The organism is Bradyrhizobium sp. T-1, from assembly GCF_053592855.1.
This window is the reverse complement of sequence record NZ_CM132115.1, coordinates 6,772,279-6,829,316: the sequence shown is the minus strand read 5'-3', so window position 1 is coordinate 6,829,316 and position 57,038 is coordinate 6,772,279. Positions and strand designations below refer to the sequence as shown.

The 57,038-nt window shown below is 63.6% G+C and carries 51 protein-coding genes (2 of these 51 only partly in view); 25 read left to right on the top strand and 26 right to left on the bottom strand.

What is annotated here, in order from left to right:
• Nucleotides 1-993 carry the 5' end (the start) of a beta strand repeat-containing protein gene (locus tag ACWAT4_RS32670; protein WP_449729032.1) on the bottom strand. 3,618 nt of this gene lie to the left of the window's left edge, so only the first 993 of its 4,611 coding nucleotides appear in the window; its start codon is at nucleotides 991-993; its stop codon lies beyond the left edge, outside the window.
• Between the two features lie 260 nt (nucleotides 994-1,253).
• Nucleotides 1,254-2,363: a glycosyltransferase gene (locus tag ACWAT4_RS32665; RefSeq protein ID WP_449729031.1), complete on the bottom strand. Its 1,110-nt coding sequence runs from the start codon at nucleotides 2,361-2,363 to the stop codon at nucleotides 1,254-1,256.
• A 246-nt stretch (nucleotides 2,364-2,609) separates the two neighbouring features.
• Here ACWAT4_RS32665 and ACWAT4_RS32660 point away from each other — a divergent pair, with 246 nt between their 5' ends.
• On the top strand, nucleotides 2,610-3,710 hold the full coding sequence (locus ACWAT4_RS32660) for a glycoside hydrolase family protein (RefSeq protein ID WP_449729030.1): 1,101 nt from the start codon (nucleotides 2,610-2,612) through the stop codon (nucleotides 3,708-3,710).
• A 35-nt stretch (nucleotides 3,711-3,745) separates the two neighbouring features.
• Here ACWAT4_RS32660 and ACWAT4_RS32655 read toward each other — a convergent pair whose 3' ends face one another.
• From ACWAT4_RS32655 to ACWAT4_RS32620, 8 genes are all read right to left on the bottom strand, one after another.
• On the bottom strand, nucleotides 3,746-4,492 hold the full coding sequence (locus ACWAT4_RS32655; RefSeq protein ID WP_449729029.1) for a hypothetical protein: 747 nt from the start codon (nucleotides 4,490-4,492) through the stop codon (nucleotides 3,746-3,748).
• Nucleotides 4,493-4,536: 44 nt separating this feature from the next.
• A complete protein-coding gene (locus ACWAT4_RS32650) occupies nucleotides 4,537-5,979 on the bottom strand; it encodes an oligosaccharide flippase family protein (protein ID WP_212445930.1) in 1,443 nt (480 codons plus the stop codon).
• A 182-nt stretch (nucleotides 5,980-6,161) separates the two neighbouring features.
• Nucleotides 6,162-7,574 carry a polysaccharide biosynthesis protein gene (locus ACWAT4_RS32645; RefSeq protein ID WP_449729028.1) on the bottom strand — a complete coding sequence of 471 codons (1,413 nt, stop codon included), beginning with the start codon at nucleotides 7,572-7,574 and terminating at the stop codon, nucleotides 6,162-6,164.
• Nucleotides 7,575-7,601: 27 nt separating this feature from the next.
• Entirely contained in the window at nucleotides 7,602-8,801 is a 1,200-nt protein-coding gene (locus tag ACWAT4_RS32640) for a glycosyltransferase family 4 protein (protein ID WP_449729027.1), read from the bottom strand.
• A gap of 51 nt (nucleotides 8,802-8,852) precedes the next feature.
• Entirely contained in the window at nucleotides 8,853-10,055 is a 1,203-nt protein-coding gene (locus ACWAT4_RS32635; protein ID WP_212299838.1) for a glycosyltransferase family 4 protein, read from the bottom strand.
• 222 nt (nucleotides 10,056-10,277) lie between these two features.
• Nucleotides 10,278-11,477, bottom strand: a complete 1,200-nt coding sequence (locus ACWAT4_RS32630) for a polysaccharide biosynthesis/export family protein (protein ID WP_249149210.1) — start codon at nucleotides 11,475-11,477, stop codon at nucleotides 10,278-10,280.
• A gap of 455 nt (nucleotides 11,478-11,932) precedes the next feature.
• Nucleotides 11,933-13,087, bottom strand: a complete 1,155-nt coding sequence (locus ACWAT4_RS32625) for a glycosyltransferase (RefSeq protein WP_212299836.1) — start codon at nucleotides 13,085-13,087, stop codon at nucleotides 11,933-11,935.
• A 70-nt stretch (nucleotides 13,088-13,157) separates the two neighbouring features.
• Complete coding sequence (locus ACWAT4_RS32620; RefSeq protein ID WP_449729026.1) at nucleotides 13,158-14,273, bottom strand: glycosyltransferase family 4 protein; 1,116 nt, start codon at nucleotides 14,271-14,273, stop codon at nucleotides 13,158-13,160.
• A 298-nt stretch (nucleotides 14,274-14,571) separates the two neighbouring features.
• Between ACWAT4_RS32620 and ACWAT4_RS32615 the strand changes: the two genes are divergently transcribed.
• The 3 genes from ACWAT4_RS32615 (at nucleotide 14,572) to ACWAT4_RS32605 (ending at nucleotide 18,079) form a co-directional block, all read left to right on the top strand.
• Entirely contained in the window at nucleotides 14,572-15,591 is a 1,020-nt protein-coding gene (locus tag ACWAT4_RS32615; protein WP_449729025.1) for an NAD-dependent epimerase, read from the top strand.
• Nucleotides 15,592-15,778: 187 nt separating this feature from the next.
• Nucleotides 15,779-17,092: a UDP-glucose dehydrogenase family protein gene (locus ACWAT4_RS32610; RefSeq protein ID WP_449729024.1), complete on the top strand. Its 1,314-nt coding sequence runs from the start codon at nucleotides 15,779-15,781 to the stop codon at nucleotides 17,090-17,092.
• Nucleotides 17,093-17,194: 102 nt separating this feature from the next.
• Nucleotides 17,195-18,079 (top strand): aldose 1-epimerase family protein, encoded by an 885-nt coding sequence (locus tag ACWAT4_RS32605; protein ID WP_449729023.1) that lies wholly within the window; start codon nucleotides 17,195-17,197, stop codon nucleotides 18,077-18,079.
• 4 nt (nucleotides 18,080-18,083) lie between these two features.
• On the opposite strand, the gene ACWAT4_RS32600 is transcribed toward ACWAT4_RS32605, so the two are convergent.
• Nucleotides 18,084-18,932 (bottom strand): MBL fold metallo-hydrolase, encoded by an 849-nt coding sequence (locus ACWAT4_RS32600; protein ID WP_212297444.1) that lies wholly within the window; start codon nucleotides 18,930-18,932, stop codon nucleotides 18,084-18,086.
• Nucleotides 18,933-19,216: 284 nt separating this feature from the next.
• Between ACWAT4_RS32600 and ACWAT4_RS32595 the strand changes: the two genes are divergently transcribed.
• On the top strand, nucleotides 19,217-20,032 hold the full coding sequence (locus ACWAT4_RS32595; protein WP_212297445.1) for a winged helix-turn-helix domain-containing protein: 816 nt from the start codon (nucleotides 19,217-19,219) through the stop codon (nucleotides 20,030-20,032).
• Between the two features lie 20 nt (nucleotides 20,033-20,052).
• On the opposite strand, the gene ACWAT4_RS32590 is transcribed toward ACWAT4_RS32595, so the two are convergent.
• Nucleotides 20,053-21,192, bottom strand: a complete 1,140-nt coding sequence (locus tag ACWAT4_RS32590; protein ID WP_449729022.1) for an alpha/beta hydrolase family protein — start codon at nucleotides 21,190-21,192, stop codon at nucleotides 20,053-20,055.
• Nucleotides 21,193-21,346: 154 nt separating this feature from the next.
• Nucleotides 21,347-21,733, bottom strand: coding sequence for a c-type cytochrome (locus ACWAT4_RS32585; protein WP_212297447.1), 387 nt, complete (start codon nucleotides 21,731-21,733; stop codon nucleotides 21,347-21,349).
• A 314-nt stretch (nucleotides 21,734-22,047) separates the two neighbouring features.
• On the opposite strand from ACWAT4_RS32585, the gene pgm reads away from it, so the two are divergent.
• The 5 genes from pgm (at nucleotide 22,048) to ACWAT4_RS32560 (ending at nucleotide 27,423) form a co-directional block, all read left to right on the top strand.
• Nucleotides 22,048-23,694 carry a phosphoglucomutase (alpha-D-glucose-1,6-bisphosphate-dependent) gene (gene pgm, locus ACWAT4_RS32580; protein ID WP_449729021.1) on the top strand — a complete coding sequence of 549 codons (1,647 nt, stop codon included), beginning with the start codon at nucleotides 22,048-22,050 and terminating at the stop codon, nucleotides 23,692-23,694.
• 311 nt (nucleotides 23,695-24,005) lie between these two features.
• Nucleotides 24,006-25,055 (top strand): aromatic ring-hydroxylating dioxygenase subunit alpha, encoded by a 1,050-nt coding sequence (locus ACWAT4_RS32575; protein ID WP_212428084.1) that lies wholly within the window; start codon nucleotides 24,006-24,008, stop codon nucleotides 25,053-25,055.
• A gap of 5 nt (nucleotides 25,056-25,060) precedes the next feature.
• Complete coding sequence (locus ACWAT4_RS32570) at nucleotides 25,061-25,822, top strand: GntR family transcriptional regulator (RefSeq protein ID WP_212297450.1); 762 nt, start codon at nucleotides 25,061-25,063, stop codon at nucleotides 25,820-25,822.
• Between the two features lie 10 nt (nucleotides 25,823-25,832).
• Nucleotides 25,833-26,813 (top strand): PDR/VanB family oxidoreductase, encoded by a 981-nt coding sequence (locus ACWAT4_RS32565; protein ID WP_212297451.1) that lies wholly within the window; start codon nucleotides 25,833-25,835, stop codon nucleotides 26,811-26,813.
• A gap of 235 nt (nucleotides 26,814-27,048) precedes the next feature.
• Nucleotides 27,049-27,423 (top strand): hypothetical protein, encoded by a 375-nt coding sequence (locus ACWAT4_RS32560; RefSeq protein ID WP_212297452.1) that lies wholly within the window; start codon nucleotides 27,049-27,051, stop codon nucleotides 27,421-27,423.
• A 360-nt stretch (nucleotides 27,424-27,783) separates the two neighbouring features.
• Here ACWAT4_RS32560 and ACWAT4_RS32555 read toward each other — a convergent pair whose 3' ends face one another.
• Both ACWAT4_RS32555 and ACWAT4_RS32550 read right to left on the bottom strand, forming a co-directional pair.
• A complete protein-coding gene (locus ACWAT4_RS32555; protein WP_212428079.1) occupies nucleotides 27,784-29,745 on the bottom strand; it encodes a putative bifunctional diguanylate cyclase/phosphodiesterase in 1,962 nt (653 codons plus the stop codon).
• Nucleotides 29,746-30,072: 327 nt separating this feature from the next.
• On the bottom strand, nucleotides 30,073-30,438 hold the full coding sequence (locus ACWAT4_RS32550; protein WP_212428078.1) for a nuclear transport factor 2 family protein: 366 nt from the start codon (nucleotides 30,436-30,438) through the stop codon (nucleotides 30,073-30,075).
• Between the two features lie 351 nt (nucleotides 30,439-30,789).
• Between ACWAT4_RS32550 and ACWAT4_RS32545 the strand changes: the two genes are divergently transcribed.
• Nucleotides 30,790-31,380 (top strand): TetR/AcrR family transcriptional regulator, encoded by a 591-nt coding sequence (locus ACWAT4_RS32545; RefSeq protein WP_212428077.1) that lies wholly within the window; start codon nucleotides 30,790-30,792, stop codon nucleotides 31,378-31,380.
• A gap of 109 nt (nucleotides 31,381-31,489) precedes the next feature.
• On the top strand, nucleotides 31,490-32,470 hold the full coding sequence (gene hemC, locus ACWAT4_RS32540) for a hydroxymethylbilane synthase (protein ID WP_449729020.1): 981 nt from the start codon (nucleotides 31,490-31,492) through the stop codon (nucleotides 32,468-32,470).
• A gap of 180 nt (nucleotides 32,471-32,650) precedes the next feature.
• Here the strand turns inward: hemC and hemE are convergent, their stop codons facing one another.
• Complete coding sequence (gene hemE, locus ACWAT4_RS32535; RefSeq protein WP_449729019.1) at nucleotides 32,651-33,685, bottom strand: uroporphyrinogen decarboxylase; 1,035 nt, start codon at nucleotides 33,683-33,685, stop codon at nucleotides 32,651-32,653.
• Nucleotides 33,686-33,796: 111 nt separating this feature from the next.
• Between hemE and ACWAT4_RS32530 the strand changes: the two genes are divergently transcribed.
• Together ACWAT4_RS32530 and ACWAT4_RS32525 are read left to right on the top strand one after the other, a co-directional pair.
• A complete protein-coding gene (locus ACWAT4_RS32530; RefSeq protein WP_449729018.1) occupies nucleotides 33,797-34,012 on the top strand; it encodes a hypothetical protein in 216 nt (71 codons plus the stop codon).
• A 171-nt stretch (nucleotides 34,013-34,183) separates the two neighbouring features.
• On the top strand, nucleotides 34,184-36,088 hold the full coding sequence (locus ACWAT4_RS32525; RefSeq protein ID WP_212297459.1) for a diguanylate cyclase domain-containing protein: 1,905 nt from the start codon (nucleotides 34,184-34,186) through the stop codon (nucleotides 36,086-36,088).
• A 6-nt stretch (nucleotides 36,089-36,094) separates the two neighbouring features.
• Here ACWAT4_RS32525 and ACWAT4_RS32520 read toward each other — a convergent pair whose 3' ends face one another.
• Entirely contained in the window at nucleotides 36,095-36,313 is a 219-nt protein-coding gene (locus ACWAT4_RS32520; protein ID WP_212428072.1) for a SlyX family protein, read from the bottom strand.
• Nucleotides 36,303-37,055 (bottom strand): oxygen-dependent tRNA uridine(34) hydroxylase TrhO, encoded by a 753-nt coding sequence (trhO, locus tag ACWAT4_RS32515; RefSeq protein ID WP_449729017.1) that lies wholly within the window; start codon nucleotides 37,053-37,055, stop codon nucleotides 36,303-36,305. Before trhO ends, ACWAT4_RS32520 begins: the two co-directional genes overlap by 11 nt.
• Nucleotides 37,056-37,239: 184 nt before the next feature.
• Here trhO and ggt point away from each other — a divergent pair, with 184 nt between their 5' ends.
• From ggt to ACWAT4_RS32490, 5 genes are all read left to right on the top strand, one after another.
• Nucleotides 37,240-38,826, top strand: a complete 1,587-nt coding sequence (ggt, locus tag ACWAT4_RS32510) for a gamma-glutamyltransferase (protein WP_212297462.1) — start codon at nucleotides 37,240-37,242, stop codon at nucleotides 38,824-38,826.
• Nucleotides 38,827-38,996: 170 nt separating this feature from the next.
• Nucleotides 38,997-39,611: a (2Fe-2S)-binding protein gene (locus ACWAT4_RS32505; RefSeq protein WP_212428070.1), complete on the top strand. Its 615-nt coding sequence runs from the start codon at nucleotides 38,997-38,999 to the stop codon at nucleotides 39,609-39,611.
• A 4-nt stretch (nucleotides 39,612-39,615) separates the two neighbouring features.
• Nucleotides 39,616-40,632, top strand: a complete 1,017-nt coding sequence (locus tag ACWAT4_RS32500; RefSeq protein ID WP_212428069.1) for an FAD binding domain-containing protein — start codon at nucleotides 39,616-39,618, stop codon at nucleotides 40,630-40,632.
• 2 nt (nucleotides 40,633-40,634) lie between these two features.
• A complete protein-coding gene (locus tag ACWAT4_RS32495) occupies nucleotides 40,635-42,926 on the top strand; it encodes a xanthine dehydrogenase family protein molybdopterin-binding subunit (RefSeq protein ID WP_449729016.1) in 2,292 nt (763 codons plus the stop codon).
• 60 nt (nucleotides 42,927-42,986) lie between these two features.
• Nucleotides 42,987-43,451, top strand: coding sequence for an FKBP-type peptidyl-prolyl cis-trans isomerase (locus ACWAT4_RS32490; RefSeq protein ID WP_212297466.1), 465 nt, complete (start codon nucleotides 42,987-42,989; stop codon nucleotides 43,449-43,451).
• A 157-nt stretch (nucleotides 43,452-43,608) separates the two neighbouring features.
• On the opposite strand, the gene ACWAT4_RS32485 is transcribed toward ACWAT4_RS32490, so the two are convergent.
• The gene (locus ACWAT4_RS32485; protein ID WP_212297467.1) at nucleotides 43,609-43,827 is read right to left on the bottom strand and encodes a CsbD family protein; all 219 of its coding nucleotides are present in this window, start codon (nucleotides 43,825-43,827) and stop codon (nucleotides 43,609-43,611) included.
• Between the two features lie 128 nt (nucleotides 43,828-43,955).
• Between ACWAT4_RS32485 and ACWAT4_RS32480 the strand changes: the two genes are divergently transcribed.
• From ACWAT4_RS32480 to ACWAT4_RS32470, 3 genes are all read left to right on the top strand, one after another.
• The gene (locus ACWAT4_RS32480) at nucleotides 43,956-44,468 is read left to right on the top strand and encodes a cupin domain-containing protein (protein WP_080137629.1); all 513 of its coding nucleotides are present in this window, start codon (nucleotides 43,956-43,958) and stop codon (nucleotides 44,466-44,468) included.
• 129 nt (nucleotides 44,469-44,597) lie between these two features.
• On the top strand, nucleotides 44,598-45,026 hold the full coding sequence (locus ACWAT4_RS32475; protein WP_449729015.1) for a VOC family protein: 429 nt from the start codon (nucleotides 44,598-44,600) through the stop codon (nucleotides 45,024-45,026).
• Between the two features lie 26 nt (nucleotides 45,027-45,052).
• The gene (locus tag ACWAT4_RS32470; RefSeq protein ID WP_212298038.1) at nucleotides 45,053-45,541 is read left to right on the top strand and encodes a VOC family protein; all 489 of its coding nucleotides are present in this window, start codon (nucleotides 45,053-45,055) and stop codon (nucleotides 45,539-45,541) included.
• Between the two features lie 128 nt (nucleotides 45,542-45,669).
• Here ACWAT4_RS32470 and ACWAT4_RS32465 read toward each other — a convergent pair whose 3' ends face one another.
• Both ACWAT4_RS32465 and ACWAT4_RS32460 read right to left on the bottom strand, forming a co-directional pair.
• Nucleotides 45,670-46,797: a hypothetical protein gene (locus ACWAT4_RS32465; RefSeq protein ID WP_449729014.1), complete on the bottom strand. Its 1,128-nt coding sequence runs from the start codon at nucleotides 46,795-46,797 to the stop codon at nucleotides 45,670-45,672.
• Nucleotides 46,798-46,799: 2 nt separating this feature from the next.
• Nucleotides 46,800-47,501 carry a FecR family protein gene (locus tag ACWAT4_RS32460; RefSeq protein WP_212297470.1) on the bottom strand — a complete coding sequence of 234 codons (702 nt, stop codon included), beginning with the start codon at nucleotides 47,499-47,501 and terminating at the stop codon, nucleotides 46,800-46,802.
• A 205-nt stretch (nucleotides 47,502-47,706) separates the two neighbouring features.
• On the opposite strand from ACWAT4_RS32460, the gene ACWAT4_RS32455 reads away from it, so the two are divergent.
• On the top strand, nucleotides 47,707-48,969 hold the full coding sequence (locus ACWAT4_RS32455) for a phospholipid carrier-dependent glycosyltransferase (protein ID WP_449729013.1): 1,263 nt from the start codon (nucleotides 47,707-47,709) through the stop codon (nucleotides 48,967-48,969).
• A gap of 54 nt (nucleotides 48,970-49,023) precedes the next feature.
• Here ACWAT4_RS32455 and ACWAT4_RS32450 read toward each other — a convergent pair whose 3' ends face one another.
• Nucleotides 49,024-49,665: an OmpA family protein gene (locus ACWAT4_RS32450; protein WP_212428064.1), complete on the bottom strand. Its 642-nt coding sequence runs from the start codon at nucleotides 49,663-49,665 to the stop codon at nucleotides 49,024-49,026.
• Between the two features lie 503 nt (nucleotides 49,666-50,168).
• Between ACWAT4_RS32450 and ACWAT4_RS32445 the strand changes: the two genes are divergently transcribed.
• The gene (locus ACWAT4_RS32445) at nucleotides 50,169-51,581 is read left to right on the top strand and encodes a caspase family protein (protein WP_449729012.1); all 1,413 of its coding nucleotides are present in this window, start codon (nucleotides 50,169-50,171) and stop codon (nucleotides 51,579-51,581) included.
• A gap of 249 nt (nucleotides 51,582-51,830) precedes the next feature.
• The gene (locus ACWAT4_RS32440) at nucleotides 51,831-52,076 is read left to right on the top strand and encodes a hypothetical protein (RefSeq protein WP_212428091.1); all 246 of its coding nucleotides are present in this window, start codon (nucleotides 51,831-51,833) and stop codon (nucleotides 52,074-52,076) included.
• A 42-nt stretch (nucleotides 52,077-52,118) separates the two neighbouring features.
• Here ACWAT4_RS32440 and mdlC read toward each other — a convergent pair whose 3' ends face one another.
• From mdlC to ACWAT4_RS32420, 4 genes are all read right to left on the bottom strand, one after another.
• Nucleotides 52,119-53,741, bottom strand: coding sequence for a benzoylformate decarboxylase (gene mdlC / locus ACWAT4_RS32435; RefSeq protein WP_449729011.1), 1,623 nt, complete (start codon nucleotides 53,739-53,741; stop codon nucleotides 52,119-52,121).
• A 34-nt stretch (nucleotides 53,742-53,775) separates the two neighbouring features.
• The gene (locus ACWAT4_RS32430; RefSeq protein WP_449729010.1) at nucleotides 53,776-55,224 is read right to left on the bottom strand and encodes an aldehyde dehydrogenase; all 1,449 of its coding nucleotides are present in this window, start codon (nucleotides 55,222-55,224) and stop codon (nucleotides 53,776-53,778) included.
• A 27-nt stretch (nucleotides 55,225-55,251) separates the two neighbouring features.
• Nucleotides 55,252-56,574, bottom strand: coding sequence for an MFS transporter (locus ACWAT4_RS32425; protein WP_449729009.1), 1,323 nt, complete (start codon nucleotides 56,572-56,574; stop codon nucleotides 55,252-55,254).
• 72 nt (nucleotides 56,575-56,646) lie between these two features.
• A protein-coding gene (locus ACWAT4_RS32420; protein ID WP_449729008.1) for an FAD-dependent oxidoreductase crosses the window boundary here: on the bottom strand, nucleotides 56,647-57,038 show its final stretch. Its footprint extends 1,318 nt past the window's final position; only the last 392 of its 1,710 coding nucleotides appear in the window; its start codon lies beyond the right edge, outside the window — the gene reads right to left on this strand; the stop codon is at nucleotides 56,647-56,649.

The following is a 57,038-nucleotide window of genomic DNA, read 5'->3' as shown; positions in this document are numbered from 1 at the left end:
GAGCACCAGGCTGTTGCCGGAGTCCGGCATGTTGCTCAGCGTATAGCTCAACGGGCTCGTCGGCTGGCCGCTGCCGGTTCCGTCGTCGTTGAGGATTGTCGTCAGGTTATGAACGGCGGTGGCAGCGAGCTTGGGCGTGCCGTCGTCATAGAACAGTCCGAAATGGCTCTGCGGATCGGTGTCGCTGCTCGACGAATTGCGATCGAGCAGCTCGTAGAGATAGGTCGTGCCGACGCCGTCCTTGAAGGCATCCATCAAGGTGTTGAGGATCGATTTCGCCTGGACCGATTCGTTGACGCCGAGATACGGCGTGGTGCCCAGCGTGGTGTAGCCGGTCTCGGTGATGACGGTGGGATCGCCTGATGACACCGAGCTCGCGAGGCTCAGCGCTGAGGCGAGCGCGGCCGCCGGCGTGGTGCCGGTGCTGACATAGGCGTGGGAGTTCGCGTAGTCCGAGGACCCGCCGAGATCGCCGAGCTTGGCGAAATCCGCGGGGTCGTCGTAGCCGAGGGTCAGATTGTAGACCGGAAGCTTCGCGAGGGATGCATCGGCCTTGATCGCACTGTAAAGCGCCTGCTGAAATTGCGCGGCCGCCTCGATCGACGAGCTGCCGTTGTAGCTGAACGCCTGGAGATTGACTTCGTTCAAGCCTTCGAGCGCAATGACGCTGCCCGGGTGTGCCGCCTGGAACGCGTCGAGCGCGGCAATGTATTGCTGCAGACCGGCTGTACCCGTCGCCGGGATCGACGATGAAACGCCGAGATCGAACTTGTATCCGTCGTTCGCCAGGCCATCAAGCACAGGTTGTGCTGCCGGGATGTTGGTCAAACCGTCGCGAAGCGTGGTGACGCCGAGATATTTGAGGTCGGCTTCGACGAGCGCGAGATTGTTGTAGCTGCCCCATGCATACGACACGTGTGTGTTGACGCCGATGGAACTCGTGAACGAACTTGCGGAGAGAACGGTTTGATCGCTGCTGGTGATGGTCGCCATGACTTACTCTGGTGATGCCCGCTGTGTTGCTCCATTGCGTAGCGGTAGAGTTTGTCAGTGACGTTAGAAAGAAGGCTAAAGATGTAGGTAACCGCGGCTTTTCGCGGAACGAACTGCAAGTATTTTCAGCACATTGCGCGACACTGCTTGTTCCGCGCAGGAACTCGCCGCGATTGCCCAAATACGATTCACGAATGCCCCGTTGTTATACGGAATGTTCCATGTGAATCGTTCGCGCAACGACAGCGTCTCGTTGCGCGCTAGTGCGCCGACGCAGTGTTCGATGCAGACGCACCGGGCAATTGATATTCGGTTCGCCATCCGAGCCGCTGCGCATCGCCATCTGCGATGGCTTCCACCAGCGGCCGAAGTGCCGTTCTGGCGCCATTGAGACTGCGATAGGCCAGGAGTGCCTCGATCGCGAGGAGGCCGACGTAGCTCGTCCGGTTGATTCGATATATAATCGGGGAGGTTGTGTACCGTTTCTCGATCAGGATCCGGTTCCGGCAGGCATAATAGAGCCGCCAGGCCGGCGCATCCGGGCTGACGAGCGCGCTGCGTGCGCTGGTGTTGGGCTTGTCCCACGATTCTTCCGCGTCGTTGATGCAGCCCACATCGGTCAGATAGACGGCGACGCCGGCGTCCATCAGGCGCAGCGAGTAGTCATGATCGTCGCTGTAGAGGACGAAATCTTTGTTCGGGGGTGAAACCTTGCGGACGGCGGCCATCGGCAGCAGCAACCCGCCATAGGGGGCGGTCTCGATCCGGCGCAGGTGGAACTCCCCGTAATTCTCCGGATCTTGCCGGGCCGATCCCGCAAACCGTCGCCACAGCTTCGACGGAAGCGAGGCGAGATGAAAGTTCAGGAACGAGTTTGGGCGGATCGCCACGGCGCTCTGATCTGCGAGCAGAGTCGGATAGATGCCCCGATGCCTGCGTAACGCGCACAGCCCGATGTCATCCGTCGCGCCGAGCGCTGTATGCAGCGCGAGCAGGCGCTCCAGGAAGCCGTCTTCGCCGACATTGTCGTCGTCCAGAATCAGGACGAACCCTATGTCTTTATCTTCAAGCCGCTGGACGGCGGTGATGCCGGCGTGAAAGCCGCCGGCCGATCCCAGATTCGAAGCGAGCCTGATGACGTCGACGGGGGGCTCGGTTGCGAAATCCTCAACCATAACCGGACGGTTGCATCCATTGTCGACCACGATCACGCGTTTGACCGCGGGGTTGGTCTGAACCGCCGCAACGGTCCGCCGCACCAACTGCTCGCGCCGCCCGTAAGTCACGATGACACATGCGACCGAGCGACCCGCGTCGATCGCGCGATTGAGAGCGGTCGGTGGCTTCGATTCGAGGGGAGCGTTCGACACGTTATTCTCGCTAGGCGTTAAGTCGTTTCGTTCAGGCGACATTATAGATACTCAGTCGAATTGGAACGGCAATTCCGCCGGCAATTTTCGCCACAAAAGCGTGCAAACGTGTCGTTCGCTCCAGCAGCGGCTGCGCTTTGCCGGTGAGGGGACATTGTGATCATTTTGTGAAGGTCGGTCGTACAGATGCAGGTGATGGTGGATCGGAATCGGACGCATGCCATTTCTCGGGCGCACGGAGGCGCAATGTTCCAGTCAGTCAAGAGAGTGTTTCTGGCGATGTTGTTGCTGGCACTCGGTCTGGTGACATCCGTCGAGAATGCCAACGCAGGTCCGCTCACATGGGGGGTCGATGGCCCCGACGGACGGCGCGCAGACCTGAAGGCGATTTTCGAGGTGATGCGGGCGCGCGGGCTCACGCAGTACAGGGTCGGTGCGAACCTCGCGCGGGATACCGATCCCTACGAAGTGCAGATGTTCCGCGACATGCTCGCGCTCGCCAAGACCTATGGCATCACGCTCAAGCCGATCTTGTCGACCCCGTTTGCCTGGGGCGATCGCACCGATGGCGGCAAGTATCCGGCCGGCGACTGGAATGCGCTGTATCAGCAGGCCTATTCGAGAACCTACACCTTCGTGATCAATTTCAAGGATCAGATCAACGATTGGGAGATGGGCAACGAGATCAACCTTCTGGCACTGGATTCCAGCGGCAAGAAGCTCTTTGGCCACGGCTGGACCGCCGAGGAATTCGACATGCCGGTCATGAACGACTGGGTCGCGGTCCTCAAGGGCATGTCGGATGCGATCGACAAGATCAATCGCGAGCATGGGACGCATTTGCGCCGCGTGCTCAACACCACCTCGACCATGTTCGGATTCCTCGACTTCATGGCGTCGAAGGGCGTCGGCTTCGACGTGATTTCCTACCACTATTATGAAGTCCTGAACCAGAATCCAAACCGCGCCTGGGGCGGCAGCAGGCAGCCCTACAACCTGTTCAAGAAGCTCGCGACCTATGGCAAGCCGGTCGTCTTCAACGAGGTCAATTGCGCCGAGATCTACAAGCCGGCCTACGAGAACGAAGCCGGCAAGCCCCTCACTGAGGCTTGCTACAAGAGCCTGCACGCCACTTTGAGCTTCATCGCCAACCAGGTCGACGCCGACGTCGAGAGCGTGCTGATCTACGAGATGCTCGACGAGCCGAAGAAGGCCCCGCCGGAAAACCGCTTCGGCCTGATGTACGACATCAACACGCCGAAGATCCCGCTCTACATGTTGTCACGGTTTGCAGGAAAGAACCTGGCGCCGCACGAGGCGGAGGAGCTGAGCAAGAGGGGAATGTAGGCGCGGCTCGTGCCGCGCCCACGGTAGCACCGGACCTAGATCCAGAGCCACGGACAAACGGTGTCCAGTGCGACCCGGATGTAGAACTTCCAGATGTTGTCGGTCGCATATCCCTTGTTGTCGAGGCCGCGGATGCCGCTTACGAGCGGCACCGTCCGGAATCGTCGCGCGAATTTTGACGTCCTCGCCGCGGCGTCGAAATCGTCGCGCAGCGCCTTCTCTGGAAATGCGGCGGCGGATGTCTCTTGATAGAGCTTGCACTTGCCCTGCAGATATTGGCGATAGCCTGCTTTGGTCCACGCCATCATGTACATGTCGACGACCCTCTTGGGGTAGTTGCGCATGTTGACGTAGAAGTCGAAGGCCTTCGGGCGCTTCTGGATCAGCTTGGCGAGATTCAGGACGATGTAGCGGCCGGTGACCTTCCAGATCGGGGTATCGGCATCGCATTCCCTGATGAACCGCGAGTTCTCCATGGCGTAGTCGAGCAGGAACAGCTCGCCGTAGCCGCGGCCATACATCTGCGGGTAGTCGAGCCCCGGAAAGGAGACGAACTCGATCTTGTCGGCGATCTTCAATTGTTCGGCGATGGCCTCGAGGCTGGACAGGTCGGATTCCGAATTCTCGACAAAGACGATCCGGTCGATGCATTGGCCGACCAGGCGGCCGTAGAACCAGAGCGCGTCCTCATAGTCCTTGCGGCGGAGCGCGGGATCCTTGCGGCCGAGGCTTCGCACGTCGGCTTTCGGCGTGATGGTCGCCGTCATGATCAGAATGTTCATGGGTCCTTTCGATGTCATCTCGTCAATCCCTTGCGGCGGCGCGGCTAGGTGGCGGCGACGCGCTCCTTGTTCAGCTCGAGATCGCGCAAGCCCAGCAGGCTCCGTGCCAACTGGCGATGAAACAGCAGATAGCTGATCGCGATCGTCAGGACGTAGGCGGTGGTGCCGAGCAGCCAGGCCGATTTCGGCGTGGCGGCCATCTCCATGATGCGATTTGCGGCAACGAGGCCGAGCATCGTGGCGACCGTTGCGGGCGCAAGCGCCTTGACCAGATCGAGAACCGGCAGCCTGGTCTCCCAGGATGTGATCAGCATCGTGGCGACGGACACGATCAGCGTCACCGCAAGATAGATCTTGATGATCCCGATCAGCCCGAATCTCAGTCCGATGACGAACGCCACGATCGTCGAGATGCTGTTCGCCGTCGAAACCCAGAACTGCAGCTGGGCCTTGCCGCGCGACAGCAGCATGGCCCCGCTATAGGCCGTGATCGACTGCGCAGCGCCGGCGATCGACATCAGCCCGACCAGCGGGATGATGCCGGTCCATTTGGCGGGAAAGAACGTCGTGAAGAGATAGTCGGCGCCGAACGTGAGATACAGCATGCCGGGAAAGACCACGGCTGCCGTCAGCGACAGCACACCGCAGATGATCTGGTTACGCTCCTTCAGCGATCCCTTTGCGGCCTGACGGCTGAGCGTCGCCATGAGCACGCCGCTGCCGGGCCAGGTGATCACCATCAGCGGAAGGATCATGATCTGGTAGGCCAGGCCGTACAGGCCGACGGCGGCCGCGCCGACGGCGCCGCCGATCAGGAGGTTGCCGACCGCGCGGCCGGCAAAGTTGAGCAGATTGCTTGCCAGGACCCAGCCGCCGAAGGTCAGGATCGAGCGCACGCGGTGCCATTGAAAGTTGAGCTGCACGTCCTTCCGCGCGATGAATGCGAAGGCTGCGGCGCGAACGACCTGGACGACCACGTAGTAGGCGACCAGCGCCCAGACGCCCCAGCCCAGAACGGCGCCGAGAACGCATGTGAGCACCGAAATGATGACGGCGATGATCTCGACGCTCGCGACGACCTGGTAACGCAAATGCCGTTCGAGAACGGCACGCGGACCGAGCGCGGCGATGGAGAGCACCACCGAGATCGACAGCGTAGCAAGCACGCTTCCCAGTCCCTCCATCTCGAGACCGGCGGCGAGAGGCGCGGAGATGACGGCCAGGATCACGGCGCAGAGCAAGCCGATGGCGCAGATCAGCGTGATCGCGGCGCCGGCATCGTCCCGGTCGAGCGTCGCCCGCTGCACCATGGCGCTCGACATGCCGAGATCCGTCAGGAGCGCGATGAATCCGACGAAGGGCAGCGAAAAGGTGACGAGACCAAATTCGGCCGGGGCCGCGAAATACGTCATCATGACGGTCATCGCGAACTGCAGGCCGGATTTGAGGACATTCATGCCGGACATCGACAACAGATTTTTCAGCATTACGTCGATCTCCGGGCGCCACGCGATGACGCCCACTCAGGTTCCATACGGCTCAGCCCTGCACCCGCGCGTTTATCTCGCACATGCACAACTGGCAAGACAAGCAATCGGGCAGCAGGAATTGCCAAGTTGTTGGGCAAACCCTTTTCCATTCTGGAGAGCATCACGGCGTCACGCTGTCGTTACACATCCGATCGGGACGCGCCGGCCGCTTCGAGGAAGCGCCCTTTCCAGCCGAGCAGTGCGACAATCGCGGTTGCGGCCACAATCTTCGCGCCCAGCCAGACCGGTGATATCGAGGGAACAGCTGAAAATGCGCCGATGAAGACGGCGCTCGCCACAGATGCGGCGACGAGACCCCATCGTGGCGTGGCGCCGAACCGGAGCATCGGCCCTGCTGCGAGCACGATGACGATCGCGGTCGCGACGGTCGCTCCGATCAGGACAGAGGTCGGCATTCCCGTGACGGCTTGTGTCGGCGCGGCCACGGCGAGGACGAGCAGCAATTGGCAGAGGGCGACGACGACGAGCCGCGTGGCGGATTTCGTCAAATGTGGCGCGATTGCGAGCGTGGATTGCAGATGGCAGTGCATGAAATAGAAGCACGCCGCCGCTGTCGACGTCTGCAGAAAGCTCGTCAGAATGGACGTCGGAACGAACAATTGCCCCGCATCGGGCAGAAAGCCGATCAAACCTCCGAGCATCACGAGCGTCGCGCACATGATGAAGTCGAGCAGATGCGCGACGGCCGCACGGGCGTCGTCCGCGCTGCCGCGCTCGTATTGATGGACGACTTCTGGGTAGTTGACGGTATGAATCGCCGCAACGAGCACCGCGAACGGCCGCTGCAGCAGGTCGATCGCCATCGAGAAGCCCGCAGTGACGGCGGGGGCGCTCGCACCCAGGGCCGACACGACGACGAAGCGGATCGAGACCGGAACCGAAAGATGCAGCACCGAAGCGCCGGCTGCGAGCATGCCGTAACGCGCGAAGCCACTCCAATCCTCGAGCAGGGCCGGACGCGCCACTTTCTGAAGCTTGTGAGGGTGCAGCACTTGCCCGGCGATCAGGCTGGCGATTTGGGCGCCGAGCATGCCGAGCAGCGCTGCCTGCGCGGTGCCTTGAAACCAGGCGCCGGCCGTCGCTCCGCCCACCATCAGGGTGGCTCGGAGAATGAGGAGAAACGCGGCCGCGCCGAGCCGGTGCGAGACCCGGACAACCATGAAGTGCAGATCCGTCGCGCCTTGAGCCACGGCCAGGGCAAGGCCGACGAAGCCCACGCTCGCGGCAATCGGGCTCGCGATCGAAACGGCGAGGCCGCCGACCGCCAGCAGCGTGAGTGCGCTGGCAAGCGCGGCGCCGAACAGGGACGTTCTCAGGCGCGCGGCGTCGTCCTGCACGGCCGCGGCCAGAAAGCGCACTCCGGCCAATTGCAGCCACTCGAACATCAGCACGCTGAGCAGCTGACTGGAGGCGAGCGTGAGCGAGAACGTGGCGTAGGCAAGCGGCGAGAGAACACGGCCGAGCAGAAAGATGAGGATGATCGCCGCCGCACTCTGGTAGACGACCCCGACAAGTGCGAACAGGCGGGTCATGGGAGGTTCAGGCTGCTCATCTGAGGGCTAATGCTTGCGCCGGCTCAGAAGTTCGAAGGCGTCGCGATACTCGGCGATGACGTCCGTGAAGGTCCGATGATCGTCCTGCGCAGCGAGCCTGTCGACCATCGCGGCCAACTCCTCCGGATGCGACATGATGCGCAGAATGCTGTCCGCGAGCGACTTCGGATCGGGCGCGGTCAGCCAGCCGACGGCACCGCGCTCCACGGCTTCGGGGATCCCGCCGAATTGCGTCCCCAGGAACGGCTTGCGCGCCGCCTGGGCGTCGGCGACGACGAGCGGCCCCGGCTCCTCCCAGATCGGGGGAATCACGACCACGTCGATCTGACGGTAGAATGTCTCCGGCTCGACGAAGCCGAGAAATTCGATGCTGGCCTTCGGCGCCATGGTCCTGAGCTCGTGCTGAATCTCTGGCTCTGCGACGCCGGCGATGACCAGGCGTACCCGGTCATGGGGCAGATAGGCGAGCGCCTTGACGAGATTATAGATGCCCTTCTCTTCCGTCAGGCGGCCGATGAAGCCGAGGGTCAGGACCGGGCCTGCGGCATGCTTCGACGGCGCGGAGACCGGCATGGTCGATGCATGGGAAATGACCCTGCGCAGCTCTGTATCGGCGAACAGGCCCATCTCCAGATGGATGTCGAGGATGCGCTGGCTCACGCCGACGATGCCGCGCAGATATCTGGTTGCGCTTCGGCGATGGACGGTCAGCAGCCTGCAGCTCATGCAGGTGTGCTCACAGGCCTTCCCCTTCGAGAAGCGCGAGCAGCGCGGGCAGGTCAGGTAGTAGTCGTGCAACGTATGGAGGACCGGCACATTGAGCTCGGCTGCGACCTTCCATACGGCCGTGGTGAGGCCCGAGAGGTTGTTCGAGTGCAGCACGTCGGGCTTGAAGGCCTTGATTCTGTCGGCAACGAGATCGGCGCTTCCGCTCCAGTCCTCCATCGCATGCCACAAGCCTCGCGCCGGCGCGCTCCGTTGTCCGGTGAAAGGACGATAGATGTTCTTGACCGGCGCCGAATACACGTCGATGCCGTTGCTTGTCTCCATCACCTGGTCGGGCAGCGAGGCGGCGCGAACGATTTCGACGGCATCGCCACTCTTTAAAAGGCCTTCGGCAATGCGGCGCACGAATATCTCGGCCCCGCCGACCACCTTCGGTGCGCCCGGTGTCGGGTACAGTGACGATGTGATCAATATCCTCATAGCAAGGATCTCATCCAATAAAATTCGGTGAACGAACCCCGAGAGTTGTTCTCATCTATCTCCATGGGGATTCGAGGTGCCTTCCAAATAGACGTCGAGATATTGTCGGGTGACAGCTTCCGGTGTGAAGCTGGCTGCAAAGTCAGGCCGGGGTGGAAAAGTCTGCTTCCATTTTGGCGCTTCACTGATTGCCTGCTTCATCAGTTGGGCGAGTTTGTGGAAGTCACTTGGCTCGTAAGAGCCGAGTGTCGTCGAGAAATGAGAGATTTCTGGTATTCCGCCGGCCGTAGAGCAAATGGTCGCGCGTCCGGCATTGATGCTTTCAATCAGTGTCCGCGGCAACGGCTCCGGCCAGACGGAGCTAATGAGGCAAACATCCACGGCGGAGTAAAATTCCGCGGACTTTACGAAGCCAAGCCATTTGATCCTCGGATGACCATACTGTCCCTTCAGTTCTCGTTCGTAAGCTTCGAGGCCCTTTCCGGCGATTTTGAGTTGCCAGCCGGAATCGGGCAGCTGTGAGACCGCTTTAAGAACGACGTCGATGCCTTTTTCGGGCTCAATTCGGCCGATGAAGCCGAAAGTCAGGTCGGCATCGGGAGACGGCGGCGCAGGCCCGACGCTGGCGTCAGCGATGTTGTAGACCACCTTGTGTGGTACGCCCGGGAAGAAACCCAGTTTCAGGTGCCGGTCCAGCACATATTGGCTGTTCGAGACCACCGCGTCGACCATGCGGGAGGCGTACAGATAAGGCATGGTCATCGTCTTGCATGCCAGGCAGCGCTGCTCGCAGGTGGTGCCGTTGCTGAAGAGCGTCGATCGCTTGCAGATGAGCGAGTAGTCGCGCAGCGTGTGGACGACGCGAATGTTGCGGCGCTTGGCCTCCGCCCACAGCGACACGGAGAATCCGGTCAGATTGTTGGTGTGAACGACATCAGGCTTTTCGGTGTCGAGAATCGCGCCAAAGCGTTTGCCGGCACGCCTGTTCCAGGTATCACGCAAGTGCCAGCGCAGGCGGTCGAGCCTCGGTGGTTTCTGCGTCTGTCCGAACGGCCAGTATGTATTGTCGATCTGCACCCGGTAGGTACGGATGCCGTTGCGATCTCCGATCGCGACATCGCCCGCCTTCTGCAGGCAGACGACGGCAACTTGATGGCCGTTGCGCATGAAAGCTTCTGCAAGCAGCGATACGGATACCTCGGCTCCGCCCATGATGTCGGGTGGATAGAGGGTGTTCACGATGAGTATCTTCAACGATCGCCTCGTACGTTGATCGAAGACGGGGGCGCACCTCGCTTGCCACGCAACAGCGGGATCTGCAATCGCATTCGAACCCAAAACGGCGTGAACGATCACGCCGGGAACGAGGCCGAAATTGTCATGCGATATTCAAGAAGCAGGCCATGACATCCTGCCCGGACCTTCGCCAACAGCGAGATTCGTCCGGGCAGGCGAGAAGAGAGAGCGCGACTGCTCTTACTTGGAGTTGACCACGACAGTGGAGATGTTCGACGCATTCGTCGAGGCTGCGTCGAGCGGGTTCATGAGCTTGACGAATTCGGTCGACGGCGACTCCGCGACCGAAATCACGTCGTGATCGCGCATCCGGAACGTGTCAGCCTGGAACCAGCCGTCCGGCTTGCTCATGTCGAACTTGTAGACGGCGGGGACGGTCTTGGTCGGGAATTGCGACACGTCGACCCCGACCTGCTGGAGCAGCGGCTTCGGTTCGAAACGATACACATAGATGGATTTGGAATCCGCCCGCGTTCCGTCGAGGCCGCCGGCCTTGGCCAGTGCTTCGGCCAACGACATGTTGTCGTTCTCGAAGGTGAAGCGGCGGTTGTTGGTGCCGCCAATCGATCCCGGCGACGGCGTCGAGCCGAACGCCATATACACTCTCGGAATACGGGTAAGGAAGACGACATCGCCTGGCGCGAGCAGCACGTCCTCGCTGGGATGATGCACCACCGACGACATCGATTCGTTAAAGGTGCGTCCTTCGCGCTTGATCGTGATCGTGCTCTCGTAAGACGGGTATTTGGGGCCGCCTGCACGCGCGATCGCGCTCATCAGGCGGATGCCGCCCGGATCGATCGGGAAGCGCTGCGGCGAATTGACTTCGCCGAGCACGCTGACCTGGTTGCCGCGCTGTTCTGCAACGCTCACGACCACCTGCGGATCGATGGCGCGATCCTTGAGGCGTTCGCGCACGATGTTCGACACGGCGCGCGGTGTCAGTCCGGAGACCTTGATCGATCCGGCGTAGGGGATGTTGATGTTGCCGGACTGGTCGACCTGCTGGCGCGGAATGTCGACGAAGTTGCCCGGCCTTACGCCGGCTTCGCGCGGAATGAACAGGCCGCCCGCCTGGGCTTCGTAGACGGTGACGATGACGATGTCGCCCACGCCGATCGTGACGTCGCGATAATTGCCGCCGGGGAGGTGAGAGAAGATCAGTCCGGCACCGTCCGTCAACGCGTTGGTCGCCTGCAGCACCGCCGGATTGACCGGCATCAGCGCATAGGCCAGTGGCGCGCTCGGTTCGGTGACCAGCGCAGCATGTGTTTGCGTGGCGACGGCATCAGGCGCGTCCAGCGGAATGAAGCCCGCGCAGCCCGCCAGAGAAACGCTGATCGCAGCCGCGGTCAGAATCCGGCTAATCCCGAATTTCAAATGCGCTCGTTCGGTCTTAGCCAATGTTGTTCCCTCACACACACCTAAACTCTGAATGACCGTAGCAACTGTCCAGCTACTGAGTCACTGCCGCGTCTTCGTGTTTATAGTAAAGCACGTATGGCTGTGACCTTCTTGCAACTTGGGAATTCGAGACACGTCTGGATGACTGTCTAAATGTTGCGCGGAGCATCCTCTTTTCTATGCAGCTCGCAAAGTTGACACGCGAACGACGGATCAGTGTCGCGATTAAGGCCAAAGCGCGATCTCGCGAGTCGAACTGCTCTAAGCATGAAGCGCTGATTTTGATCTGAAGTGCGTTTGTCTTTGCAAGCGCGCCCTGCGAAAGGCTGCATCGCTGTCGGCGAGCGAGTTCCATTTCCGTCGACGCTTCGATTTGGAACCCTGACTCCTTGTCGGCGGCGTCGGATTGCCCGATCGGCCAGTGTCGTTGATCACAGATTGTTCGAGAAATCGGACTGTAGCTTGGTCTGCTGCCCGGCTTCGTGCGCGGGCGTGTGCAGAGCGTCGGCATACACCTGAGTCAGGGTGCGGTGGGTCTGCTCGATGTTGTAGAGGCGGCTGAAGCGCTCGAATCCGGCCCGGCCGACAGCAGGCAGATCGAGCTGGCTTGCGCGCTGAAATCCCTCGATCAGCTTTTCGGGCGAGACTTCGTTGCAGAGGACCCCAGTCACGCCATCTTCGACGATTTCCGGCAGCGCGCCGATGCGGAATGCGATGATCGGCTTGGCCGCGCGCATCGCCTCGATTGCCACCAAGCCAAACGCCTCCCAACGCGAAGGAATCGCGACCATGTCAGCCTGGTCCAGTTCGGCCTCGATCTGGCTGCGGTTCATCCAGCCGAGCATCGAGACGTTGGCGGGCAAGTCGCTTTCGTGGAACTTGCTGACGACCGAGGCGCCGATCAGGCGCACATCAAGCGTGTCTCCGAGCGCGCGGGCAGCCTTGATGAGGAGATCATATCCCTTCTGACGATCCAGCCGTCCGATGAAAAGGACTCTGATCTTCTCCGACCGCCAAGGCGCTGCACCTGTATCGAGCGCGGGCCGTTGCTTGGAAATCCCGTTGTGCACAAGGACTAGGCGTTCAGCCGCAATTCCGACCCGCAGGGCATCCGCTCGCTCGCTTTCAGAGATGCAGACGATGCGGTGGGTGAGCTTCGACAGCGCGAGCTCGGTAAACTCAGTGACGTCGCGGCTGAGACGACCCGTCTCGCGGCCGAACGCCCAACCGTGCGGGCAGTAGACGATGCGCGAACGTCGGTTGGCGAGCCACAGCACCGGGCGCACGACCAGCCCGGCGAATGACGAGTGAAGGTGAATGATGTCCGGCTGAAGCTGCCGGACTGCGCGCATGGTTGCAGACAGCATGTGAAACAGGCCGACCGCGCTACGACCGTCGCGCGGAAACGTGGTCACGGCGTCGTCCGCGATATTCACCAGGTCGCTGCGATGGTCGGACGGAATGACGTAGTGAACGTTTCCCTGCCCAAAGCTCGCGCATTGGTGGGGATGGAGCTCGTTGAGATAGGTCGCAATGCCGCCTCTGACCGTTTCGGCGACGTGCAGAACTTTCAGGCCGCTAGGCAACAACGGTCGATCCTTCCTTGTCTTGCAGAAACCATTTGTCGCGCTTCCACGCAGCAAAATTTGGGCCGCATCATCGTATCGAGCGACCGCCTTCGGTTTCAGGATTCAGCTTGGCAAGGAATTCGAGCATGATTGCGGCCGATTTGGCCCACGAATAAGTTGCCAGCCGTTGCCGCTGCCGCTCTTGTTCCACTGTCGATATTCTGCCGAGATCAATTCTTTCGCGCATTCGGGTCGACAATTCGCCCGCATCGAGCGGATCGAAATAGACGGCGGCGTCAGCGCAGGTCTCGCGAATCGCAGGGGCGGAACTCGCAATGACCGGACAGGCGAAATACATCGCTTCCAGGGGAGGGATACCGAAGCCCTCGTAAAGACTTGGAAAAACGAACGCCGCAGCGCGGGCGAACAGCGCTGCGATCTCCTCGTCCTTGAGGCGGCCAGCAATGATGATCCCGTTCCTCGACTCGCTCGTGCCGCCCCCAAAGACCTTGCTATTGTCGCCTCCGACCACGACGAGCGGGAAATCCGCTCGGCCGAGCCGCTCGGCCGCACGGATGGCGGTCTCGACATTCTTGTTCTTCGTCATCGAGCCGACGAAGAGAAAGAACTGGTGGGGCGCAAGGCGCAGCGTCTCGATGATCGAGAAATCCGGATCGACAGTGGCGAAATGCTCTGCGCTGTTCGGAATGACGGGGATCGAGGCGGGGTCCAGTGACAGCACCTCGGCAAGTTCGTTACGAGAAAACGCGGAAACCGTTGCGATCGTTGCTCTGCGCGCCAGCAAATGGCCGAGCGTCCGATGCAGGGCGAGATAGCGCCAGCTGAAGAAGTCCGGCCGCCTGAAAACTTGTGCGTCATGAAGGACAACCAAGTGGTTGCGATGGAACACCGGGCCGGAATTGGCGAGGCTGACGAGGCGCGTGCCGGCGGCCGCTCGCGCCAAATCAATCTGGTCCCACGCGTGCCCTTGCAGCGTTCCGACCTGCTTGACTTGAATGCGGCGGAGACCGGGGAGTTTTCGCGCATCCGGCGGCGTCAGCACTTGCCAGTCTGCATCCAGCAGTTGCGAAGGTGCCGATTTGCTCGCGAGCAAGTGGTCCATCGCCTTGACTATTTCGGCTGCATAGCGCTGCACGCCCGTGAGCGACTGTGACAGGAACCTGCCGTTGATGGAGAATCTCAAGGTCGATCTTTTCTTTGCGCGTCTCTTGCGCGAACGATGCCTCAAGACTGAGCATTCGCGCCGAGCGTACGATTCATAGTGCACGGTCTATGGCGTGTAGCACGTGTCGCGCTGTCATCCGAGCATCCTTGCAAGGCGGTTAGCATGCGAGGATGCATGACGCCATCATGTTTCCTACACATTTCGATGTGCTTACATGCCGATGTGTGTGGACCCGATTGGATTGATGATGATTGTCATCATCGTCCAATCTTGCCTCTGATGTCCCGGTCTGGCATTGCTTCGCGGAATGAACGAGATGACAAGTTTGCGACCAGTGATCGTGACCGGCGCTGCCGGCTTTATCGGAATGCACGTTTGTAAACGGCTGTTGGCGCGTGGCGAGCAGGTCGTCGGCATCGATTCGTTCACTCCGTATTACGATCCGGCTCTGAAGCGGGCGCGCCTTGCAACGCTCGAGCACGCCGGTGGTTTCAAATTCCACGAGATCGATCTCGCAGACTTCGCGGCGGTGACGCACGTGTTCAACGAGGTTTCGCCCGATCGGGTCGTTCACCTCGCGGCGCAGCCGGGCGTCCGCGCCTCGATCGACGATCCCATCACCAGTATTCGCGCCAATTGTGACGGCTTCGTCACCGTGCTCGAGGCCGGCCGGCGCCACGGCCTGGCGCATCTCGTCTATGCCTCGTCGAGCTCGGTCTATGGTGCCAATCGCACCTTGCCGTACTCCACCGAGCAATCGGTGAACCATCCGGTCAGCCTTTATGCCGCGAGCAAGAAGGCCAACGAGTTGATGGCGCACACCTTTGCGCATGTTCACAAGCTGCCGGTGACCGGCCTTCGCTTCTTCACCGTCTATGGTCCGTGGGGACGGCCCGACATGGCCGCCTGGCTGTTCACGCGTGCGATCTTTGCGAATGAGCCGATCAAGATTTTCAATAATGGCGATATGTGGCGCGACTTCACCTATGTCGACGACATCGTCGAAGGCGTGATCCGCACCCTCGACCGGCCCGCAGCGCCAAATCCCGCGTGGAACGCGGAGCACCCGGAAAATTCGTCGAGCTACGCGCCGTATCGCGTCTACAACATCGGCAACAACAAGTCGGTGAAGCTCCTCGAGTTCGTCGAGACTCTGGAGACGATCATCGGCAAGCCCGCGATCCGCGAACTCCTGCCGATGCAGGCCGGTGACGTCCTCGAAACACGGGCTGACATTTCCGCCCTCCAGCGCGACGTCGGTTTCGCTCCGTCGACGCCCATCGCGGAAGGCCTCGCCCGCTTCGTCGAATGGTATCGAGAGTATCACCGCGTGTGATCGCCCAGTCGGATGCAAGGCGCGAAAGCCGCTCGGCCGGAAGCCGGAGTGGTCTGCCTGTCATTCGCGGCGGCTAAGGTTTATTCGGTTCGCGATGCAACCTGCCCTAATGTTGGGCGTGCGACCGGATAGAGAATTGGTCTAGGGTGTTCAGTGGAACATCCGCCTTCAACGGAAAGAGTTTTTCATGCGAATCGCGATGATCGGCACGGGCTATGTGGGACTGGTGTCCGGAGCCTGCTTTGCGGATTTCGGCCACGACGTCACCTGTGTCGACAAGGATGAGAAGAAGATCGCGGCGCTTCATCGCGGCGAGATTCCGATCTACGAGCCGGGTCTGGACGAGCTGGTCGCGACCAACGTCAAGGCCAAGCGGCTCGACTTCACCACCGATCTGGCCAAGCCGGTTGCGGATGCCGATGCGGTATTCATCGCGGTCGGAACCCCCTCGCGCCGCGGCGACGGCCATGCCGATCTCTCTTATGTCTACGCTGCCGCGAAGGAGATCGCGCAGTCGCTCACCGGCTTCACCGTCGTGGTGACGAAGTCGACCGTGCCGGTCGGCACCGGCGATGAGGTCGAGCGCATCATCCGCGAGGCCAATCCAAAGGCCGACGTCGTCGTGGCCTCCAACCCCGAATTCCTGCGCGAAGGCGCAGCGATCCGCGACTTCAAGTTCCCCGATCGCGTCGTCGTCGGCATCTCCGACGAGCGCGGCCGCAAGGTGATGGGCGACATCTATCGCCCGCTGTCCTTGAACCAGGCGCCGCTGATGTTCACCGCGCGCCGTACCGCCGAGATGATCAAATACGCCGCGAACGCCTTCCTTGCGACCAAGATCACCTTCATCAACGAGATCGCGGACCTCTCCGAAAAGGTCGGCGCCAACGTGCAGGAGGTCGCGCGCGGCATTGGTCTGGACAACCGCATCGGCACCAAATTCCTGCACGCCGGTCCCGGTTTCGGCGGCTCCTGCTTCCCGAAGGACACCAAGGCGCTGATCAAGATCGCGCAGGACTATGATGTCTCCTTGCGCATCGTCGAATCCGTGCTGGCGGTCAACGAGAACCGCAAGCGCGCGATGGCGCGCAAGGTCAGCCAGGCGCTCGGCGGTAGCTTGCGCGGCAAGACCATCGCGGTGCTCGGCCTGACCTTCAAGCCCGACACCGACGACATGCGCGATGCGCCGTCGATTCCGCTGGTCACCGGCCTGCTCGACATGGGCGCGAAGGTAAAGGCCTTCGATCCCGTTGGCATGGAGCAGGCCAGGAGCGAGCTGCCGAACATCACCTATTGCGAAGATGCTTACGCGTGCGCGCAGGGCGCCGATGCGCTCGTCATTGTCACCGAATGGGTGCAGTTCCGCGCGCTCGATCTCGACCGGCTGAAGGCGACCATGGCGCAGCCCGTCGTCGTCGACCTCCGCAACGTCTATCGTCCCGAAGAGATGGCTGCGGCCGGTTTCACTTACGAGAGCGTCGGGCGCTCGCCCCAGGCCTGACAAGTCATGCGGAACTGATGATCGCCCGCCTCGCGGGCGAGGCGGGCGAAATCGTTTCCGATGCGATATGATCCGGTCGCGGCTGCCGCCATGGAGACTGTCATGACCGACGATACACACACGATTCGCTGCGGCGGACTCACCGCGACCATCAAGGCGCATGGCGCCGAGATGTGCTCGCTCAGGCACAAGGACGGCACCGAATTCGTCTGGCAGGCAGGTCCGGCCTGGACGCGCCATGCGCCGCTGCTGTTTCCGATCGTCGGGCGTCTTGCCGATGACGAAATGCGGCATCGGGGCGAGACCTACCGGATGACCCAGCACGGCTTTGCGCGCGACAGCCGGTTTGCGTGGACGGAGCGCGGCGAGAGCAGGTGCTCGCTCGTGCTCGAAGACAGCGAGGCCACGCGCGCGCTCTATCCGTTCGCGTTTCGGCTGACGGCGGCCTATGCGCTCGATGAATCCGGTCTCGATCTCTCGCTCACAATCGTCAACACTGGCGGCGAGACATTGCCGGTGTCGCTCGGAGGCCATCCTGCTTTCAACTGGCCGCTTCAGGCCGGCGTGCCGAAGGAGAGCTACGCGCTGACATTCACGCACGAGGAGCCGTCTCCGGTTCGCCGTGTCGAGGGCGGGCTCCTGCTTGCGGCAACGGATCCGAGCCCGGTGCGAGGCACTGTGCTTCCTCTGTCGGAATCCTTGTTCACCAACGACGCCGTCATCCTCGATCCCGTCAACAGCCGCGCCGTTCGCTATGCCGCCACCAATGGCGCCGGTCCCTGGCTCAAGATGTCCTGGCGCGGCTTTCGCGAGCTCGGTGTCTGGTCGAAACCATCGGGCGCGCCGTTCCTTTGCATCGAACCCTGGCGCGGCTATGCCAGCCCCAAAGACTTCGACGGCGAATTCAGCGACAAGCCGGGCCTGATGCAGATCGCTCCCGCGGCGGAGGAGCAGTTGTCGTTCCGCATCGAGGTGGGAACGTCCTAAGCTCTCACACCTCGATCCGCGTGAGATCCTCGCCGATGATGACAGGACCCGAATAGTCCTTCTGAACGTCGGCGAGCAGCGCGTTCAGCATGGCGTCGTCGGTGCGCGGCCTGTGGTGGGTCAGCGCCAGCTTCTTGACGCCGGCCTTGGCCGCGATCTTGCCGACGGTGTCGCCGCAGGCGATCGTGTATTTCGCAAGCCGGCGGAAATGCTCGTTGTTGATCTCAGGCGTTGCCAGAAAGCAGACCTGGACCAGCAGGTCGGCGCCCTCGGCCAGCCGCTCGAGACCGGGGCAGGGGACTGTGTCGCCGGAAATCGCGATGACCTTGCCTTCCGCCTCGAAGCGGTAGCCGAGGCACATCCAGCGCGCGAGGAACGCCGGCGACATGTCGAGACCGTCGCCATGCGAGACGAGCTCGGCGCTGATCTTCCAGCGCCCGGTGTCGAGAATGGGACCCGGAATGATGTCCGTCGCGACCACCGGCTTCCAGCCGCCGAAGGTCGGCTCGCCCTGATCGCGCCAGGCGATGTCCTTGTCGTAGACTTGCGTCACCAGCGTATTGACCAGCCGTTCGGTGTCGGGCGGCCCGAAGATGCGCAGCTCATCCTTGCGCCCATGCATCCATGAATTCAGCATCACATCGTAGAGGTCGCCGATATGATCGAAATGGTGATGGGTGAGGAACACCGTGTTGATGGTGCCGAGCGGCACGCCCGCCTTGCTGAGCTGCACCATGACGCCGCGGCCGGCATCGAACAGGATGTTCTCCTCGCCGAGCCTGATCAGCGTGGTCGTCGCCATGCGGCGCGGGTCCGGCCGCGGGCCGCCGGTGCCGAGCAGAATGACTTCCATGGCGCCTCCTCCCGTGCGAAGCCGGCCGATCCGATCAGACTAGGGTCGAAGGCGGCCGCCAGGCAAGCCGCGCCGACTTGCGCGGCGGAACGCTCGGTTCAATTCGGATTCGGATCAGCGGAATCATGGGTGCCCGCCACGCCGGAAGATTCTTGAAGTATCGATGCGCTCAGTGAGAAGTGTGGGGCAATTCATAGTAAATGGTTCAGGACCGTGACCTATATTGTTTGGGCGACGCAACACGCCTAGTATTCCGGCATGCAATTCGGGGGCTCGAATAGGCCGTGAATGTCCGTTCACAAGACAGCGCATCACGCGGCGATCTGAATTTGTCCACCGGGTCGCAGGGACACAGGATATCCAACATCGTGGCTGATTCCGCGCTTCGGGAACTGCGGCCCATCGGACGCGAGCGGCTGATCGTCGTGGAAGACGATCCCGTGACGCGAACGATGCTGGTCGGTTACTTCAGCGAGAACAATTTCGACGTGGTCGGCGCCGGCACCTGCGCGGAATGCCGCCAGGCGCTGCGCGCGCGCACCGACCTCGTCTTCCTCGACGTGCAGTTGCCCGACGGCGACGGCTTCGAGCTCGCCAAGGAGATCCAGGCGACCAGCAACGCCGGCATCATCTTCGTGACCCGCAGAGACACCGACGTCGATCGCATCCTCGGCCTCGAGATCGCCGGCGATCATTACGTCACCAAGCCGATCAATCTGCGCGATTTGCTGGCGCGAGCGCGCAGCGTGCTGCGGCGGCGCTCGATCGACCGCAAGGCGGCACGCAACCACAATTCGATCGCTTTCGGCGACTGGATCATCGACCTGACGCGGCGCGAGCTGCTCGGCAGCGACGGCAAGCCGGTGGCATTGACGCGCGCCGAGTTCGACCTGCTTGCCGCGCTGGTCGGCGCGGACGGACGGCCGCTGAGCCGCGACTATCTGATCGAGGTCGTCAGCAACCGCCAGGCCGAGGTCGACATCCGCACCGTCGATGCGCTGGTGGCGCGGCTGCGCCGCAAGCTCGTCGGCAGCGGCACGCCCGTCATCGCCACCGTCACCGGTGTCGGCTACAAGCTCGCGCTCAGCGAACGGCTCTAGCTCGGTCCGCGGTCGCGTGCCTATCGCGCGCGCGAGCTCTGGTCCGTCGATGTCCTTTGGGTGCCGCCGGCGAGCTGGTCGTCGACCGCGTAGAGCGTGCAGGTCGGCGACCATTTCATGCAGGCCGCCAGCGAATCGCGTCGCGCGTCGTCCACGGTGTCGCGCCCCGAGCGCCAGCCGTAACCGCCATTGGGGGACACGGCAAAAGCCTTGTGCGGCGTGGTGCTGGCGAGATAGCGCGAGAACTCGGCTTTGGCCGCGTCGTTGAGCTGGCCCGGCGGCGGCAGCGGATCGGGCGCGCTCAGCATGTCGTGGGCGAGCCCGCGCTCGCGCAGGAAGGCGTCGAGATAGGGCGTCCATTGCGGGCGGGCCACCACGGAATAGAGATAATGGCCGTCATCGCTGTAAGGCGGCGCCGTGACGAACTTGGCGTTGCCGCCGCCGGCACGGAATCCGTCGTAAAAACGTCGCGCCAGGGCGGGGCCGAAATAGGAATCGTTGGCCGCATAGACCCACAGCATCGGCACGCGTGAGGTCTTGCCGAAGCTGGCAAAGGCCTGCACCAGCCCATCCTCGTTGCAGACGTCGTCATCGTCGCGCGAGCCGCGACCGCCGGCAAAGCTGATCGCGGCGACGAGGCCGGCCGGGGCCTGCGCGGTCAGCGCCACGGTGGCGAGCCCGCCGGCGGAATGGCCGGCCGCGATCATGCCTGACGTGGTGACATCGGGCCGCCGTGTCATCGCATCGATTGCGGCGCGCAAGTCGGCGACCGCAACGGCTGCCGCCGGCAGATAGGCCGCATTGGCACAGCCGCCGACGCTGTCGATGCGCCCGCCGGGCGAGGTGCCGTAGCCGCGCCGCATCACGATCAGCGCGGCAAAACCGCGCCGGGCATATTCCAGCGCAATGCCGTAATATTTGTGCGCCGACATCGTCGCGCGGTCGTCGAAGCTGCGCGGCGAGCCGTGGCTCAGCAGCGCCAGCGGATAGCGCTTGGTCCCGGCCGGGCGGACCAGAAACGCCTCCAGCCCCTGCGGTCCGGCCTCCGCCATCGGGATGCGCAAATCCTCGGTGTAGAACTCCGTGGCGTTTGCGCGAGTTGCAACCCCCGCGATGACAAGCAGGATGAGCACGGGCAGATGCCAGCGCGCCAAGTCCATGGGTGGATGATTCTCCGTGGCCGCGAGAATCATATCAGAATCGCAGGCCCCGGCGAGCGGGCGTTGTTCGGATCGGCCTGGAGGCCTCAGGACCCGAAGGGTCGCGTGAGCGCTGCAGCGCTCAAACAACGCGCTTGGCGCCTGCGCCAAGCGTTCATTTCAGCGTCTGAAGATAGGCGATGACGTTGGCCCGATCGGTGGGGCTCGGCAATCCCTTGAAGAACATCTTGACGCCGTGGACGTCGCCGCGGGGGTCGGCGAGGTAGGCGTCCAGAGCGGTTGACGTCCAGGGCTCCTTGTTGGCCTTCATGGCATCAGAATAGGCGAAGTCGGGAACGGCGGCGGGCTTGCGGTCGACGACATTCCAGAGGCTCGGGCCGACCTTGTTCACCCCGATCACCGCCGCGTGGCAGTTCTCGCAGGTTCGCTGGAAGACGGCCTTGCCCGCGGCCGAATCGCCATCGGCGGCGGAGGCCGGCCGCGGGGTCAAAGACGACGCCACCAGGGCCAGCATGAGCGCGAAGATCAGACGTCCAGTCATCTTGAGTCCACTCCCTCAAGGGATCAGCAAGGGGATCAGCAGGCCAATCCTGCAAATCCCGACTTTCCTTGATCAAACGGAGAGCAGCGTGCCCACGCGGGGCGGCAGCGTCTTTGTCCTGCATCAACCGAGACCCGGGACCAAAGTACGAGGAGCGCTATGCGTCATCGCCATGGATCATCCGGTGCCCGGTCGGCGTTGTCGGTCGATCGTTGACCGGAGGACGACGTCGGCCGGTCCGGCAAGCGGCTTGGCGATGCGCCGGCCGATGGTATGGTGTTCTAGGCTGTCGTTTGAAGGTACGGAGAGTTGAAGTGGCAGAAGTCGATCCCGCGGCGGGTAAGCCGGTTGCGCCGAGCGCGCTTGCCAATGTTCCAAGGCTGGTGACGGCCTATTTCGCCAACAAGCCGGACGCATCGGATCCGGCGCAACGGGTGGCGTTCGGGACATCAGGCCATCGCGGCACCTCGTTCAAGAACACCTTCAACGAGGGGCACATCCTCGCGACCACGCAGGCCATCTGCGACTACAGGAAAGAGAAGGGACTGACCGGCCCGCTCTTCATCGGCATCGACACCCACGCGCTGGCCGAGCCGGCGCTGGCGAGCGCGGTCGAGGTGTTCGCGGCGAACGGCGTCGAGATCATGATCGACAAGGACCACGGCTACACGCCGACGCCCGTCATCTCGCACGCGATCCTCACCTACAACAAGGGCCGCACTGGCGGCCTCGCCGACGGCGTCGTCGTCACGCCCTCGCACAATCCCCCCGAGGACGGCGGCTACAAATACAATCCGCCGCATGGTGGCCCGGCCGACACCGACGCGACCTCCGTGGTCGAGAAGCGCGCCAACGCCTATCTCGCCGACGGCCTCAAGGGCGTGAAGCGCATCGACTATGCCAGGGCGCTGAAATCGTCGACCGTCCACGCCTACGATTACATCACGCCTTACGTCGCCGATCTCGGCAATGTCGTCGATCTCGAGCTGGTCAAATCCGCCGGCATCAATATCGGCATCGATCCGCTCGGCGGCGCGGCCGTGCACTACTGGCATCCGATCATTGAGCGCTATGGCCTGAAGGCCACCGTCGTCAACGAGGCGATCGACCCGACCTTCCGCTTCATGACGGTGGACTGGGACGGCAAGATCCGCATGGATTGCTCCTCGCCTTACGCGATGGCGAGCCTGATCGCGATGCGCGACCGCTTCGACGTCGCCTTTGCCAACGACACCGACGCCGACCGCCACGGCATCGTCACGCGCACCGGCGGCCTGATGAATCCGAACCATTATCTGGCGACCGCGATCTCCTATCTGTTCGCGCACCGCCCGAACTGGGGCAGAGATGCTGCGATCGGCAAGACCGTGGTGTCGAGCTCGATCATCGATCGCGTCGCCAAGAAGCTCGGCCGCAAGCTGGTCGAGACGCCGGTCGGCTTCAAATGGTTCGTCGACGGGCTCCTCACCGGCAGCTTCGGCTTCGGCGGCGAGGAGAGCGCAGGGGCCTCGTTCCTGCGCCGCGACGGCTCGGTGTGGACCACCGACAAGGACGGCGTCATCCTCGGCCTGCTCGCCGCCGAGATCATGGCGAAGACCGGCCGTGATCCGAGCCAGTTGTTCGGCGATCTCACCGCCGAGTTCGGCGTGCCGCATTACGCGCGCATCGACGTCGCCGCGACCGGACCGCAGAAGAACATCCTGAAATCCGTGACGCCCGAACAGCTCGGCCTCAAGGATCTCGCCGGCGACCCCGTCCGCTCAACGCTGAGCAAAGCGCCCGGCAACGGCCAGCCGTTCGGCGGCATCAAGGTCGAAACCGATTTCGGCTGGTTCGCGGCACGGCCGTCGGGGACGGAGGATGTGTACAAGATCTATGCGGAAAGTTTCCGCAGCACCGATCATCTGAAGCGGATTCAGCAGGAAGCGCAGGCCGGGCTCGCGAAGGTGTTTGGGGCGTAGCTCTCGCTCAGGCGACAGTGCGCTCCCTCTCCCGCTTGCGGGGGAGGGCTGGGGTGGGGGTCTCTCCGCGCTGGGACTCTTCGAGGTCTACGGAGAGCATCCCTGAGTGGATAGAGCCCCCACCCGGCGCTACGCGCCGACCTCCCCCGCAAGCGGGAGAGGTGACCGAGCTCGCGGTGAGAGCTCGGCTTTTAAAGAATGTATACATAGCATCAAGAATAGGTAACTTAATACGGGATTTTCGCACTTGAACTATTCCACCTCCCAGCTATTGTATACATATCGCATACAGAAGCCTTGGGAGATCGCCCGTGACAAAGCCCTTCCCCATGAACGCCTGGTACGCCGCCGCCTGGGACGCGGACGTGAAGCCGGCGCTGTTGCCGCGCACGATCTGCGGCAAGCACATCGTGATGTATCGGAAGGCCGACGGTTCGGTGGCTGCGCTGGAGGATGCCTGCTGGCACCGCCTGGTGCCGCTGTCGAAGGGCCGGCTCGAAGGCGACACGGTCGTCTGCGGCTATCATGGCCTGAAGTACAATTCGCAAGGGCGCTGCACCTTCATGCCCTCGCAGGAGACCATCAATCCGTCTGCCTGCGTGCGCGCCTATCCCGTGGTCGAGCGCCACCGCTACATCTGGCTCTGGATGGGCGATCCCGCGCTGGCCGATCCCGCGCTCGTCCCCGACATGCACTGGAATCACGATCCGGCCTGGGCCGGCGACGGCAAGACCATCCACGTCAATTGCGACTATCGCCTCGTGCTCGACAATCTCATGGACCTCACCCACGAGACCTTTGTGCATGGCTCCTCGATTGGGAACGACGCGGTCGCCGAAGCGCCGTTCGACGTCACGCATGGCGAGAAGACGGTCACGGTGACGCGCTGGATGCGCGGCATCGAGGCGCCGCCGTTCTGGGCCAAGCAGCTCGGCAAGCCCGGTCTGGTCGATCGCTGGCAGATCATCCGCTTCGAAGCCCCGTGCACCATCGCGATCGACGTCGGCGTGGCACCAACCGGCACCGGTGCGCCCGAGGGCGACCGCTCGCAGGGCGTCAACGGCTTCGTGCTCAACACCATCACGCCCGAGACCGAGAAGACCTGCCATTACTTCTGGGCTTTCGTCCGCAGCTACCAGATCGGTGAGCAGCGCATCACCACCGAGATCCGCGAGGGCGTCTCCGGCATTTTTCACGAAGACGAGCTGATCCTCGAAGCGCAGCAGCGCGCCATGGACGAAAATCCCGATCGCATCTTCTACAATCTGAACATCGATGCCGGCGCGATGTGGACGCGCAAGCTGATCGACAGGATGGTGGCGAAAGAAAACCCGCCGACGCACCTTCAGGCCGCGGAGTAATCCAGGTGAAAGCAGCGCCCGAGCGTGAGGTCGACCGCTCCGTCTCGCAGACCGTGAAGGCGCAGCTCGCGCTGCGTGACCAGATATTGTCGGGCTCCTTGCGGCCGGGCGAGCGCATCTCCGAGCTTCAGGCGGTGGAGACCACCGGCGCCTCGCGCACGCCGGTGCGCATGGCATTGGTGCGGCTCGAGGAGGAGGGGCTGCTGGAGGCGATCCCCTCCGGCGGCTTCATGGTCAAGGCGTTTTCGGAGCGCGATATCTCCGATTCCATCGAGCTGCGCGGCACGCTGGAAGGCCTCGCCGCACGTTTCGCAGCCGAGCGCGGCGTCTCCGCACGCGAGCTCGAGCCGCTCAAGGAATGTCTGGCTGCAATCGATGAGCTGCTGCGCCAGATCCCGATCTCGATCGAGGCCTTCTCGTCCTATGTCGCGCTGAACGCGCGCTTCCACGCGCTGCTCACCGAATTGTCGCGCAGCCCGCCCTTGATCCGCCAGATCGATCGCGCCTCGGCGCTGCCGTTCGCCTCGCCCAGCGGCTTCGTGATGGCGCAATCCGCGCTGCCGGAGGCGCAGCAGATCCTGATCATCGGGCAGGAGCACCACCGCGTCGTGATCGACGCCATCGAGAACCGCGAGGGGGCGCGCGCGGAGGCCGTGATGCGCGAGCATGCGCGGCTCGCGGTGCGAAACCTGCGGCTGGCGCTGCGCAACAGAACCCATCTCGACCTCTTGCCGGCGCTCGCACTGATCAAGACCGCAACCGATTGAGGGCAATGCCATGCGCTTCATCGAGACCTGGATTCCGGCGACGCTGGTGTCGACCCGTGACCTTTCGCCCGGCATCCGCGAATTCCTGATCCGGCCCGACCAGTACGACGGCGCGACCTATCCGGTCGGCAGCCACATCAATGTCAGCGTCACCATCGGCGGCCTGCCGGAGACGCGGTCCTATTCGCTGGTCGGCGAGGCCTCGCCGCACGGCTTCAGGATTGCGGTGCGCCGCGCCGAGGATTCCCGTGGCGGCTCGCGCTATATGTGGTCGTTGCAGCCGGGCGCGCGGCTCGACATCACGCAGCCCGCTTCGCTGGTCGCAGTCGACTGGGCGCGCGAAAGCTATTGCCTGATCGCGGGCGGCATCGGCATCACCCCGATCCTCGGCGCCGCACAGGCGCTGACTCGTCGCGGCGCCAATGTCTCGCTGCACTATGCCGTGCGCTCACGTGGCGATGCCGCCTATCTCGACGATCTCGCCGAGGTGCTCGGCGACCGGCTGGTCGTCCATGCCGGCGATGAAGACAGGCGGCTCGATCTCGACGCCCTGTTCGCGTCGCTGCCGAAGGGCACGCTGACGCTGTTCTGCGGCCCGATGCGAATGCTCGATGCCGCGCGCCACGCCTGGGTCGGCGCCGGCCATCCGCTCGCCGATCTCCGCTACGAGACGTTTGGCTCCAGCGGCACGCTGCCGACCGAAGCGTTTCGCGTGCGCCTGAAGGGCTCCGATGTCGAGCTCGAAATCCCCCGCGAGCGCTCGATGCTGGACGTGCTCAACGCCAGCGGCTTTGAGGTGATATCCGACTGCAAGCGCGGCGAATGCGGCCTCTGCGCCATCGACGTCGTCGCTGTCGACGGCGAGATCGACCATCGCGACGTCTTCTTCAGCGATCACCAGAAGCAAAGCAACGAAAAGATCTGCGCCTGCGTCTCCCGCGCGCGAGGGACCATCACGGTGGACACGCTACTGCGGGCGGATGCGGTCTGACCGAATCACGTCGGTTTGGCTGTGTCCCTGTGAGGTCCGGTTTTGCCTCAATCGCCACCGAGCTGGGCGTCGTCGCCATCTTCGCTTTTGGGGCCACAAGCCGACGTTAGGAGCGAGACTTCGCTTTCCTTAATGAGGTATGAAATGGCGATCGCGTTTGTCCGGTAGTCGGTTCGTGTTTCGGCAATCTGGGATTGATAGACCCTCAGTATCGCGTCAATCTGGAGTGTCCCGAATGCCGTTGTTTCGTTTTGCCTTCTTGCCAAGTCTCACCTTGCCCTTGCTTTTGACGGCGCCAGTGATGGCTCAAACGGTCGGGCAAGCAGCCGGACAGCGCCAGGAAACCTGGGTTCGCGTGCAAACGAATTTCAACTTCTTTGTGCCGGGACCAACTGGGGACAGCAACGAGGCACGAAAGTCGAGCGAAAATGCTCGGCGCTCGATCTACGAGATCGCTGCACGCGAATGCGAAGTGCTTCGCGAGGTTCTGGCCAAGGATTGCCGTATCGAGCAGGTTTCGAGCACCATCGGACGCGAGTTCGGTCGGCAACAGCAGCAGGACGGTTACACCGTCAACGGCTCATTGAACCTTTCGATTACCGTGAAATAGCGCGCCCCCAAACCTTGCGTCCCGTAACTCGCGCTGCTGTCTGCAACGGGGCACACCGTTGGTGCGCCATAACGGCTTATAGCAGTTTTGGTGAACTGCCGCCGCAGACGCCGTAAACATCAGCAGCGCGGCCCGCCTAGAGGCTGGCCCGGACCTACCACGGCCCGGGCCGCTGTGGCGCGATCAGTGTAAGACAGTAGGCCAATCGACCCAGCTCTTGCTTCCGGGAAACCAATATCGGACGTCACCTTGCAAGTGCTGTCTCCATCATGTCCCCATGTTGGGCCGCGCCTCATGTTTTATCAGACTCAATGAAGGCCCGTAACGGGTCACTTTCGTTTCCGACCGATCGAGTTGGACCTACGCCGCGAAAATCGCTCTCAGCTTCTTCGAGTTGAGCAGCGTCTGCACGCCATCCGCCGACACCGGCCGCCCGATCAGATAGCCCTGCACTTCGTCGCAACGGATCTGGCGCAGGTATTCGAGCTGATCCGCGGTCTCGACGCCTTCGGCCACCACGTCGATGTCGAGGTCGCGCGCCAATGAGATCACGGATTTCACGATCGCGGCGCAGTCCGGCTGCACCAGCATGTCGCGGATGAAGGACTGGTCGATCTTGATGCGGCTGAACGGCAGCTTGCGCAAGTACGTCAGCGACGAGAATCCGGTGCCGAAATCGTCCAGCGCAACCGTGGCACCTAACTCCAGCAGCGCGTTCAAGATCGAGGCGGCCGAGCCGTATTTCGACAGCAGCATCGATTCCGTGATCTCGATCTCGAGCCTGTCAGGTGCGACCTTGGCGTCGGCCAGCGCCTGCACGATGGTCTGCAGAATGCCGGTGTTGTGAAACTGCGCCGCCGAGAAGTTGACGGCGACCCGGATGTCCTCCGGCCAGTCCTTAAGCGTGGCACAGGCGCGGCGAATGACCCATTCGCCGATCTCGTGGATCAGCCCGGTCTCCTCGGCGATCGGGATGAACTCGCTCGGCGGCACCAGGCCGCGCGAGGGATGCTGCCAGCGCAGCAGCGCCTCGAAGCCGGTGATGCGGTTGTTGCCGAGATCGAGGAACGGCTGGAACACCAGAAACAACTCGTCGCGCGCGACGGCGCCGGCGAGATCCGCTTGCAGCGCCTTGCGATCGCGCGAGACCCTGTCGTCGGCTTCCTCGAAGAAGCGGATTGTGCCAGGCCCCGCCTTCTTGGCGCGATAGAGCGCGGCATCCGCATTCTTCATGATGTCGAGCGGGGTGTTGCCGTCTCGCGGCGCCAGCACGATGCCGACGCTGGTGGCGCCAAGGATCTCGCAGCCCTCGATCAGGAACGGTTCGGTGAAGGCCGCGACGAAGCGCTCGGCGATCTCGAGTGCTTCCTCGGGCCGGACCAGATTGGCCATCACCAGCGCGAACTCGTCGCCGCCGATGCGCGCGACGTGCTCGGCCGCGCGGGTGCATCGTTGCAGGCGGCCGGCGACCTGGACCAGAAATTCGTCACCGGCGGGATGGCCGAAGCGGTCGTTGACCTCCTTGAAGCGATCGAGATCGAGCAGCAGCACCGCGAATTCTTCGCCGGACAGAGCAAGGCGCTTCAACGCGCCGTCGAGCGTCTCGTTGAAGGCGACGCGGTTCGGCAGCTGGGTCAGCGGGTCTCGCCGGACCGTACGCTCCGCCTCGATCTGCCGCATCACCCGCCGCGCGAAAGAGAACGAATTGACGAACACGCCGCGCAGCAGCACGCTGCCATAGACCACGACGAGGAAGGCGATCAGCAGGAAGGCGAGGTCGCCGTTTCGGCTGAGACAGATGGCGATGCCGACGAAGATGGGCGCCGTGAACGCGATGGCCGCGATCGGGATGGTGGCAAAGGCGAGTGCGCCGCCGGCCAGCATGCCCGAGCACAGGCAGGTGATGACGAGCTGGCCGCCGGTGGAGGCGTCCGTGAAGAAGGCGACGGGGACGATGCCCCAGGCGACGCCGAGAACGAAGGCGTTGCGCACCAGCCGGTGGATGGCGCGGCGGGAGACGAATTGCGGCTTCGTGATCCGCCGCGAAGCGTGGGATTGCAGGCCGAACGCAATTGCCGCGGCTGCCACGACGACCGCCCAGATCAACGCGAAGGTCCGGTTCGGCGATTGCCACAGCGCAATCGCGAGCACGGTGGCATTGCAGGCATTGGCCAGCATGATGCCGACCGAATAGCCGAGCACCAGCGACATCTGCTCGGCACGGATATGGCCGGCAACGGTTTCGTCGGTTGCGGGACCGCCAAAGGCCGACAGATCGCCGGCGAACAGCCGCGCGACATGGTTGGTCAGTTGAGTCCGCATTCCACAGCCTGCAGGAGCATGGGCCGTTCGTCCGGCCCGATCCGGAAAATTCGCCGCAAACCTTTGACGAACTATGAATTATCCCCGTTTGCCGCGGTCGCCGTGACCACTTCTGCGTGTTCGATCGAGAGTATCGATAACAAATCGATACAAATGCGGAGGCCGGCGTTACGGCTGTAATGATGGGGCATGTTCGCCAACATCTCCGCTGTCATGCCCCGCGAAGGCGGGGCATCCCGCACGCCGCGGCCTGTCGGTTCAATCACCACTGTCTCGGAGTGCTGGATCGCCCGCTTTCGCGGGCGATGACAGCGGTGTTCGGGCGCATCACCGCCCGAGCTGCTTCGGATCGTAGAAGAACCGTTCCTCGATCAGCTCGTCACCCCGCCAGGTCTGCCAGGCGATCTCGTCCAGCGTTCGGGTGACGCCTTCGGCATTCGTGAAGCTGAAGATCCAGCGCGTCGCGACGTGATTGCCCTCGATCATGCTTGGGCCGACGCGAACGGCCTTGACCTCTCGGAAGGCGGCGAGCACGCCGCGCTCCTTTGCTGCCAGCTTCTCCCGTCCGACCATCGGCGCGGCGTTGTTTTCGTAAGTTGCGGCATCGAGCGTGTAGAATTGCTCGATCGCGCCGACGAAATCCCCGGTCTCCAGACGCCGCGCAAAGGCTTCCACGATCTCACGGCTCGGCATGTGGCACCTCTTAGTAAAACCGACTATTGGTCGGTAAATACCGACTGATAGTCGAAAAGTCAACTGGTGGCCTGCGGCGAATTCGATTACAGCCAGATGGGTGAAGCACAGCTGGTACTCCGACGGAGGTGCGTTCCCTCCCCCCTTGTGGGGGAGGGCTAGGGAGAGGGGTAGCCCAGCAAAGAGTGCCAGTTGTTGATGATGCATGAGGGTGGTGCGCGATCGATAGAATCCCGGCGTGACACCCCCCCTCCCTCACCCTCCCCCACAAGGGGGGAGGGAACAGAAACAGTGTTGCTGGTGGCCGAATTTTGCTTCGACATCACCTCATCGCGCTACCAACGAGGACCCATGGCGAAACAGGCGGAACGGCGAGCGGCGACGACAGAGGCGATCCTGACGGCGGCGCGCCGGCTGTTCGGGACGCACGGCTTTGCCGCCACCACCATGGACGAGATCGCCGAAGCTGCCCGCATCGCCAAGGGCGCGGTCTATCATCATTTCAAGACCAAGGAGGCGGTGTTCGAAGCGGTGTTCGATTCCGTCTCGCGCGATCTCGTCGCCGAGATCGACGGTGCGGCGCGCACCGAGAAGGACGTGCTGGCCGCGATGGTCGCCGGCACCCAGCATTATTTTGCCGCGACTGCCAAGGGCCCGACCGGCCAGATCATCTTGCGCGACGGCCCGGCCGTGCTCGGCTGGGAGCGCTGGCGCGAGATCGACGCCAAGCATTTCGGTGGCAAGATGCCGCGCGCGCTCGCGATGGCGATGGAGGCCGGCCTGATCGCAAAGCAGCCGGTCGAGCCGCTGGCGCGGCTGCTGCTCGGTGCCGTGACGGAGGCCGCGGTCGCCTGCGCCGGACGTGCCGATATCGCAAGGGCGGGTGCGGAATATGCCCGTGCCTTCAAGTCGCTGGTCGAGGCGCTGCGCGTCGCGGCATGATTGTGCTAATTTCAGCCCCGCGCGCGGCAGCCATCTACCATCCGGCCTCGACCTGTCGTATGGGCAGGATGCGCCCCGCGCGCGGCACACATCCTGGATGGAGAACGGCTTGGCTACGCGACTGAAGATCGGCACCCGCAAGAGCGCGATGGCGCTGGCCCAGACGGAAGAGATTGCGCGCCGCCTGACCGCCGCCGTGCCCGGCCTCGATGTCGAGATCGTCAAGTTCGACACCACGGGCGATCTCGACCAGACCAGCAAGCTCCTGCCCCATGGCGGCAAGGGCGGCGCCTTCGTTGCGCAGATCCGCGCCGCCGTGCTTGCGGGCGAGCTCCAGGCGGCGATGCATTCGCTCAAGGACATGCCTGGCAACGAGGACACGCCCGGCCTCGTCATCGGCGCCACGCTGTCACGCGATCCGCCCAGCGATGCGCTGGTGATGCGCGAAGGCGTCACGCTGGCGGCGCTGCGCCAGTCGCGAGGCAAGGGCTTTAAAATTGGCACCAATGCGGTGCGCCGCGCGGCCTATGCGCACAGGCTGTTTCCCGATGTCGAAGTGATCCACTTCCGCGGCGCCGCCGACACGCGCGTGCGAAAGCTCGACAACGGCGAGATGCAGCGCCTGCCGGATGGCGGCGCCGTCGGACCTGCGGACGCGCTGATCATGGCGCGTTCGGGCCTCGATCGCGTTGGCCTTGCAAGCCGCATCGCCTATGAGTTCACGGCGGCGGAGATGCTGCCCGCGGCAGGGCAGGGTATCGTCGCCGTCGAATGCGCTGCGCAGGACTGGCAGACGCGACAAATCCTGTCGTCGATCGACGATCCCGCCGCGCATGCCTGTGCCGACGCCGAGCGCGAGGTGCTGTGGGTGCTCAACGGTCACTGCAATTCGCCGGTCGCGGGTTTCTCCACGATCTCAGGCGATCAGATGTCGCTGACCGCGTCCGTGCTCGATCTCTCCGGCAACACCATCATCGAAGCCTCGCGTGCCGGTCCGGCCAATCGCCCGCGCGAGCTCGGCCGTGCCGTGGGACTGGATCTGCTGGGCAAGGGCGCCGCCAAGATCATCGAGCGCAGCCGGCCGCGCTAGGCATCCTTGCGAAGTCGCGGTCGTCGGGATCATGCCATCGTGCGCCTGTTTTGCCCGACGTGTCAAACGTCGCTGTGAACGGCGCTCAATCCGTGCGGCGCGAAATCCTTCAACGATTTCTACTGTGCATGGGGTTGTTTTCGCGGTTTTGGTTTCCGCCTCCTGAGGAGACGGAATTTTTCAGCCGCGCACCCGCTTCAGCATCTGCTCGACATGGGCGATCGGCGTCTCCGGCTGGATGCCGTGGCCGAGATTGAAAATGAAGCGCCCTTGCGAAAAATTCGCCAGCACGTCGTCGACCGCGCGGTCGAGCGCCGCGCCGCCCGTGATCAGCGCGAGCGGATCCAGATTGCCCTGCACGGCGACTTTGCTCTGCACGCGCTCGCGGATGAAGGCGGGTTCCGCGGTCCAGTCGATGCTGACGGCGTTGACGCCGGTGGCCTCGACGTAACCAGGCAATTGCGCGCCGGCGCCGCGCGGGAAACCGATGATCTTCGCATCCGGCACTTTTGCGCGCACGCCTTCGACGATGCGCCGGGTCGGCTCGGTCGACCAGCGCGCGAACTCGGCCGACGGCAGCACGCCGGCCCAGGTGTCGAAGATCTGCAGGGCATTGGCGCCGGCCTCGAGTTGCGCCAGCAGATACTGAATCGAGTTCTCGACCAGCACGTCGATGATCTTCGAAAATGCCTCGGGATGCCGGTAGGCCATCATCCGCGCCGGCGCCTGATCGGGCGTGCTCTGGCCCGCGACCATGTAGGTCGCAACCGTCCATGGCGCCCCGCAGAAGCCGATCAGCGCGATTTTCGGATCGAGTGCCCCGCGCACGATCTTGAGCGCCTCGCACACCGGCGCGAGCAGGCCGAAGTCGGCACGGGCGGCGAGCGTTCCGACCTTGGCCGGATCATCCAGCGGCTCGAGCCGGGGACCCTCGCCGACCTCGAAACGCACGGAGCGGCCGAGCGCGTAGGGGACCACCAGGATGTCGGAGAAGATGATCGCCGCGTCGAACCCGAACCGGCGGATCGGTTGCAGCGTGACTTCGGCGGCAAGCTCCGGATTGAAGCAGAGATCGAGGAAGCCGCCGGCCTTGGCGCGGACCTCGCGATATTCCGGCAAATAGCGGCCGGCCTGCCGCATCATCCACATGGGCGGGATGGATTGCCGCTGGCCGGAGAGCACGTCGATGAAGGGCTTTGTCGCAGACTGGGGCACGAGACATCCTGATCCAGAGTTGGGGTTCCTGATACACCGCCGCGAGCAGAATCGGAACAGGGGAACCAGCGCAAATCCGCAGCGTTGACCAGGCAATGGAGGAGGAATTCCATGGCTCAGACATTCAATCCCGCGCCGCATGACAAGCATGCCGAGGATCTGCGCGAAGCGCTCGCGGCCGATCGTCACGCCCAGCTCGACACCGGGTTGGAAGATACCTTCCCCGCATCCGATCCCGTGAGCGCCGCACAGCCGACACCGTCCAAGGCCGACGCGGAGGCCGACCATCCCTCGCTCTGGGACAAGGTTAAGTCCATCTTCAGCTAGCGGCCGGGCCGCCGGATTCCGATAGTCTTGATAAGACCTTGTTAGTGATCTGCGGAGGGCCCGGTCCGTAGGAGTACGGAAAAACCCGTAGATGAATGCGAATTTTTGCGGGCGCTTCAGGGTTCAATAAGAGAAGCGGCAGAGTTTCCAGCCATTGGAGATTTCTGCCGCATGAACGTCGCCTCTTACAGAGCCGGATGGAGCCGCTTGTCGTTGCGCGCGGCAGCTTTCGTCGTGCTCACTTGCGTGGCGATCCTCGGTGTCAGCGGCTGGCGCGAATGGGCCGCGCGCGATGCGGTGCTCAAGGGCGCCGAAACAGAGATGGCGAACGTCGCGCGCTCGTTGACGCAGCATGCCGAGGACAGCCTCGATCTCTTGGATTCCGGCGTCGTCGGCGTCGTCAGCCGGCTGGAGATGGATGGCGCCGATCCCGTCACCATCGCGAAGCTTCGCAACCTCCTGGAAGCGCGCAAGAAGGCGATGGAGCGCGTCCATAGCCTCGCCATCATCGACGACCAGGGCAACTGGCTGACCTCGCCCGGCACGATCGCCTCGACGCTCAGCGACGACACGTTCTTCCGCCACCACCAGCTCTCGCCCAAGCGCGAGGCCTATGTCGGCCGCCCCGTGAAGAGCCTCGTGGACGGCGAATGGGTTGTCACCCTGTCGCGCCGCTTCAACAAGCCCGACGGCAGCTTTGGCGGCGTGGTGCTCGCCGCCATCGGTTCCCGATATCTGTCGCATTTCTACGAGCAGTTCGAGATCGGCCGTAACAGCTCCGTGACGCTGATGTACGGTGAGGGGCTGATCATTGCGCGCAATCCGAACAACGAGAAGTTCGTCGGCCGCAGCGTCGCCGACACGCCGCTGTTCCGCGATGCCAGCCTGCAGCTGCCGAGCGGTGCCTATCAGTTCAAGTCACCGCTGGACGGCGCCGAGCGCGTCAGCTTCTTCAAGCGCAGCGGTCGGTACCCGCTCGTGCTGCTCGCAACCGTCGACAAGGATGAGTTGCTCTCGCCGTGGCGGGCTGCGGCAATCTCCCGCATGCTGTACGTGGTCGCGCTGGTGATGCTGATTGCGATCATCGGCGCGGTGCTGGTACGGCAGTTGCAGCGCGGCCATCGCATGGCGGCGGCACTGGTCGAGAAGGAGGCGCATTTCCGTCTGCTTGCCGAAGGCTCCAGCGACATGGTCACCCGCATCGGGCTCGACGAGCGGCTGCGCTATGTCTCGCCGTCCTGCAATCGTGTCGTCGGCTGGCGCGCCAATCAGCTGATCGGCACCGACGCGCTCGCTGGAATCCATCCCGAGGACCGGCCGCAGGTGCAGGCGATCGTCGATGCCATGAAGCGCGGCGACAGGGACGAAGCGCGCCTTACCTACCGTAACGTGCACCGGGAGAAGTCCGAGGTCTGGCTGGAATCGACCATGCGGGTGACGCGCAAGGACAACGGCAACGTCGACGGCGTGGTCGCGATCACGCGCGACATCACCGCGCAGAAGCAACTGGAGACCAGGCTCGAGACGCTCGCGATCGAGGACAGCCTCACCGGGCTTGCCAACCGCCGCCGTTTCGATGAGCGGCTGAAGGAAGAATGGGCGCGCGCCTACCGCGACCGTTCCAGCCTCGGCCTCCTGATGATCGACGTCGATCACTTCAAGTCCTACAACGACGAATATGGCCACCCTGCGGGCGACGCCTGCCTGCGCGTGGTGGCGAAGGTCATCGCGGCCGAGATGCAGCGGGTCGGCGATCTCGCGGCCCGGTATGGCGGCGAGGAATTCGCCATGCTGCTGCCGAACACCGATGCCGCCGGCTGCGCCCGGATCGGCGAGCGGATCCGCAAAGCCATCCGCGAGGCCGGCCTCGTTCACAGCAGCAATCGCGCGGCGGGCTGCGTCACCGCCTCGTTGGGTGGCGCGGCCTGCAGGCCTGCGCTGGAGCGCACGGCGGGCGTTGGCACCCTCGTCGAGGCTGCCGATCAGGCGCTCTATGCGGCCAAGGAGGGCGGCCGTGACCGCCTGATGATGTCGGTGCAAGTCGCGAACCTGCTGCCCAAGGCGGTCGGCGAGTAATTGCGCTCAATAATGCGGCGGACGTTCGTTGGCGGGCCCCGGCGCATTCGCCTCGGCCTCTTGCAGCCGTTCGCCAAGCTGCGCGAGTTGCCGCGTCAGAATGTCGATCTGCTTCCATTGCGCGGTGATGGTCTGGTTCAGCGTCTCGATGGTGTCGTCCTGATACGCAAGGCGGGTCTCCAGCGTATCGACACGTTCGGCGAGCGCCTTGATCTCATTCGTCACGGCCGTGCCCCTTATCGCGTTCGCGCAAACCGTGGCCGAGCGCAACGCGCTCGTCAAAGACAAAACATTCACCGCGCCAGCGGCTCTGCTCCTCCGGCACCTCTTCCAGATATTTCAGGATGCCGCCCTTGAGGTGGTAGACCTCGGCAAAGCCACGCGCCAGCAGATGCGCGCTCGCCTTCTCGCAGCGGATGCCACCGGTACAGAACATCGCGATGCGCCGGTGCTTCAAGGGATCGAGCTTCGCGGCGGCAAAATCCTTGAACTGACCAAAGCTCCTGATGTCGGGGTCGACCGCACCCTCGAACGTCCCCATAGCGACCTCGAAGGCATTGCGGGTGTCGAGCACCAGTGTGTCGGGCGAGGAGATCAGCTCGTTCCACTCGGCAGCGTCGACATAGGTACCGACCTGTCGGGTCGGATCCGCTGCCGCATCGCCAAGCGTGACGATTTCCCTCTTCAGCCGTACCTTGAGCCGGCCGAACGGCATCGCTTCCGCAGTCGAGCGCTTCAGTTCGAGATTGTTCAGCCGGCCGCCGAACATCGCCCCCTGCATGAGCTCGTGGGCGAAAGCGTCGATCGCCTCGGGGGCGCCGGCGATCGTGCCGTTGATGCCCTCCTGGGCCAAGAGCACGCTGCCCTTCAGGGACAGGCCGGCACAAAACGCGCGCAGCGGCTCGCGCAGCTCGCGGTAATCGGGCAGGGCAGCGAATTGGTAGAAGGCGCAGACCTTGTAAGTCATGGTGGCTCGTTTAGCAGGCGGGCTGCGCCCAGAAAACCCGTAACCGACAACTCTATTCCCAGCGGATGGCAGCCATTTCCCTGGCATGCCAGCATTGCCCGGACGGGCCGGAATGTGTCATGAAAGCCCGGTTTTTCCGGGATGGCGCGCCATCCGCGCCACGGTCTGAGAGAGCAAGAATAAGATGAGAAACTTCCATTTCCCCGGCAGGTCCACGGTCCACGCCACCAACGCGATGGTAGCGACGTCGCACCCGCAGGCCTCGCTCGCCGCGATCGAGGTGCTGCGCGAGGGCGGCACGGCGGTGGACGCGGCGGTGGCGGGGTCTGCGATACTCGGCGTGATCGAGCCACAATCGACCGGCATCGGCGGCGACTGCTTCGCGCTGATCCAGCCGCGCGGCGAAGGCAAGATCATCGCCTATAACGGCTCCGGCCGCGCCCCCAAGGCGGCCAATGCCGACTGGTATCTCGAGCGCAAGATCAATTCCGTGCCGTTGACCTCGGCGCATGCGGTCTCGATCCCCGGCGTGATCGACGCGTTCGCGACAGTGCTGCGCGACCACGGCAAGTTCGGCTTCGACCGCCTGCTGCAGCCCGCGATCAAGGCGGCGGAAGAAGGCTACGTCGTCGCGCCCCGCATCGCCTTCGACTGGAAGAACCAGTTCGAGAAGCTGAAGGGTGGCACCAACACCGTGCGTTACCTGCTGCCGGGCGGCAAGCCGCCGGTGGCCGGCGACGTCATCCGCCAGACTGAGCTCGGCAAGACGCTGCGCGCGATCGCCAAGGACGGCCGCGACGCCTTCTACAAGGGCCCGATCGCAGAGGACATGGTCGAGACCCTTCGCGGCATCGGCGGCCTGCACACGCTCGACGATTTCGCCGCGCATACGACCGAAACGACGACGCCGATCGGCACCATGTACAAAGGCTACGATGTCTGGCAGTGCCCGCCGAACGGCCCCGGCGTCACCGCGCTCTTGATGCTCAACATCCTGTCGCGCTTCGACCTGACCAAGTACGCGCCGGTCAGCGTCGAGCGCTTCCATCTCGAGGCCGAAGCCGCGCGCATCGCCTACATGAACCGAGAGATGCATGTCGCCTCTCCCGAGCATATGAAGATCAACGTCGCCGAGATGCTCGAAAAGAGCTTTGCCGACGAGTTTATCAGCAAGATCCGCCTGGATGGCATGCTCGACCTGCCGAACGTCGCGCCACCGATGAATCCCTCGACCATTTACATCACGGTGGTGGACAAGGACCGCAACGTCTGCTCGTTCATCAACTCGGTCGCGCATTCTTTCGGCTCGGCCATCGTCTCCAACAAGACCGGCGTGCTGTTCCAGAATCGCGCCGGCGGCTTCCGCATCCAGCCGGGTCATCCCAACTGCATCGAAGGCGGCAAGCGCCCGCTGCACACGATCATGCCGGGGCTGCTCACCAAGGGTGGCCGCTCCACGATGTCGTTCGCAGTGATGGGCGGACAGTACCAGCCGACGGGGCAGACTCATCTCTTGACCAACATCCTCGACTATGGCTGCGACGTGCAGGAAGCGATCGATATGCCGCGCGGTCTGCATTACGAGGGACAATATCAACTCGAGGACAGCGTGCCGTCTGACATCGTTGAGGGCCTGAAGAAGCTCGGCCACAAGACCACCAGCGTGGTTGGCCCGCTCGGCGGCGCCCAGGCGATCTGGATCGACTGGGACAAGGGCACGCTGACCGGCGGTTCCGATCCGCGCAAGGACGGTTGCGCACTGGGCTATTGATCCCCCGCGCCAGGTTCCTCGCAAAGGGATCAGGAAAAGTTGACGAAGGGCGACGCGGCATCGGCTGCGTCGCCCTTTCCCGTTCGGAACGGAGCTCATGGCCCCAAGTTGGTGGGCGATGAGCGGTGCAGGCGTGCGCTGCTTTGTTTTTGAAGCGGCGGAGGCCGTCCATGTCCGACCAGTCAAGTTCCCGACCATCCGGATTCGATCGGCGCGCCTTCATGGCTGGCGCCGCAGGTAGCGCGCTTGTTCCCCTTGCGGCGCGTGCGGGAACGCAGGATGCGCGAGCGCCACTGGCCCAGGATCCGGCGCTGCCCGTCGACGTCACGTTGCGTGTGAATGGCCAGGACAAGCGCCTCAGTCTCGACGCGCGCACGACCGTGCTGGACGCCCTGCGCGAGCATCTCAAGCTGACCGGCAGCAAGAAGGGTTGCGATCACGGCCAGTGCGGTGCCTGCACGGTGCTGATCGGCGACCGCCGCGTGGTGTCGTGCCTGACGCTGGCGCTTGCGGCCGAAGGGCAGGAGATCACGACCATCGAAGGACTCGCGACCAGCGACCGCCTGCACCCGATGCAGCAGGCCTTTGTCGACAACGATGCCTTCCAATGTGGCTATTGCACGCCCGGCCAGATCATGTCGGCGATTGCCTGTGTGAAGGAAGGACATGCCGGCACCGATGCGGATATCCGCGAGTACATGAGCGGCAACATCTGCCGCTGCGCCGCCTATCCGAACATCGTCGCCGCCGTGAAACAGGCTGCGCCCGACATCATGAAAGGCTAGGCCCATGCGACCCTTCTCCTATCAGAGGGCGACCGCCCCCGACATGGCCGTGCAGGCGCTCAGCGCCGCTGCGGCCGTCAACAATTCGTTGACGCAGGCCACGGCGCAGCCGCTGGCCGGTGGCACCACGCTGATCGACCTGATGAAGCTCGACGTGATGCGGCCTGCAGCGATCGTCGATATCAATCCGCTCGCGCAAGGCTGGTCGGCAATCGATCCGGGCGGCGAGAACCTGCGGCTCGGCGCGCTCGCGAAAATGTCGGATGTCGCCGCGCATGAGGAGATCCAGCGCAGCTATCCGGTCATCGCCAATTCCCTGAAGCTCGCGGCTAGTGCCCAGCTGCGCAACATGGCGACGCTCGGCGGCAACGTGATGCAGCGGACCCGCTGCAGCTATTTCCGCGATGTCTCCTACGAGAATTGCAACAAGCGCAATCCGGGCTCCGGCTGTGCCGCGATGGATGGTGTCAACCGCATGCATGCCGTGCTGGGCACATCCGACCAGTGCATCGCGACCTATCCCGGCGATTTCGCTCAGGCGCTGATCGCGCTGGACGCCACAGTCGAGTTGACCGGCAGGTCCGGGACTCGCAGCATGCCGTTTAGCGAACTGCACAAGGCGCCCGGCAACACGCCAGATATCGAGACTATTCTTCAGCCCGGTGAGCTGATTTCTGCGTTCGTCGTTCCCGGCCGCTGGCCGCGCTCGGTTTATCTGAAGGCCCGTGACCGACAGTCCTACGAATTCGCACTCTCGTCCGCCGCGGTCGCGCTCGATGTGCAGGACGGCACGATCAAGGATGCGCGTGTCGCGCTCGGCGGCGTCGCCACAGTGCCGTGGCGGGCGCGCGAGGCGGAAGCCTTGCTGAAGGGACAGAAGTTCGATGACGGCTTGGCGGAGCGCGCGGCCGATGCTGCCTTCGCAGACGCCCGGGGGCGCCAGCACAACAGTTTCAAGATCGCCCTCGGCAAGCGCGTGGTGGCTCGCGCGCTCCAGCAGGCCGTAACGATGGAGATTTGACTATGAATGCAGCTGCTCCCGAGCCGAAGGCGAATATGGGCCAGCCGGTGCCGCGCTATGACGCGGCGGCAAAGGTCACAGGGCGAGCGACGTATGGGTCCGATATGCCGATGGACAATCCGGCCTATGCGTTTCTGGTCACCAGCGCGATCGCGCGGGGCCGCATCAACGGCTTTGATCTCGACGATGCCAGACGTGTCCGCGGCGTGATCGACATCGTCACGTATGAGAATGCGCCGAAGCTGAAAGAGGCAAAACTCTTCAGCAATGGCGGCTATGCCGGCACCACGATTAAGCCGCTAAAGTCGACTGACATCGCCCATGAGGGCGAGATCATCGCGGTAGTCGTTGCGGAGAGCTACGAGGCCGCGCGCGAGGCTGCCAACCGAGTCAAGGTCAGTTACACGGCCGTGGCGCCAAGCGCGAGCTTTGACTCGCCGGGAACGACGAAAGCCGCCGCGAAAGGCCAGAACGCGCAATTCAAGGAAGATCCGCAGGTCGGCGATTTCGCCAAGGCGTTCGACGAGGCCGAGGTGAAGCTCACCGCGTCGTACGATACGCCGACGCAGCACCATAATCCGATGGAGCTGTTCTCGACGAGCTGCGTCTGGATGGGCGACGATCTCGTCATCTATGAGCCCAGTCAGTACGTCTATGGCCTGAAGAACGGCGTTGCCGAACAGCTCGGCATCGATGCTGACAAGGTGAGGGTGGTCAACCCGTATGTCGGCGGCGGTTTTGGCTCACGCGGCTCGATGACGCCGCGCACCGCGATCATCGCAGGCATCGCCAGGCGGCTGAACCGGCCGATCAAGCTGGTCCCAACCCGGGATCAGGGGTTTACCATTGCGACCTATCGCGCCGAGACGCGTCACGAGATCAAGCTTGGCGCGAGTCGTGACGGCAGGCTGGTCGCGCTCAGGCACGAGGGTGCCGAGGTATCTTCGCGTGCCGACGCCTATTGCGTTGGTGGTACCAAGACCACGACGCGGCTTTACGCCTGCCCGAATGTCGATAGCCTCGTGTCGATCGTGCGGGCCGACCGCAACACGCCGGGCTTCATGCGCTCGCCGCCGGAGGTGCCGTATCTGTTCGCGTTGGAGAGTGCGATGGACGAGCTTGCGGTCAAGCTCAACATGGATCCGGTCGAGCTGCGCCGTATCAACGATACGACCAATGAACCGATCGGTGGCAAACCCTATACCTCGCGCTCGCTGATGGCGTGTTTCGACGAAGCTGCCAAGGCTTTCGGCTGGTCGGAGCGCTCAGCGGCGCCAAAATCGATGTCCGATGGCGACTGGCTGATCGGCTATGGCTGCGCGGCGACCTGCTATCCGACGCAGATGGCGCCGTCGGCGGCGCGCGTGCGCCTGCAGCGCGACGGCCGTACCCGTGTCGAGATCGCGGGCCACGAGATCGGAACCGGCGCTTACACCGTGATCGCCCAGACCGCTTCCGAGCGGCTCGGTGTGCCTCTTGAGAAAGTCGCAGTCTTCATCGGCGACAGTGATCTTCCTCCGGCGCCGGTCGCAGGCGGCTCCAATTCCACGGCAAGCACCTGTTCGGCGGTGATGATGGTATGTGACCAGATCCGCCAAAAATTGTTCAAGGCGGTGATGCCGAACGAAAGTCTCACGGACAAGGCGAAGGAGACGGTCGGGCTCGGCCAGGCGCCGACGACCCAGGCAGCAAAGAGTGACCGCCCGCTTGATCTGGAGAAGGCATTCGACGCGCTCGGTGCCGGCGTGGTCGAGGAATATGGCGAGTGGAAGCCGGATGGCGCGCCGCTGGATTCCTTCAAGGCCATGCATAGCGGGCACGCGCGGCTGGTCGGCGGCCATCAAATGAAGGACAAGATTGCCTACGCCTTCGGTGCGGAGTTCGTCGAGGTCCGGGTCAATCGCTTCACTCATGAGATCCGTGCGCCGCGCCTGGTGGGCGCGTTCGCGGCCGGCCGCATCATGAACCCGCGCACGGCGCGGAGCCAGCTCATGGGCGGCCTGATCTGGGGCATGTCCTCGGCACTGCTGGAGGCGACCGAGATCGACGAACGCACCGCGCGCTACGTCAACGATAATTTTGCCGACTATCTCGTGCCCGTGAATGCCGATGTGGGCGGTGTCGAGGTGATCCTGCTCTCCGAGCAGGACGATCATATCAATCCGACCGGTGCGAAGGGGCTCGGCGAGCTCGCCAATGTCGGCACCAACGCCGCGATCTGCAATGCGATTTACCATGCCACCGGCCAACGCATCCGCAAGTTGCCGGTGCGGCTGGAAAATATCGAGGTCTGAGGGGTGGAAACCGTGTGCTCGTTGCGCTAGACACCTTTCGCCTCAAACGGAAGGTGCTTTATGCGGCGTTTCCAGCGCATGCTCCTCGCCCTCACGTCGGCGCTCGCGATCACCTTGATCGGCGGCGTGTCGACATGTGTTTCCACCACGGCCTCGGCCCAGACCGCAGGAAAGACCATGACCACAGCTTCAGGCTTGCAGACTATCGACAGCGTTGTCGGCACCGGCGCTTCGCCCAAGCCCGGCCAGATCTGCGTGATGCACTACACCGGCTGGCTCTATGAGAACGGCCAGAAGGGCAAGAAATTCGACTCGTCGGTCGACCGCAACGAGCCGTTCGAATTCCCCATCGGCAAGGGTCGCGTCATCGCCGGCTGGGACGAGGGCGTTGCTACGATGAAGGTCGGCGGCAAGCGCACCCTGATCATCCCGCCGCAGCTCGGCTACGGCGCGCGCGGCGCCGGCGGTGTGATCCCGCCGAACGCGACGCTGATGTTCGACGTGGAATTGCTTGGCGTGAAGTGACCCTTCTCGTCATGCCCGGGCTTGTCCCGGGCATCCACGTTCTTCCCTCGTGTGGCCAAGACGTGGATGACCAGGTCAAGCCCGGCCATGACGGATAGAGATCAGTACAAACAAGAGACCGGCCTTTCGGCCGGTCTTTTCATTTTTGTCTCGCGCGTTATTCCGTCGCGCGGCGGGCCGACGCTGCGGCGCGATCGATTGCTTCCTTCGCGGCGTCCTTGGCGTCGCCCATGGCCTTCTGGCCCTTGCCTTTCACTTCCTGGACCGCGCCTTCGCCTTGCAGACGCTCGGAACCGGTGGCTTCGCCGATACCCTGCTTGGCCTTGCCGATCGCCTCATTGGCGTTGCCCTTGATCTTGTCGCTCGTGCTACCCATGAAAGTCTCCTTCCAGATTGCTCGCAAAGACAACATCTGGCGGCTATGAGGGTTCCGATTTTGGTATGGCTTGAGGTCGCGCCTTTGGTTAGTTTCGCGTGCACGGAACCAACAGAAAGCAAGTCCCCATGACCGGCCATGACCATTCGCATTCCCACCATGACCACGATCACGATGATCGCTGGAAGCATGACGGCGTGCGCGTCATTCCCGGCAACCAGCTCGATACCAACGTGCCGTCGACAGCAGGCATGGATCGGGCGGCTGCGATCAATTTCGCTCGCGTCGGCGCGCAGAAATTATGGGCGGGCACCGTCAGCATCAAGCCCGATGCCAAGACCGGCGCGCATCACCATGGCCATCTCGAAAGCGTGATTTACGTCGTGAAGGGCAAGGCGCGGATGCGCTGGGGCGAGAGCCTGCAATTCACCGCCGAGGCCGGCCCCGGCGATTTCATATTCGTGCCGCCCTATGTGCCGCACCAGGAAATCAACGCCAGCCCCGACGAGGTGCTGGAATGCGTGCTGGTGCGCAGCGACGGCGAGGCGGTCGCGATCAATCTCGATATCGAGCCGGTCGAGAAGCCCGAGACTGTGCTGTGGATCGATCCCGTCCACCGGGATCCGAACGAGAAGAAGTAAGGCGGAAGACCGCGCGCCCGGCGGTGCGACGGAATCCCGCAGCTGGCGGTCAGAAAAATAGTTCGGAAGCCGTGTCGGATAGCGGCTTCATCATCCGTCCTTGGGCAGAACCCGCCCAAGGAGCTTCTGATGCCCAGGATGATTTTCCTCAATCTGCCGGTGACTGACCTCAAGCGCGCGACCGCCTTCTACGAGGCGATCGGCGCGACCAGGAACCCGCAATTCAGTGACGACACGGCGAGCTGCATGGTCTTTTCCGAGGCCATCTACGCGATGCTGACGACCCACGACAAATTCCGTCAGTTCACGCCAAAGCCGATCGCGGATGCCAGGACCTCGAACCAGGCGCTGTTCTGCCTGTCCGCCGATAGCCGGAACGAGGTCGACGAGATCGTCGGCAAGGCTGCGGCTGCGGGCGGGGTGGCCGATCCCAGCCCGAAGGACGAATACAGCTTCATGTATGGCCGCAGCTTCGAGGATCCGGATGGCCATATGTGGGGTGTGAACTGGCTGGACATGGCCGCCGTCCCCGCGAAGCCCGCTATGGCGAACGCCTGATCGAAATCTGAAGAGGAGCATTCACGATGTCCAAGCTCGTGCCCTGCATGTGGTTCAACGGCGATGCCGAGGAAGCCGCGAAGTTCTACGTCTCGCTCGTTCCTGATTCAGAGATCACGCACGTCCAGCGCAACGTTGCGGACAACCCGTCCGGTAAGGAAGGCTCCGTGCTCGTCGTCGAGTTCACGGTGGCGGGGCAGCCCCTGGTTGCGCTCAACGGCGGCATGAAGATGGAGTACACGCACGCGATCTCGCTGATGATCCATTGCGACGATCAGGCCCAGGTCGACAGCGTTTGGAGTGCGTTCCTGGCCAATGGCGGCAAGGCAGAGCAGTGCGGCTGGCTCAGGGATCGCTGGGGTGTGGCCTGGCAGGTCGTGCCGAAAGTGATGTTCGAGTTTCTATCGAGCCCTGACAGGGCCGCGGCCGCACGCGCGATGCAGGCCATGATGAAGATGGTGAAGCTGGATGTTGAGGTGTTGCGGCGGGCGTTCGAGGGCAAGTCGGCGGCGTGACCCACGCCACGTACTCAGTACGCAGGGTGGGCAAAGGCGCGTAGCGCCGTGCCCACGGTCTTTCCGATATTGAGAGAGGCGGTAGGCACGCTTCCGCTTTGCCCACCCTGCGAGACCGTGCCTGTCGGCTAATAATTGATCCGCAGCCCCACGCCGCCGTGAATGGTGTTGCCCACCGGCTGCGGGCCAAGCGTGCCGTTGGCGAAGAGATCCACGATCCAGCCCTTCTGCACGCGGAAGCCGAGGCGGCCACCATATTCGAACCAGCCCTGGTTGCCCATCGTTGGCACCACCATGCCGTCGCCGGTCACGGCGGCGACGATGCCGCTGTGGCTGGCGAACGACTGCACCCAGCCGCCATTGATGTTGGTCTCGATATTGCCGGCGAACAGATGGGTCCACTGGCCCCCGATCTTGACCAGGCTGGTGCGATCGGTGCCGGTCGCAATGCTGGCGTCGAACGGATTGAACGCGACCGTGTTGTCCGCGTAACCCGACACGCGCTGCCAGAGCTGCCAGACCTCGATCGAAGCTGCGACCTCGTCGCGCGGTGACAGGCGGCTCATCCAGCCGGCGCGACCGTAGACCGCGTAGTTTGCCGCGTTGGTCGAGCTCGTTACGCTCACCGGGCCGAGGCTGGTGTTGTAGCTGCGGGTGTAGCGTGCCTTCTCCCACGGTGTCAGGATCGTGCCGACGTCGAAGAATGGACGCGACGAGCCCCAATCGGTGAAGTCATAACGCAGCGCGAAGGCGCCGATCGGCGCGCTGGTGATGTTGTAGCCACCCTCGCTGTATTGTGTGTAGGCGAGGCCGGCGAGCAGCGACAGATTGGGCGTCAGCTCCTTGCGGCCGTGGACGCCGGCCGAGAACGAGCCGGCAGAGCCGAACGCGCTGATGCAGTCACTGCAATTGACCTGTTCGTTGACGCCAAGCAGCACCGTACCGAGCACGCGGTTGGTGATCATCTGGTTGAAGCGCTGGTTGGCGAGGCCGCCCACCGAGTTGCCACTGGAATCGGAGCCGGTCGGCGCCTGGCTCGGCGATGGGACCGGACTCGGCGTTGGGGCCGGGCTTGGCGAAGGAGACGGGCTGGGGGAGGGAGAGGGGCTCGGTGACGGATAGGGGTTCGGCTCGACGCATTCGGTCTCGCAGGAAGCGGCGGCGGCCGGACGGGTGTTGAACGTGAACAGCGCAAGCGCCGCAACTGCGGCCAATGCGCCGGCCAGGGCAAGCTTTTTGATGACGACCTGCGTCATCGTCAGCGCCCGCACAGCATGCCGTCGTCATGGACGGCGGGAGTGATGGTCGGTGAGGCGTCAGCATATTGATTGACGGCGCAAAGCCCGGCATTCGCGGCGCAGTTGGCGGCGAAGGTCCAGGGCGGTGTGTTGGTCTTGGTGATGGAGACCTTGCCGCCGGCCGACGTGATGACCGCAGTATCGCCCGGCTGGGTGAGCTGAATGCACTGGAAGTTCAGCGTGCAGACGCTGGCTGCGCCCTCCTGAAGCACCACGACCGAGCGGCCGCGCTGGGACAGGATGTCAAGCGTGGTGCCGCGGACGCCGATGGTCGCGAGCGGTGTCGTGATCTTGTAGGCGGTCTTCTCCGAATGTCCGGTGACGAAGCGGAAGGCGCCGGTGGTCATGCGGATCGCGACGTCGCGATAGCTGTGCTCGTCGTTGAAGACGGTGCGGTCGAGCTTCAGCGTCGCACTCGGGCCGAGCGACAGGTTGGTGCTGTCGGCCATGACGAAGCGCGCTGCGCTGTCGGCACCTGTGCGTACGGTTTCGTCGCGCAGCATGCTGTCGCCGACATTGATCGGCGTCGAGCTCGCGGCGACGCGGACCACCTCGTTCTGGACCAGGACGGCTTCGCCGACGCGCGTCTGGGCCTGCGCACAAGGCGCAGCGCACAGTGCGGTCGACAGCAGAGCGGGGAAAAGCAGAAAACGTAAACCCATTTCGTAACCGATCGAGGTCCCTGATCGCGAACGCTTGTGTTGTGGCAGAATTATCACAAGCGGCGCGAGACGAGCGTTAGCTTAGTGACAGTTGCGGCAGAATGCGTTCAATGGATCGGCCGAGTTATTTTTTATTCGCGGTGACGCAGATTTGCCACGCAAAATAGTCCCACAGCAGTCGCTTGAAGCACACGTGGTTCCGAAGGTGTCGCGAAGCACAGTGATCGCTGTCGCGATTTTCCTAGCTGCGCATCTTGCGCTGCTGATCGGTCTGGCGACGCCGGAAAAGTTCGTCTTCGACGAGGTGCATTACGTGCCGGCGGCGCGGCAGATGCTGGGCTCCGAACCATCGCAGCCGATGCTCAATCCGATGCATCCGCCGCTGGCCAAAGAGCTGATCGCGGCGTCGATCGCGACATTCGGCGACAATGCGCTGGGCTGGCGCTATCCGGCGGCACTGTTCGGTGCGCTCGCGGTCGTTGCGATTTATCTCTGCGGCCTCGCGCTGTTCTCCGCACAGGGGCCCGCGATTGCGGCGGCGCTGATCGCGGCGTTCAACCAGATGCTTTATGTGCAGGCGCGCGTCGCGATGCTCGACATCTTTGCGCTCGGCTTCGGCCTGCTCGCAATTGCCGCCTTCATGCATGGTTTTCGACGGCAGCGGCCGCAGGCCCTGTTCGCGCTTGCGGGCAGCCTGTTCGGTCTCGCCGCTGCCTGCAAATGGAGCGGCCTGTTTCCGCTCGGCGTCTGCATCGTCATCGTTGCGATGGTTCGCGTGATGCAGGGTTGGCGGACGTTGTTTGCCGATCCCAAGCCGAACGACTGGTATCGCCCCGATCTCTGGCCCGACCTCGGCACGCATCATGCCGTGCTCTGCTTCGTGCTGCTGCCCGCCGTGACGTATCTCGCCGCCTTCGTGCCGCTCTACGGCTTGTCGTTGCCGGATCTGATCGAGGCACAGCGCCGGATATTTGCCGACAACACCACCACTGCGATCGCCGGCCACACCTATATGAGCTCGTGGCCGTCCTGGCCGTTGCTCGCGCGGCCTGTCTGGTTCCTGTTCGACAAGACCACGGACGACAACGTCGCGGCGGTCGTTTTCCTCGGCGATCCGCTGGTGCTGTGGCCGGCGCTGCTCGCGCTCGTCGTCGTGCTGCGCGACTTCATCCTCGCGCGGCGCTGGGATGCGTTCTTGATCGCGGCGTTCTATTTCGGCCCCTGGCTCGCCTGGGCGCTGCTGCCGCGGACGCTGGGCTTCATCTACTATTACCTGCCGGCCGCAACAGCGGCCTCGCTCGCGCTGGTCTATGTGCTGCGCAAGGAGGGCCTGCCGCGCTGGCTGTTGTGGGCCTATGTCGGCGTCGCCGCGATCGGTTTTGCGGTGATGCTGCCGATCTCTGCGGCCTTCATCGGCACGTCGATGCAAACCTTCAACCGGCTGATGTTGTTTCAGAGCTGGATCTGACCAAAGAAGGCCGCCCGCCGTTGTCGCGGCAGGGCGGCCTGTCGGTTGCTGCAATTACTTCGAAGCGGTCTTGGTGTCCATGTTCACGACCTGAACGCGACGGTTGATCGGGTCGGCGCCGTTGGCGGTGTCCTTCAGCTTGGTCTTGCCATAGCCGACGGTGACGAGATCGTTGCCGCTGAGGCCGTAGTTCTGCACCAGGTACTTCTTGATCGTGTCGGCGCGACGTTCCGAGAGGCCCTGGTTGTAGGCTTCCGTGCCGATCGCATCGGTATGGCCGGCGACGACGAAGGTCGAGCCCTTCAGCGACGGATCGGACAGCGCCTTGCCGAGCGCCTGCACCGACGGCACCGAGGTCTTGGCAATGTCAGCCGAGTTGTAGTCGAACTGGATCTCCAGATCGATGTTCGGCTTGGTCGCCGCGAGTTCGGCGATCTGCTCGCGCTCGCCCATCGAGAGCGAGCGGGTCTGACGGTTGCGCACCGTGTTCAGGAAAGTCGTCTCCTTGGCCTGCGCCGTCGGATCGGCCTGCGGACCGGCGGACAGGCCGCGGGTGATCGGCTTGGGCTTCAACGCATCCAGGATTTGGTTGGTGGAAACATTCGTGTCGCCGGCGAAAGCCAGGCCGGCCGTCAGCGACAGCGCGGCGGTGAGCGTGATCGCCTGCAATCCAAAAAACCTATTGAAATGGGTCATTGTCGTATCCTCGCTGTGACGCCTGATGGCGATTTGATGCTGCGAGCATAGGGAAGGTTCAAATGGCCAGATGTGATGCGTGTCACATTCAGGACTTGCCACAATTCCACACGTATCTTAGCGCCGGTGCCGGTCGGCATCCAGCCAGCGGCAGCGGCCTACCGCCCGGTGCCCGCGTCAGGAAGTAACGCTGTCTCATTCGATCCTCGAAAGCAGCGTGCAAAGCCTGCACGTCTTTCGACATCGTTTCCAGCGAACTGCTGGACTCACGGCCGACGTGGGTACAATCTCCCGCTATTGCTCGTCACCAGCCGTTATTGCCCGCTGCGCCAGCAGCCCGAAAAGCAACCGTCGCAGCGACTCTCAGCTCGGTTCGAGCAGCAGAAATCCCCGGGTGATCCAGATCACAGTACGTTGTCGTGAACTGGATCAGGTTGCTCTCATCGGATCGGCTCGAGCTGATCCGAGAGCAGCGAAGAAGTTTGGATCAGGGGAGATTGATCATGCGCTTCTTGATCGCAGCAATTTCAATCGTAGCATTCATCATCAGCGGCGATGCGGCTCTCGCGGACAAGCGCGTCGCCTTCGTGGTCGGCAACGCCGCCTACAAGAATGTCCCGCAGCTCCCTAATCCCGCGATCGATTCCAAGGCGATGGCGAGAGTGCTGCGCAACGTCGGTTTCGATGTCGTCGAGGGTGCGAACCTCAGCCGCGATGCCATGACCGCAAAGCTCCTGGAGTTCGGCAAGAAGAGTGAGGGTGCGGATGTTGCCGTGTTCTTCTATGCCGGCCACGGCATTGCCGTGAACGGCGTCAACTATCTGTTGCCGATCGACGCGGACCTGAAGTCGGAGATGGATGTCAAGCTCGGCGCGGCGATCAATGTCGATCTCACGCTGGACCAGACCATGTCGGATGCGAAGGTGAAGCTCGTGTTCCTGGACGCCTGTCGTGATAACCCGTTCGCGGCAAAGATCCGGTCGGCCAAGGCGACGCGTTCGGTCAACGTGCAGACCGGGCTTGCCGAGATGAAGTCGGGCGAAGGCACGCTGATTGCCTTTGCCACCGGCCCCGGCCAGACCGCGCTCGACGGCGAGGCTGGCACCAACAGCCCGTTCACCCGTGCGCTGGTCGCCAACATTGCCCAGCCCGGGATCGAGATCCAGCAGGCGATGACCAAGGTCCGCGCCCAGGTCAGTGACGAGACCAACAAGGGACAATTGCCCTGGGGGCACACCAACCTCACCGGCAACGTCTACCTCAATCCGGTTGGCACGCCCGCTGTGGCCACGGTCGATACATCGAACGCGCCGGTGTCGTCCGCGACCAGGCAAGGCTCCGATGTCGAGCTCGAGTTCTGGCGCTCGATCAAGGATTCCAACAAGGTCGAGGAGCTCAACGCTTATCTCACGAACTATCCGAACGGCACCTTCAAATCGATCGCGCTCGCCCGTATCGCGGCGTTGCAGGATGGACCGTCCAACACCACCCGCAACCTCTCGGCCGGGATCGATCCCGCGACGTTTACCGACGAAGCCAATCAGGTGTCCGAAGACCAGATCGGTTTGGACAAGAGCCAGCGCCGCGACGTGCAGCGCCGCCTCACCGGGCTCGGCTTCGACGTCAAGACGACGGGCGCGTTCGACGAGGAGACCCGTTCCGTGATGAAGCGGTGGCAGGCGGCACGCGGCTATCCCGCAACCGGTTATCTGAACAAGCTCCAGCACAAGGCGCTGTTGTCGGAGATCGTCTCGACCCGCGCGGCTTCGTCCGAACAGGCAGACGATGAGCCGGCGCGTCGTCGGTCCTCCGGTGGTGGCGGCCGGCGCCATTATAGCGGCGGTGGTGGCGGTCCGATGGGCGGCCCCGGCGGTCTGTTCGGCGGTATGATGGGCGGGTTGTTCGGCCGCCGCTGAGCGGCAGGCAAGCGAAAGGCGCCCCGGTTCGGGCCGCCTTTTCGTTAGGGAAACCCTTGCACACCGTTCGTCGCAAAGCCGTCGCCGCACGGCCTGCTCACGAACAAGAAATCGGCCAGATGCGCGCCTAGCAGACACCCTTCATCAGACACCGCAGACGGGGGAGCCGAGTTCCATCCAGTGCCGAGGCCGAGTGATTATCAGTTCTATCGTAATGGCCCGCCGGACCGGACCGTGTCTCTGAACGCCATGCCCATCTATATCGGTGCGGCGATGATTGCGGTGGCGATCCTGCTCTCGACGTTGATCACGGGGCTCACCAGCCGCTATGTCGGCCTCGAAGCTCCAACCGACGAGAACATGTGGCTGGTGGATCGTCTCACTGGCAGCGTCTATCGCTGCCAGGCGGAGGGGCGCGGCAAAGCCAGTTGCGAGCCCGACATCGCCACCGGCAGCCTCAGTGACCGGCCCAAGGCGCCGAGGGACAGCCGCTGAGCGCTCCTGCCCTTCCAACGCAATGTCGCCTGCGGGCTGTCTTCACTCAACTCCATGAGATGGGGTAGACGCAAAAAGATCTGAGATTGTCGGATCGACCGTGATGTCGACCAGGGCGGGCCCATGTGACGCCAAGGCCTCATCGAGCATGTGGTCAAGGTCCGCTACATCGGTGACGCGCTTGCCGGGGCAACCAAGCCCGTTGGCCAGGGCCACGAAATCGATCCCGGGAAGATCGATCCCGGGCGGGCGATGGGCCTGCATGAGCCGGCTGAAGGCACGCATCGCGCCATAGCCGGAATTGTTCAGGACCACGAAAGTGATGGGCAGCTTGCGTTGTGCAGCGGTCCAGATCGCCTGAATGCAGTACATCGCCGATCCATCGCCAACCAGGCACACGGTGCGGCGGCCAGGGCGCGCCAGCGCTACACCAACTGATGCCGGCACGCTATAGCCAAGCCCGCCGCTTGCCATGGTGTAAAAGCTGTCCGCGCCCGGCCGCGGCAGGAAGGTTTGAATGGCGGGACGGTGCGACGGTGCTTCCTCCACCACGATCGCGTCCGCCGGCATCAGCGCTGCCAGCCGGCTCAAGGCATAGGCAGACGGAATCGGATTCGTCGCGGCGGGAACGACGGGTCGCGGGCGGCCGGCAGCTGCCTCTCGCGCGATGGTATGAGGCAATGCCGACAGCAATGCTTCGACCGCCTTGGGAAGTGTGCTGATGATGGTGTCGCCGGTCGCCGCGGACGCCGCCTCGGTCGGGTCATCCGTGACCTGCCAAACGGGCGTTCCATCGTCGAGCAGGTCGCATTGTCCCTCGACATGGAAGGTGAACACCGGCGCACCGAACACGACGATCAAATCGGCGTCGCGCAAGGCGTGGGCGAGGCCTCCGGGCGAGGCGGGCAGGAAGCCGGAAAATTGTGGGTGCAGTTCCGGAAAGCTCGACCGGCTCGACATCGGGCTTGCCCATACGGCCGCCTTCGCCCGCTCGGCCACGGCGACCATCGCATCGACACAACCGTTGCGATCGACTTCGGGACCAACCACAAAGGCCGGCCTCTTCGCAGCGGCGATCGCCGTGCCAAGCCGAACGATCGCCGCCGAGTCAGGCGCAAACTCCGTCGCGATGCGCCTGGCGGGCGGGCGCGATGCGGGTCGGGCCCAATCATCCGACGGCACCGACACGAATGTCGGGCCGCGCGGATGCTGCGTGGCGGTCAGGAAGGCCTGCGCAATCGCCGCGGGCACATCCTCGGCGCGCGCAGGCTCCGCGCTCCATTTCACATAGGGCTTTGGAAACTGTTCGGCGTCCTCGGCAAAGAGATAAGGTCGCATCCGCAGCAGGCTGCGTGCCTGCTGCCCCGCCGTGACGACCATCGGCGTCTTGTTGCGGAATGCCGTGAAGAGGTTGCCGAGTGCGTGACCGAGCCCGGCCGCCGAGTGCAGGTTGACGAAGGCGGGCCGCCCCGTCGCCTGCGCGTAGCCATCGGCCATGCCGACGACGCAACCTTCCTGCAGGCCGAGCACATAGTCGATGTCATCGGGCCAGTCGCCGAGAAAGGCGAGCTCTGTCGAGCCCGGATTGCCGAAGACGCGATCGACGCCGAAGGAACGAAGCACACCGAGGGTCGCTTCCCGAACCGTCAGGATTTTTGAGTTCATTGGCCGCTTTCCCTGGGTGCTTCGTCCAACGCAATCAGAACGGATAGTGTTGAGCCTGCGTCTCGATGGTGATCCAGCGCAGATCAGTGAACTCGGCGATTCCGGCCTGTCCGCCGAAACGACCGTAGCCAGATCCCTTCACGCCGCCGAACGGCATCTGTGCTTCGTCATGCACGGTCGGGCCGTTGACGTGGCAAATGCCGCTTTCGATCCGCTGCGCCACCGTCAGCGCCCGCGCCACATCGCGGCCGAACACGGCGGCTGAGAGGCCGTATTCGGTATCGTTGGCCAGCCGCACGGCATCGTCCACGCCGCTCGCGCGGATCACCGAGACGACTGGGCCGAAACTCTCCTCGGTATAGATGCGCATGCCGGGCACGACGCGGTCGAGCACGGTTGCCGGCACGACCGTGCCGGCGCGCTCGCCGCCCGCGAGCTTGACGGCGCCCTTGCCGATCGCCTCGTCGATCAGCCCAACGACATGCTTGGCCGGGGCTTCGTCGATCATCGAGCCGACCACCACCGGGCCGGAGCGCGGGTCACCGGCCGGAAGCGCGCTCGCTTTCTTCGCGAGCTTCTCGACAAAGGACGCCGCCACGGCCTCGTCCACGATCACGCGCTCGGTCGACATGCAGACCTGGCCCTGGTTGATGAAGGCACCGAACGCCACGGCCGCGACGGCCGCATCGAGATCAGCATCGTCGAGCACGACCAGCGGCGCCTTGCCGCCGAGCTCGAGCAGCACCGGCTTGAGGTGGCGTCCGGCAAGCTCGGCGATGACGCGGCCGACGCGGGTCGAGCCGGTGAAGTTGATCCGCCGCACGGCGGGATTGGCGATAAGACGCTCGACCAACGCCGGCGCATCGGCCGGTGCATTGGTCACGACGTTGACGACACCGGGCGGAAAGCCGGCATCCTTGAACACTTCGCCGATCAGCCGGTGGGTTCCCGGGCAGATCTCGGAGGCCTTGAGCACGACCGTGTTGCCGCAGGCGAGCGGCGTCGCCACGGCGCGGACGCCGAGAATGATCGGCGCATTCCACGGCGCGACGCCGAGACACACGCCGGCCGGCTGGCGAACGGACATGGCAATGCATCCAGGCTTGTCGGACGGGATCACTTCGCCCGCGATCTGCGTGGTCAGCGAGGCTGCTTCCCGCAGCATGCCGGTGGCAAGCTTGACGTTGAAGGCCGACCAGACCTCGGTCGTGCCGATCTCCGCCATCATGATCTTGATGAAGGCGTCGCGCTTGGCATCCAATGCATCGGCAGCCTTCAGCAGAAGGCTACGTCTCGCATTCGGGCCGAGCGCCGACCACGAGGCAAGCGCGGCGGAGGCTGCCGCCACCGCGGCGTCGGCGTCGGACGCCGTCGCGGCGGCCGCACGGCTTGCGACCTCCTGCGACAGCGGATTGCGACGCTCGAACACCTTGCCGGTCGAAGCGGCCTGATCCTGGCCATTGATGAGAAGACTGACGTCCATGAGAACCTCCCTGATGTGTTGGCCAACTCAGCCGAGCAGCCGCGATTTGCTGGTTTCGTGCGCGAAGCCGAGCGCGATCATGGCCGCGCATGCGAGCGCGACGTAGTAGCCGGTGATGGCGTAGGTGGAGCCGGTCTGCGCAAACAGGCTGGTGGCGACGAGCGGCGCGATGCCGCCGCCGAGCACGGTCCCGAGCTGCTTGCCGATGGACACGCCGGTGAAGCGGATGCGGGTCGGAAACAGCTCCGGGAAATAGCTCCCCTCGGTGCCGAACATCAGCGGATGGATGATGCCCGCGGCCAGGATCACCACGCCTGTGATCAGAAGCGTGTCGCGGCTTGCGACCACACCGTAGAACGCAAACATCGAGATCGCCGCGAGCACGACACCCGCCAGGAACAGGCGCTTGCGGCCGATCCGGTCGGACCATGCGCCGATCAGCGGCATGGCCACAAGCCCGACGAGATTGGCGAACAGCACGGCCTGTGTGATGACGTCCTTCTGGACGCCGAGCTGACGCGTTGCGAAGGAGATGGTGAAGATGGCGGTCAGGTAGAAATAGGAGGTCTGTGCCATCTCGGCGAAGAACACGATGAGGATCGGCCGCCAGTGCCCTCTGATCGCCTCGACCGCCGGCACGGCCTCGGATTCTCCCGCCTCGCGGAACGTCGCGCTCTCTTCGATGCGCAGGCGCATGTAGACGCCGAGCGCGACCAGCACCGCGCTGATCAGGAACGGAACGCGCCAGCCCCATGACAGCAAATCCGCCTCCGGCAGCCGTGAAATCGCCAGCGCTGCGAACGAGGCGAGCACGACGCCGACGGGCCCCGCAGCCTGGATGACGGCGGCCGAGAAGCCGCGCCGATGGCCGGGCGCTGTCTCGACGGCCATGAGGATCGCCGCGGTGGACTCGCCGCCGAGCGCAAAGCCCTGGAGGAAGCGCAGCGCGACGAGCGCGACGGTCGCGACCACGCCCGCGTTGGCGTAAGTCGGCAACAGTCCGATCGACATGGTCGCAAGGCCCATCATGAGCAACGTGCACAGCAGGACGGATTTGCGACCCAGACGGTCACCGAAATGACCGAACACCAACCCGCCGAGCGGGCGCGCCAGAAATCCGACGGCAAAGGTCGCGAACACCGCAATGGTCGCCGTAAGCTGGTCGAACTTCGGAAAGAACAGCTGGTCAAACACCAGCGGCGCGATCAGGCCGTAGATGAAGAAGTCGTACCATTCGATCGCGGTGCCGATCGTGCCGGCGATCAGAATGCGCCGGCGGCTGCTCGCCGTCTGGCCGACGCCACCGGTGGCGGCACGATCGTCATAGTCATCGAGCGCGTTTGTCGTCATGTTGTCCTCCTCCCATGTTATTTTTCGTCTTGTTATTGGCTTGGGGCGCACATTGGATGCGTCGGGGCTCGATCAGCTTGCCAGTCGGGTCGCATCATTCGCGTCGCGTCCGAGCGCGCGGGCAAGGACGCGCCCGATCGTTCCGGCTTGCGGCGCGGCACCGCGCCAGGCCACGATCTGGTCGGGGCGTATCAGGGCGAGATCTGCGTCATAGAGTTCGCGCAATGTGCCCGGCAGCGTGACCAGCTTCAGGTCGACGCCAAGCGTGCGGATGGCCTCAGCGACTGCAGCTCGAGCCGAGGCGATCTCGCCGAATTGCAGCAGCGTCCACTCGAACCCGAACAAATCGTACAAGGACACACCGTCTTCCAGCCACGCATGCGGTGCGCGGCCGCCGGGGCAGGCGGTCGGCACGTAGACGTTTGCTGCATCAGGCGGCGGCTGGCTTCCGTCGGAAACGATGA

What these genes read in the sequence shown, in the direction of transcription:
- trhO (WP_449729017.1), bottom strand. Translation starts at nt 37,055, where the DNA reads ATGACTTACAAGGTCTGCGCCTTCTACCAATTCGCTGCCCTGCCCGAT.
- ACWAT4_RS32430 (WP_449729010.1), bottom strand. Translation starts at nt 55,224, where the DNA reads ATGGACGTCAGTCTTCTCATCAATGGCCAGGATCAGGCCGCTTCGACC.
- ACWAT4_RS32440 (WP_212428091.1), top strand. Translation starts at nt 51,831, where the DNA reads ATGCCCATCTATATCGGTGCGGCGATGATTGCGGTGGCGATCCTGCTC.
- mdlC (WP_449729011.1), bottom strand. Translation starts at nt 53,741, where the DNA reads ATGAACTCAAAAATCCTGACGGTTCGGGAAGCGACCCTCGGTGTGCTT.
- ACWAT4_RS32640 (WP_449729027.1), bottom strand. Translation starts at nt 8,801, where the DNA reads ATGAGGATATTGATCACATCGTCACTGTACCCGACACCGGGCGCACCG.
- ACWAT4_RS32545 (WP_212428077.1), top strand. Translation starts at nt 30,790, where the DNA reads ATGGCGAAACAGGCGGAACGGCGAGCGGCGACGACAGAGGCGATCCTG.
- ACWAT4_RS32465 (WP_449729014.1), bottom strand. Translation starts at nt 46,797, where the DNA reads ATGACGCAGGTCGTCATCAAAAAGCTTGCCCTGGCCGGCGCATTGGCC.
- ACWAT4_RS32590 (WP_449729022.1), bottom strand. Translation starts at nt 21,192, where the DNA reads ATGGACTTGGCGCGCTGGCATCTGCCCGTGCTCATCCTGCTTGTCATC.
- ACWAT4_RS32485 (WP_212297467.1), bottom strand. Translation starts at nt 43,827, where the DNA reads ATGGGTAGCACGAGCGACAAGATCAAGGGCAACGCCAATGAGGCGATC.
- ggt (WP_212297462.1), top strand. Translation starts at nt 37,240, where the DNA reads ATGAGAAACTTCCATTTCCCCGGCAGGTCCACGGTCCACGCCACCAAC.
- ACWAT4_RS32470 (WP_212298038.1), top strand. Translation starts at nt 45,053, where the DNA reads ATGTCCAAGCTCGTGCCCTGCATGTGGTTCAACGGCGATGCCGAGGAA.
- ACWAT4_RS32530 (WP_449729018.1), top strand. Translation starts at nt 33,797, where the DNA reads ATGGCTCAGACATTCAATCCCGCGCCGCATGACAAGCATGCCGAGGAT.
- ACWAT4_RS32495 (WP_449729016.1), top strand. Translation starts at nt 40,635, where the DNA reads ATGAATGCAGCTGCTCCCGAGCCGAAGGCGAATATGGGCCAGCCGGTG.
- ACWAT4_RS32585 (WP_212297447.1), bottom strand. Translation starts at nt 21,733, where the DNA reads ATGACTGGACGTCTGATCTTCGCGCTCATGCTGGCCCTGGTGGCGTCG.
- ACWAT4_RS32425 (WP_449729009.1), bottom strand. Translation starts at nt 56,574, where the DNA reads ATGACGACAAACGCGCTCGATGACTATGACGATCGTGCCGCCACCGGT.
- ACWAT4_RS32660 (WP_449729030.1), top strand. Translation starts at nt 2,610, where the DNA reads ATGTTCCAGTCAGTCAAGAGAGTGTTTCTGGCGATGTTGTTGCTGGCA.
- ACWAT4_RS32505 (WP_212428070.1), top strand. Translation starts at nt 38,997, where the DNA reads ATGTCCGACCAGTCAAGTTCCCGACCATCCGGATTCGATCGGCGCGCC.
- ACWAT4_RS32645 (WP_449729028.1), bottom strand. Translation starts at nt 7,574, where the DNA reads ATGACCCGCCTGTTCGCACTTGTCGGGGTCGTCTACCAGAGTGCGGCG.
- ACWAT4_RS32450 (WP_212428064.1), bottom strand. Translation starts at nt 49,665, where the DNA reads ATGACCCATTTCAATAGGTTTTTTGGATTGCAGGCGATCACGCTCACC.
- ACWAT4_RS32445 (WP_449729012.1), top strand. Translation starts at nt 50,169, where the DNA reads ATGCGCTTCTTGATCGCAGCAATTTCAATCGTAGCATTCATCATCAGC.
- ACWAT4_RS32655 (WP_449729029.1), bottom strand. Translation starts at nt 4,492, where the DNA reads ATGAACATTCTGATCATGACGGCGACCATCACGCCGAAAGCCGACGTG.
- ACWAT4_RS32615 (WP_449729025.1), top strand. Translation starts at nt 14,572, where the DNA reads ATGACAAGTTTGCGACCAGTGATCGTGACCGGCGCTGCCGGCTTTATC.
- ACWAT4_RS32480 (WP_080137629.1), top strand. Translation starts at nt 43,956, where the DNA reads ATGACCGGCCATGACCATTCGCATTCCCACCATGACCACGATCACGAT.
- ACWAT4_RS32550 (WP_212428078.1), bottom strand. Translation starts at nt 30,438, where the DNA reads ATGCCGAGCCGTGAGATCGTGGAAGCCTTTGCGCGGCGTCTGGAGACC.
- ACWAT4_RS32650 (WP_212445930.1), bottom strand. Translation starts at nt 5,979, where the DNA reads ATGCTGAAAAATCTGTTGTCGATGTCCGGCATGAATGTCCTCAAATCC.
- ACWAT4_RS32555 (WP_212428079.1), bottom strand. Translation starts at nt 29,745, where the DNA reads ATGCGGACTCAACTGACCAACCATGTCGCGCGGCTGTTCGCCGGCGAT.
- ACWAT4_RS32600 (WP_212297444.1), bottom strand. Translation starts at nt 18,932, where the DNA reads ATGGAAGTCATTCTGCTCGGCACCGGCGGCCCGCGGCCGGACCCGCGC.
- ACWAT4_RS32605 (WP_449729023.1), top strand. Translation starts at nt 17,195, where the DNA reads ATGACCGACGATACACACACGATTCGCTGCGGCGGACTCACCGCGACC.
- ACWAT4_RS32460 (WP_212297470.1), bottom strand. Translation starts at nt 47,501, where the DNA reads ATGGGTTTACGTTTTCTGCTTTTCCCCGCTCTGCTGTCGACCGCACTG.
- ACWAT4_RS32490 (WP_212297466.1), top strand. Translation starts at nt 42,987, where the DNA reads ATGCGGCGTTTCCAGCGCATGCTCCTCGCCCTCACGTCGGCGCTCGCG.
- ACWAT4_RS32565 (WP_212297451.1), top strand. Translation starts at nt 25,833, where the DNA reads ATGCGCTTCATCGAGACCTGGATTCCGGCGACGCTGGTGTCGACCCGT.
- ACWAT4_RS32560 (WP_212297452.1), top strand. Translation starts at nt 27,049, where the DNA reads ATGCCGTTGTTTCGTTTTGCCTTCTTGCCAAGTCTCACCTTGCCCTTG.
- ACWAT4_RS32500 (WP_212428069.1), top strand. Translation starts at nt 39,616, where the DNA reads ATGCGACCCTTCTCCTATCAGAGGGCGACCGCCCCCGACATGGCCGTG.
- ACWAT4_RS32525 (WP_212297459.1), top strand. Translation starts at nt 34,184, where the DNA reads ATGAACGTCGCCTCTTACAGAGCCGGATGGAGCCGCTTGTCGTTGCGC.
- ACWAT4_RS32610 (WP_449729024.1), top strand. Translation starts at nt 15,779, where the DNA reads ATGCGAATCGCGATGATCGGCACGGGCTATGTGGGACTGGTGTCCGGA.
- ACWAT4_RS32475 (WP_449729015.1), top strand. Translation starts at nt 44,598, where the DNA reads ATGCCCAGGATGATTTTCCTCAATCTGCCGGTGACTGACCTCAAGCGC.